We start from the raw sequence: 57,020 nt of genomic DNA, 5'->3' as shown, positions 1-57,020 counted from the left end.
CGATGCCGACCCAGAGTTGGGATTAAGACATGACAATTTGTCCAGAAACTGCTGCTCTAGCTGAGGACTCAAACTTGCACGATGCGGAATCAGCGTTCCAGGCGATTGTTCGAGTTCAAGGCAGTTAGAGTGTGCGGCGACCCAGGCTCTTACACGGTCTTTTCAACCTAGTCCATGTCGGTCTACCGCACTCTCTCAGCATACAAGTCCAACAATCAAGATACGCGACAACAGCGGATCGAAGTCAGCGATCGAAGGACGCGACATCACCGAAAGTGCATAGAGTCCAGTTATCGCGATACACGACAAAAGCCGAGTTAATTCTAAATTCAATATCTACATCAAACTATTACATTGAATCAGCATAAATACGGTTAATCAATCTTTTTTTAAGTATTATTTTTTACTCATAACGAAGAACGAGTATGGTTACGCCACTTTGAAGGAGGCTTAGCCTTTATCTCGTTCAATTTTCCAAGCTTACGGATATTTCCTATAGAACCAGGAATAAATCAAATTAGTTTCTGATTGGCAAGGTTCTAGTCATTAGCACTCTCTACTCAAGCATTCCCACTAAAAAGTTTTACGTGGGGACAGTTCGCCTGCACCTTTCTCAGTATTCATTCTTCCTGGGGTTAGCTATGAAATCTCTTCAAATCAATGCAACGAATGCTGGCGATTCACTGAACTCTCCTAAGTATTCTAATCAAACGCTTGTTGTGATTGACGAGAGAGTACACAATTATCAGGAGCTTCAAGCAGGAATTATCCCAGGATTTCAAAGCGTTATTCTAGACTCAAGCAAAGATGGGATCGAACAGATTACACAAGTACTATCTAGGCATCCCGCTTTTACTAACATTCATATTATTTCTCATGGATCTCCAGGATGCCTGTATTTAGGAAATGGACAGGTTGACTTTACTACATTAAAACACTATCAAAAAGCCATTCAGGCTTGGTTTACTTCTTCTACAAATTCAACCCTTTTTATCTATGGATGCAATGTTGCTGCGGGTGATGCCGGAGAAGAATTTATTAACATTTTACATCAGATTACAGGTGTTAAAATTATTGCTTCCAATTCCCCTACTGGATGCGCGTCACTTGGCGGAAATTGGAATTTTGAAGTTTGTGTAGGGGCAAATGAGCATGACATCCAACTGGCTTTTCAGCCAGCAACTCTTCAGAATTATGAAGCAACCTTAGAAGTCAATGACGCTTTTGCCAATGCGATCGCGCTCACTGGTGTATCTGGTACTGCGCTAGGCAGTAACTTTACAGCAACCGGAGAAAACGGAGAGCCAATACAAAGTGGCAGAATTAACTCGGTCTGGTGGGCTTGGACAGCTCCTAGTGATGGGTTGCTAAAGATTGACACGAGCGATAGTAACTTCTACACCTGCCTCTCACTCTTTACGGGAAGTAGCCTTAATGATTTGACTGTCCTCATTCAGGACGATTACTACGACAGCATTGAGTATCAGGTTCAATCTGGAACCACCTATTACATTGCGGTCGATGGATATGGTAGTCAGCGAGGCAACATTAAGCTGGATTATCGGCTCTATACACCCTCCAGCAATGACAACTGGGTCAATGCGGCTGAAATAACGGGGACATCCGGGACAGTTACTGGTAGCAATGTTGCAGCAACCGGAGAAACGGGGGAGCCTGGACAAAGCGGAGAAATCAACTCGGTTTGGTGGAGTTGGACCGCGCCCAGCAATGGATTGTTGGTAATGGATGCGAACGATAGTAATTTCGACGCTTTTCTTTCGCTATTTACTGGGAGTAGCGTTGATGACCTGGTACTGGAACAGTATGGCACCAACGGCTTCATTAAATATCAGGTGCAAGCTGGAACCACCTATCACATTGCAGTTGACGGCGACGACTATGGCTATAACAACAAACAAGGCGATATTACGCTGAAATACCAGTTGTACACCCCGCCCAGCAATGATAACTGGAATAATGCAACGGCACTTACAGGAACATCGGGAACAGTCATAGGCAACAATTTTGCGGCAACCGGAGAAGCGGGGGAGCCTGGACAAAGTGGTCTGACCAATTCAGTTTGGTGGGCTTGGACTGCCTCTAGTGATGGAACTTTGAGCATCGATACGAGTGGCAGCGATTTTGACACGTTCCTCTCGCTGTTCACGGGCAGTAGCATTAATAACCTGTCTGTACTCACTCAGGATTATTCCCTTCGTGGACAAATCAATTACCAAGTACAAGCAGGGACAACTTACTATATTGCCGTCGATGGTTATCGCAGTTGGTATGGATATGGCAATGACCTCGGTAATATTACGCTGAATTACCAGCTCTACACGCCACCGAGCAATGACAACTGGAGCAATGCGATCGTGCTGGATGGCACTTCTGGCACAGCCACTGGAAGCAATTTAGGGGCAACCGGAGAAGCGGGGGAGCCGTGGCAAAGCGGGGAGACGAACTCGGTTTGGTGGACTTGGACAGCACCGAGTAATGGGTTACTGGAACTTGACACTGATGGCAGTGACTTCTATACATCCCTTTCACTGTTCACTGGAAATAGCGTTGATGACTTGACGATGATTGAACAAGACATCAACAGCGGATATAGCTCTCAGGGACGCATTAAGCATCAGGTACAAGCCGGAACGACCTATTACATTTCCGTTGATGGTTACGGCAATGATATGGGGAGCCTCACATTGAGCTATCAGTTTGGCGTTTCGCCCAGCAATGACAACTGGAGCAACGCGATCGCACTGACCGGCACATCGGGCACAGGCACGGGAACCAACTTTGCAGCCACCGGGGAAACTGAAGAACCTTGGCAAAGCGGGGAGACGAACTCGGTTTGGTGGGCTTGGACAGCACCGAGTGATGGGTTACTAGAACTTGACACTGATGGCAGTGACTTTAACACCTTTCTTTCACTGTTCACCGGTGAACGCCTCAGTGATCTGATCACGCTAAAGCAAAGCGATGATAGTGGGGAAACCGTACAAAGTTCTCTTCAGTACCGGGTTCAAGCGGGAAACACCTACTACATTGCAGTGGATAGCTCTGGCTATGACGATGATACGGGCAACATCACACTGAATTATCAGTTCACTCAGTTGAATACGCCGCCCAATGATAACTGGAGTAATGCGACGACACTGACTGGACCGTTTGGCACGGTTTCAGGCAATAACATTAATGCGTCTGAGGAGATTGGAGAGCCTTGGCTCTGGCGCAATGGGGAAACGAACTCTGTTTGGTGGGCTTGGACAGCGCCTACTGATGCAACGTTGATTCTCGACACGAACGGCAGTGACTTTAGCACATTCCTTTCACTGTTCACAGGTAATCACCTGAATGAGTTGACAGTGCTTGCCCAGGACGATTACGACGGAGGAACCATCGAGTATCAGGTGCAAGCAGGAACAACTTACTATATTGCTGTTGATGGCTATGGGGATTGGACAGGAAATATCCAACTGAATTACCAATTAGACATTCCACCTAGCAATGACAATTGGAGTAACGCGATCGCACTGACTGGTACATCAGGTACGGTCATAGGCAGCAATTTTTCAGCCACCGGAGAAGCTGGAGAACCTGAGCAAAGCGGAGTAACAAACTCGACTTGGTGGACGTGGACTGCTCTAAGTAGTGGAATATTGAGCCTTGACGCTAACGATAGAAATTTTAACCCTTTTCTTTCAGTTTTTACCGGAACGAGCTTGAGTGACTTGATGGTGCTTCCTCAAGATAGTGTTTTCCAGGAAGGGATTACGTACCAAGTGCAAGCGGGAACAACCTACTTCATTGCCATTGATGGATATGAAGATACAAAGGGTATCACAACGTTAGATTATCAGTTTTACACAGCACCTAGCAATGATAGTTGGAGCAATGCAACGGTGCTGACAGCTACAACAGGCACAGTTTTCAGCACTAACATCTATGCAACTGGAGAAGTCGGAGAACCTGAGCAAAGCGGTAAACCTAACTCGCTCTGGTGGGCTTGGACGGCTCCGAGTGATGGAACACTGAGTCTCGACACAGGCGGCAGTAACTTTAATACCTTTCTCTCGCTTTTTACAGGTAGTAACCTTACAAATTTAACCCTGATTCGGCAGGATAATGGCAGCCTTGAGTGGTCACAGAGTTATCTTCAGTACCAGGTGAGGGCTGGACAAACTTACTATATTGCAGTTGACGGCAATAGTAGCGATAAAGGAGATGTTCAATTAAACTACATCTTCACATCAAAAAACACGGCTCAAACTAAAGGGGATTTTACAGGTGACGGGAAGGCAGACATTCTCTGGCAAGACGTAAAGAACGGGCAACTTTATCTATTTGAGATGAACGGGACTTCTGTTGCCCAAAATATAGCAATTCCCAAAAGCTCTAATTTTAGGGCGATTAGTGCGAGTGATTTTACGGGAGACGGAAAAAACGATATCTTGATGCGTAATCAAGCTACGAATGCACTCCATTTACTTCAGATAAATGAGGCATTTGTTTCCAGAAGTATTTCAGTCAACATCGATCCTAATCTCAAGTTCATTTTAAGTGCTGATTTTTCCGGAGATAACGTTTCGGATATTCTCCAATACAACCCAGAAACAGGGGACTATCAAGTCTTTGAGATGAATGGCAACATCGTTGCTAATAATGTCATCCTATCAAAGCTTGAAGCAAACTGGGAGGTTATCGGGGCAACCGATTTTGATGGTGATGGAAAAGCAGATTTGCTATGGGAAGATTCAGCAACAGGTAATGTTCGGTTGACTGAGTTTACTGGTAACACGCTTGTCAGAGATACAATCTTTGCCAAACCCGGCTCTAACTGGAGAGTTGTCGCAGCAACTGATTTTACTGGTGATGGCAAGGCAGATCTGCTATGGCGCAACTTTGTTACGGGCGATAACCATCTAGCGGACGTAAGCGATGCCAATGATATCAAAACGATAACACTACCAAATGTAGGTAAAAATTGGGAACTTGCATTGGCGGCTGATTTTACAGGCGACAAGAAAGCAGACATTTTATGGCGTGACCCAATTAAGGGCAGTAATCGATTATTTGATATCGGCGACATCAATGCAATTAAGGATGTTACCTTAGCTGATACTACAACGTCTTCTAGTATTGTTCATATAGAAACAGGACTTACTCAATATTCTCCACAGCAAGGAGAAGGAATTGAGAGAATCTTCACGGTTATGGGAGGCGACACAAACGTTCTGCCGTCAGGAATTTCTCCAGGAACGGGAGACGACCGTCGTCAGATTCAGTTTAAGTTGATTGGAGACGGTGGTATAAACAAAACTTCGCTGCTTTACAATTGGCAGCAAAGGCAAACTTGGATTGTTCTTCACGGCTGGAATGGAAATGTTGAAAACACTATCAAAACAGCAGAATTAATTGCAGCTTCTAATCCCAAAGATATTGTTTTAGTTCTAGATTGGACACAAGCTTCAGGTGGAGTAGCGGGTATTAGCAGAGGAAAAGTAGATGATTACAATCCTTCTTCACCCTATGCTGGAGCTGCAAATTTTATCGCTGCCAGTTGGATTAGTGCAGTAGCACGTGGAGCCGCAGGAATGCTTAGGCAATGGGGGATCGAAGATGCAGAAGCTAGTGCAAGCCTAAACATTGTTGGACATAGTCTTGGTGTTTTCCTTGGAGCTGAGATTGCTTCTAATTTTGAATATGGTGCAAACACCATGTTCGCTACTGATTCTGCATCTTCAATAAGTGGACGCGGAGCTTATAGTGATGGGTATGATGTTGATTTTTCAACGCCTGGTCAAAATAGCCCTAAAGCTCCTGACTCCTTGTTCAATCTTGCCAGATTTTTTGCTGGAAGCACTAGTATTGCTGGAGATCAAGAAGCTGCAAACGTGATGGACGAATCATATTTACTTGTTTTTCAAGATTTAGTCAACGTTCAAGCTCCCTTTGATGAACATGCAAACACTCGTCTTTTCCTTGAAAACTTTCTTGATCCCAACGGACCTCGTCTAGCTCGAAACCCAAAACTGTTTACGCTTCAAGATCAGAACACTCACCCTGGATTTCGTCCTGATGCTTTTAGAGGTAAATTTGAGGGAATTTTTGCAGTCAATCGCTCATTAATTAATCTTCCTCAGCAGAGATTATCTCCTGATTTTTTTGTTGCCAAATTACCGCTATCTGGTGCTGGAGAGGATGACAATATTATCTATGGCACAAATAGGGATAACCTCATCCAAGATGGAATTCTTAATGGATACATACTCGACGGAGATTACCTCTATTCGAGTGGAGGCAATGACACCTTTTATGGCGGAGAAGGAAACGATCAAATTTTTGGAGGGGTTAATAGTAAGAATGTGATTTACGGGGATGAGGGCAATGACGTTCTGATAGGTCAAAATAGAGAGGATTTATTAATTGGAGTTAATCCGAACAATGGGCGAGCAGGAAGTAAGGAAATTGATTCTCTGCTTGGTGGACTGGGACATGACACTTTTGTTCTTGGCGACAAGGATAAACCCTATTACATTGGGTTAGAGGATGGAGATTTAGACTATGCAGTAATCAACGATTTCGATCCGGCACTAGGAGATGTTATTCAACTTCATGGAATGGAGGGAGATTACGAACTAGATGACGTGCCTTCGGACATTTTAGACCGAGATGGCTCTCCTCTGAATATTTCAGGAAAAGCTATTTACCGAATCAATCAGTCCGTTGATGTCTATTTCTTGTTCGACACATCAGGCTCTTTTCAGGAAGATGACTTGCCAACTATTCGCTCATCCCAGGCTATGACCGAGGCATTCAATTCGCTAAGGAATACTTACCCTGGCATCCGGTTCGGTCTTGGACGATTTGGAGGGGCAGCGGATACTCCTTATTCGGGCATTCTACCTTTTAGTCAAGATACCGAAGCAATTGAGAACGCATTAACCTACTTGCCCGATGCCGATGATAAGTCACAACTTCAGAGCCTTCAACACATTGCCAAAAATGCAGCAACTATCGGATTTAGAGGCAATTCTCAACGTATTGCAGTTGTATTGACAGATGAAGATTTTGGAATACCTGGTCACGGGATGGGATTGCAGAGAAATAATGGCGATGCTCTAATTGACCCAGGAGAAGATTACCCGACGATTGAACAAACTAGAACTGCTTTGCTTGAAGGGGGTATTATTCCAATCTTTGCAGTAACGGGTGGAGTTCAATTTCTTTATCAAACTGTTGTAGATCAGCTTGGATTTGGCTCAGTTGTACAATTGACCAGTAACAGCTCTAATTTAGCTGATGCAATTCAAACGGAAATCAGTCGTCTAGTAACAACCCGTGATCTTATTGGCATTATTAATCAACCAATAGTTACACCAGTTGATTTCTCTACAGGATTTACCTTTGTCTAAGGATGATCGTGAAAAATAATAAAGGAAGGAACATTAGGAAAAACGAAGGCTTCTGATAGTTGTGAGCAGAACTGGAATTCAGATAACAGTCTGAAGCATCACCCCTTCCTGGTTCATTGAGTAAGGAAGGGATGATGCTTATCGTGCTTATTATCTAGGTATAGCAGATTGTTTTTGATTACTATGTTAGAACTGCATATGCTGTGGAGTTATCTACACTGTTCCTGCTTCTACTTACGGATCGATGTGTATAGAGCTAACCCTTCTACACCTCCCCAAATTGCACCGATAATTGGACCTACAAAAAAAGCGACTAACGCTATAGCGGCGTTCAAGCCTGGTCCTTCTTCTGCTAAGAAGAATAACGGAAAAGTTGTTCTTATTATCATGACTACGGCTCCTGCAATCGCAAACGAGACAATGTAACCAATGTATGAGCCGAAGAATACGCCTAAAAGAACAAGACTGCTCGCCTTAAACGACCGCTTAATAATTCCTGCAACAATTCCTGCAATTAAGCTACTCACAATAACAGGTTTGCTATAAGTATTTATGAAGTTTTGTATGGAGATTGCGAAAGAAGTTGAAAAGCCTTTTGGCGGATTAGAGGGATTAGTTAAAATCAGAAAAATGAGACTAACTGCAAAAAGCCCTACAGCCAATCTAAATCTCCATGATCCAAAGTATCTAGACATTGCTTTTTACGTATTACAAATAGGTTTCTCAGAGCTACAGATGGGGTTTCAACACTAATTTAGCTCAGGTGCTTAGTTTAGAAGGCTTTTCACATATTACCCGCATTTCAACCGTCAACTCCCATCCTTCAACCGTTATTTATTTGGTCTGATTCAATCGCATTAGCATCAAGGTTACTGATTTCCCTACCTTGCCGCTCTCCGCTAAAGCTAATCACTTGAACAAAGCTATTAGTATTGCCGCCATTACCTTCGGCAGATCATCACTGTCCAAGACAAGGAACACTCGCGCTCTGTTAGAGAAACACCCGTTCATTCCGTCACTCCCCTGGAAGTTGCAAGAACTCGTTCCCTGGCAACAGTGAGGCAAGCAACTAGGGTCACAGATGCACTAAAGAGAAACACAGAGAAACACCAAGTAAGGTTCATCCGTGGCACAATGACTTATGAAAATGTGGATTCTCACAAGTTAGGTCTGACTGGATTGAACGAGGCAATCGTGCCCCTTTAAAGTCCTGACCTATCGAGGTTTAGAACACTTTTTGTACTGCAGCTGACGGTTACGACGCCGCTGCCCCAGCATCCGGCAGCAATGTATTTAGAGCAGCTTAATTTGGGGTCGAGGCGGACGATGCGGCAGTTTTTAGGTGCAATCGCACGTCTCCTGACACAGAATCAGTGCGATGCCTTGACGCTGGATTGGGCAGACCTGCGTTCCCTCCACACCGTAGCAGTGCGCTCCGTACTGGCGGAAATCTACGCACCGGCGACTGCCAGTAGGATGCTCTGTGCGCTGCGACGCATACTGAAGGAAGCACAACGGCTGGGACTGATGAGCGCGGAAGACTATGCCCGGACAACCAATATCAAATTGATTTCTGGCAACTGGCTGCTGCGGGACGGGCTCTAACGGAGAGAGGGGTGAGGGCACTCTGGCAGATTTGTGCGGACGATGCAACTTCAGGGGAAAACGGGATAGTCTTGCGGGTAGGCTTGCGGCGTAGTGAAGTGGTGGGGCTGGACTTGGGGAATGTGAACTTGGCAACGGGAGGCATTCAAGTACGCTCCGGCAAGGGCAGTAAAGATTGCCTCACTTACTTATCCCCCAGCGTGATCCAGCGGGTTAGGGATTGGGTGGAGCTGCACGGGCATTCAACGGGACCGTTGCTTTGCCCCGTGCATCAGGTGAGACACATTTTGCACTGCTGCATGAGTGCTCAGGCGGTGCTGGGCATCTTGCAAAAACGGGCAACGCAGGCAGGCATTGTCGCATTGTCGCCGCATGATTTGCGTTGAACGTTTATCACCGAGTTGCTGGATGCTGGGGTGGATTTGTTTACTGTCCAGCAGCTTGTGGGTCATGCCAGTTCCATGACCACGGCGTGGTACGATCGGCGCGGGGGAGCCGCAAAACAGCGAGCCGTTGCATTGCTCGACAGGCGGTAGAGACGATCGCTGAGTCTGTCCTTGCCCCCCGCAGCTTCTCGCCCTCATGACGCATTGCCAGGAGGTGTTTTGCTACACTTTCCTGACGGTTCCGCCTAGAGACGCGATGTGAGTGGCGGTCGTATGAATGATCCAATCGTTTTTTAGTTTAGCCACTGGTCAGCCCCTTCCCGGCAAGGAAAATTAGCCGCACTGCTTACAGGGGCGATCTGAGTCTCCGACAGGACTGACTAAGCGAAGCAGGCAAATACTCAGTTAAGCATAGCCCTGCTCGCGCAGCCACTTCTGCACATTGACAACCGTTGGACCAACCGCATTGACTGCACGTTGAAGGACAGCTTCTGAAACACCCAACCGCGCTGTCCAATATCCAACTTCATAGCTTTGATGGATGTTGATCTTGGTCGGGTCTTCAGGTCGGCGACGGGTTAAATCGTCAGGCATAGTCTTAAGAACTAATGAACTATAGCAGTATTATCACGAGACTAGAAATGGCCGCCCTCCGTGATTTCCACAGATCTTACTGAAACTACCCGCCATAACAAATAGTCAAATCGCTCGATAGATCGACGCGGAGAAGCGGTAGAACAGCGAGCCGTCGCGTTGCTGGACACGCTGTAGCTTCCATTGCTAGCCTGGCGGAATTTCCGATTTGGAGACATTACACTTGATACGGGAAAAAGGCAATTTTCTATGACGAGGGATCAAATCATTAGCCGCTACCGGCAGCGGATTAACGAGAACAAACTGACAAAATTGAGTGCAGAAGAACAAGCAATTCTCATTCGGGAATTTATCAGCAGTCTGCTTTCTCTGACTTGCCAAGAGGACATCCAGGCTCGATGTCAGGAAGAAATTGCCCTCTTAGAAGAGGGATATGGCAAAGAAACAGTTGCTAAAACGCGGCTCAATCAATATCGTGCTGCAATCGCTAAAGCCGTAGCAGAAAAACGAATACGGCTCACAGAGTCAAATAGTAAGAAGTACACCTACGAGAAGAAAAAGGGTGCGGAAAAAACAGGCGAAATTGGACAAGCACATCACCACTACGCATGGTTCTACATGAGGTATGACAACGAGACCTATCTCAGTTTCAACCAGTAATTTGGGGTAGGATACCCTACCCCAAATTACGATATTCCTATTGAGACTTTTCAACCTCGGTCTGAATCTCGATCAAATCTGTCAGCTTGAGAGAGAAGACAAAGCGCATCCGCCCAGTTCCAGCATTTGCTACAACACCCCACGCAATCCACAGGCTGAGCAGGGTGGGAACTAAGAACAAGCCCCCCGGTAATCTTGAGAAGAGCTTCATGAGGTACGGTTTCTGCATTATAGCAGTGGTGCGATCGCCTTCAGAACCTGAGCGGCGGTGTAGGTAACTCGAATTGTTCATCGATCTTGCCCCGATTGAAATGGACAAGACCTCGCCGCCCAAGAGCGGTTGTCCGTGTCAAGCGATCGGCACAGCGATCTCCGGCAGGGACAATGCACTCCACCTTCGATCGAAAAATGGTATTTTGATATAGGGACCCTTCAAGATATTTGTACTTTTTGGAGTTGACGCAGAGATAAGCGACAGCCTCATTTTTAGTTGCTTTATTTTCGTTCGGTTAATCGGTGTAGGGATGATAATTATCATCCCTACACCGGTCGAAAAAGAGCTTCATGAGGTACGGTTTCTGCATTATAGCAGTGGTGCGATCGCCTTCAGAACCTGAGCGGCGGTGTGGGTAACTCGAATTGTTCATCGATCTTGCCCCGATTGAAATGGGCAAGACCACTGTGCCCAAGAGGGATTGTCCGTGTCAAGTGACCGGCACAGTAATTCCATGCGGAACAATCGCCCCCTAGCGATTAGAGATTGATACAACACTCTGCTTAACAACGCAGTTTTTAGAAGTTGGATAAACAGGACGATCGCCCCACTCAAGTGACTAAATTTAGCCGTTTGAAAATCGCGATCGGCACAGTGTCCAGAGCAAATGTCCTGGTTTCCACCTCAGCCCACCAATTGAGAATTTCCTGCACCGATTCCGGCTCCAGCCAAGCCTCTAGATTTTCCTGATTTACAAAGGGTTCAGCTGTAGGCATCCCCGCTCCTAAGTTTTCCAAACTGTTTTTAAGGGAGGGGGTGACTACCGATTTTGAACCGTAGATTGCATCGAGCCGTGCTGCATAGTCTGCCCTTAACTCCCGCTCCTCCTGCCGCCGCTGCTCTCGCTCCTGGCGTTGTTGAGCGCGATGTTCCAGGACTGCTACCGCAAACTGGAACAATTCAGTATCGAGTTGATAGATCCGAACCTGCTCACCCCGGCTGCCCTCTTTGCGAACTGCCTTGATCTTCAGCCCCACCTGCTCCAGAAGCTGACCGATACACCAGATGGGATCAGCCGTCGGGGGAACCGTCAGCCCCAAGATTGCCTTAACATGCTCAGTGCAGGCAATCTCCGTTTTGCACAAAGCGATCGCATCCTTTGACTAGGCGAGGGATACTCTTCCACAATTAGCCGCTACACAATTACCTGCAAAATTGAAAGAGCCAGAGATACTCTTCCTGGCCCTCTAACTAAGTGGAGCAGAACCATCTGCTACCGCTTAAGGGATTTACAGCAGATTGGTATTACCAGCAAGATGACAAAACCCTGTGCGATCGCCTGCCAGCATCTACAGGTGTCTATTGCCAGTCATCAACCGACATATCATTACTTTCTTGAGTAATCTTATGCCTGATTCAATAGTACATGTGTCTTCAGGTTTTTTCAATTGATTTCTGCACATTTTTCTGAAATTTCTAATTTGCAGAAGCTTTAGTAAAGACTATTTTTGTACATTTTTTAAATGTGTATTTGATAGAAATTCGTTTGATTATTGTGCGCTTTTCAAACACAAGTTTGCCGCTGAATAAGAGCTTTAAACTTGATTTTCAATAGGTTTGTTTGTACTATTATCGTGAGTAGTATATAGATACTATTTTGAGGAACTTTACCTCTGATTATGTGCGATCGCCTGCCAGCCAAGCACATCTCAATCATCGACCGAAGACTATTACTTTACGAGGAAGTAACCTTATGAAATTGTCGTTCCTAATCTCCGAAAAAGCTCTCATCGCTATCGTCTCCGCTATCTTGTCATTCAGTTCGGGTTACGCTCTCGGACAAAATGGGACCAATCAGATTACTCCCAATCTGGTACCTCAAACTAGCGGCACTACTCAGCCAAAGGGGTATCAGTCACCTAATATTCCACGCTAGTTCTAGCTAATGGGAGGGAGGCTAACTTGGCTCAGCTATTTACTTGAAGCAGACTGAGATCTGTAGTGAAAATCAGCCTCTCCTCCTAATTGAAGCTACATTTGATTAATGTACAAAAATCACAGATAGAGTTGTGATGGGAACAGAAAAGAAACGTGGAGGTATTCGGAAAGGAGCAGGTCGCCCACCTAATAGTGGCAAGTATGGCGAACCTACCGACCCAGTTCGACTACCAGCTCGAAGCACGAAATATGTTGAAGAACTGGTGGATGCCATATGGGAGTTTCTGCGGCAGCAGTCAACTCAGGAAGACTTGCTGCCCTTAATCTTTCGTGAATTGAATGACACATTTTCCAAGTTCCTTAATTCGGGGTTTCACTTGGAGGAGGTAACTAAGAACGTTGTTGAGGACAAACCTTCAGAGGAAAGCCCTAACTCCAGGGTTGTTCTTTTTCCTCTCATACAACCAGTGGAACGCGAACCTCTCAGTCCCACTCAGACAACTAAGCGATACTCTAGTGTAATAGCCGCGAGCTTTGGAACAACATCTGCATCTGATGCGGATCAAGTTGAGCAGGTCGATCTGCATCAAATGCTTGTCAGTGATCCAAAGACAACATTCATTCTCACAGTTACGGGAGACTCGATGAATAAGGCTGGCATTTTTGACGGGGACTTGCTAGTTGTTCAAAAGCTCATCGATTCATGGGCACAACTCCACAATCAGGACATTATTACCGCTTTTGTCGATGGGTCTGCAACTGTAAAACGGTATGAGAAAGTCCAAGGCAGAACATTTTTGGTGCCTGACTCTGACAACCCGGAACATCAAGCCCTTGAAATTAAAGAAGAAATGGACGTTGAGATTTTTGGAATCGTAATGTATTGCATTCATCCCACACATAAGAAAAACACTTACAGGCGTTACTCAAATCGACAAAAGTAGAAGTACGGGGAGCAAAACTACAAAAGCCCCTGAATTGAGATCAGCTGGCAACAGGTGCCAGCCCAAATCGCGATAATAGGGTCACTACTGCTCATGCATAGATCGAATGTGTGATGCAAAACGCCGTAAACTTCTCGGCATCGAATCTGAAACCGAACTCCTGCTCAAGCAGATCGAGCATATCCCACAAGCCTGGTCGATTACCTGCACAATTGGGATTGACAAACAGTTGACCCTCACCCTTTGCCAGGACGAGGCAGAAATTCTGCAAGCACAATTCCTTTAAGCCACAGGGCAACCTGCAACCATCCTCAAGCGCATTGAGAAGCAAGGCTTACTCGTCACTGCCCACCCAATTCGACTAGAGCAGTTGGCACTTCTACGTCCTGATAGGGTTCATACCTACCTGAAGGACACGATGCGAGCGGGTGCATTACGTCGATTCCAGCGCATTTTGGCGATCGCTCCGTATGGTGACGCGACTGCGTTAGAGAACTTATTAGAGCTGTGGCGTGAAGCCCAGGCAAGCTGATAGTGCGAGGGGCGACATCCCTTAGCAGCCCAGCAGGGCGATCGCCTCAAGCTGAAACGCTAGAGGAACAAGTAGCCATCCGGTGAGTGCCACAACATCGTAGACAGACGGTGGTAAAGGTCTGGAATTTGCCTTTGAATCGCATTCAGTACAACTCTCTTAAGACCCTCGCCCCAGTCCTGCCAAAGGCTCTGTACTGCTTGAACTCCCAACACTGCCTCGCCTTCGATCGTCACCGCAAACTCAGCCAGTTCCTGCTCGGATAACTCTTCAGCAACAGGTAGAACGACCTCCACAGGAATCTTTGCCATGTCATCCCGTAATCCTGGGGCTGGCACTTCAGGTAGGAGAGGTGGGGCAGCAGCAGGCTGAACTAACGTTGTATCTTGATCACCTTCCTGGATATTTATAGAAAAAATAGCAGAAGGTGATCGCTCCTCTAGTTCGCCTACAGTAAGTGTTTCAGGCTCCGAAACTGACTCTAAAATGGACTGCCAATCGAGCATCCCAATCTCAGCCAATCGTGCCTCAAATCGACGCTCAACAGCGGCAACAATTGCCTGACGAACCGGACAAGCGAGGCGTTCTGGGTTAAGACGGTAGTAGCGAACCTTCGCTTTGTGGTCGTATCGATCGATCGTCGATAATCCGAGTGCCTGCAAGACCCGCCCTAAAAACTCACAAGGGGTCGATTTGCCCACTTTAAGCTTCATGTCCCGTTGAACTTTGCGCTGCCTGCAGAACGCAAAAAACTTCAATAATTCCGCGTCCTGGTTACACCACTCCCGCTCCAGCCGCAGGAAGGAAAGCAGCCCTGATTCTCTCAGGGTCGAGATTTGCAGCCACCGACTCCGATAGCGAGAGAGATTCATGCGCTTATTATTGTCAGGCGTTTCCGGGTCTGTAAATAATCGCAGTGACTTAAACCAACGCTGCTGCTGCAAGAGCTTCGCCGCTTCCGGGTGAAGCAGGAGCCAGAGCGTTTCTGCCTCACTGATAGCGGCTGGATTCTTAAACTTGAGGCGATGCACCAGCTCGGCATCAAAAATCGGAGCGGTCGGTGCAGGAAGGGAAACGGGATTGGTTGCCTCACTGGGTGCAGGAGCAGCAGTTTCTGTCCTCGTCTGCCCTTCCTCTGTCAGTTGTGGAACAAGTTCGGGTAGCGGTACACCAGGCGGTTCCGATCGGATAGGTAATAGTACCGCAGGGAGCGGTCGGTTAGGATAGGTTGCTTGTTCGATTCCCGGCAGGCGATCGAGCAAGCGTCGCCGCTGGACAGCCGCTTTGTCCTCCAGCGTTGCTGCAAACTGTCGCGCTTTTTGGTTGGCTTCCTCAGTTGTTAGATCGGGGGCGGCAAAAATTTGGTCGGACTTTTGCCGCTTGATCTCCTCCCCCTTGGTTTGATGCCGCGTTTTATCCGCCGCGATCGTGACGACTCCCTCCATTTGATAGCCCGACTCTAGCAAAGCTTCTCTGAGGCAATCACGCAGGTTTGCCCGTTCGTGGTTGTTCAAGGCTGCCAAATACATCTCCTGTGTCAGATGCCCACTCGACGACAGTGCAATGAGCTGCTGTGCGAACTGCTGAATTCGGGCTGCTGAGTCGAGTTCATGCAGCGAGGCATGAGCGCAGTCCTGCACATACTCCAGCACCTCCTGCAACAGATCTTCAGGGACGGTGGCTTTAGACACGGAATCACTGCCCAGTCCCCGCAGCGCACAATAAAGATGAATGGTTGCCTCCGGGTCACGCACCCGCGCCAACATCTGAAGCTGGGCATTGGTGCTGACCACACCCAGGAAGAGCGCATAGATGTCGCTAAACCAGCCTTGAATATCAATGTTGAGTCCAGCTTCTGCGGAGGGGCTATAAATCAGCGCATCGATCTTCTCCTGCACTAAAAATCGGGCGGGATTGGCAAGAAACCGCTGCACGGCTGGCAATCGAACAGTGGTAGAGTCCACGCGCAGCACATTCAGTCCTTGCTCGACGAGTTGCTGAGCGATCGTTTCACACTGCTGCTGCGAATCGCTTACAACTGTAAACTGTCCGCTGTGGTTATAGATTGCTTCCAGAATGGGAGAGTGGTCGGCAACCAGCAGCTTGTCTGCTTTCTGAGTGCCCTCCAGGAATTCGATGCGTCCCCGATTGCCCTGATACTGGTTGAGCCAGCGGGTCACGATTTTGTCTGGGGCAGCCCGGTGCAGGTAGTTGACGGTGATATCGGACAGCAGCCCATCGAGGCAGACCACGACCGCCGCACGGCGCAGCATCTCAAAAAACAGATCCTTGATGCGCTCGCGCTGAAAGGAAACGGCAGTGTCCGCCTGTAAGAGCTGACGCACCACGCTCTCGACTTCATCGAGGATCACAATCCGCCCATCGAAGTCCTCTGGCGCGAAATAGAGGAGGCTATCAATGCAGCAGGCGATTTTCGAGTGGGGGTCGCGCAAAATTAGTTTGCCATTGGGATCGTCTTTGAGGTCGGATTGCAAGTGATACCAATTGATGCCCCGTTCTTTCAGGCGATCGTCTTCGCAGAACTGTAATAAGAGCGAGTTGCGGTAGCCGATCGAAAGAAAGCCGCAATCCGCATACCCGGCAATCAGGGTTTCGATCAGCCAGTGCGTTTTGCCAGTCCCCAGACCCGATCGCACAAACATCATTTCTCTCAACTGGGGCAGGGGAGCGGCAAAATATCGTTGGTTGAGAGTACAGTCAGCGGTAAAGAAACGGCACTGCCGCCAGCTTTGCCAGCCTTTGCTGTTCTGCTGTGCCTCAATCTGCCAGAACTCCTGGGGGGTTAACCAGCGAATTAAACGGTGTTCGCCCGGAAGCAGTTCATCGATATCGGTGTGCTGCTTGCTGGTCTGTCGCCACCAGCCAAACTGGACACGATAGCCCCACTCTTCTAGCAGGTTGACCACCTGTCGCCAGCGGTGCATCACAGCCCGGTTGAGAATATCTCCGGCATCCGGAAATAAATGAATCGGCTGATGGGGATCAGCGGATTGAGCGAGAATCTCGCGCAGCGTTTCGGGGCTAGAAGTCCATTGTCCCCCGGCTGCTCCAATCGTCAGGAAGCCCAATCGCAGTGCGACCCAGTTAGGCTTTGCGCCTGTGCCCTCCGCCAGGGCAATTCCGACCGGTTCGCCAGGGGGACGACAGACCGCCAGGGGTAATTCACCCAGCTTCACTTGTAGCACTTGTCCCCGATCGTCTGAGGAGAGCCAGCGATAGCGGTTTTTGTCGTCTACCCCCAACTGGCGCAATCGCACTTGGAGCGCGACAATCAAGCCATTATGGTTGCGGATTGGGCAAACATAACCTGCACCGCCCATCAGAATGCTGCGTCCGTCCCTGCCAATCCCTGGCAGTAGGGTTGGATACTGCTGTTGTAGACGCTGGTAGCGATCAATAGACTTGAAGCCGCAAAGGTCAATTTCAGTCTGAGTAAAGCCCCGCCGAACGAGATCCGCGCGATCCTCCGGGTGCAGGGTCAGTTCTGTCAGCAGTTGCCGATACAGTCGATCCCGTTCGACGGCAGCGATCGATCGGGCAGCTCTGGCTTGAGCTTCTAATGCGGCTACCTGTCTGCGGGCTTCGGCTCTGGCTTTCCATTCTCGGCGTTGCTCCTCGGTCCATTCCTGGGTATCGTCGAGCTTGAAGGTTGCCCAGCCTTTGCCTCGGTTGTCGCGCTTGATGCACTTGTAGCCGTTCTCAATCTGACCCTTCCGGGCATCGGCAAAGGTCATGCACAGATGGATATTACCTTCTCTCGGACGGCGACACTTGCCCGACTCGTCGCCGCAGACCTCACACGCGCCTTTTTTACGGGTGGTGGGGATAAATTTACTCATGGATCACCCCCTGCCGATTCGAGCGGGTGATCCAGTTCAGGTTTGTCACCCAGCCGGATGAGCCACAGGTTCGCGCTGGGTTGGAGCAGAGCGAGGCATCGTTGCCGGGAATTGAAATCGCCCAGCCACAGATTCGACACCGCTCCCACGGAGCACTCTGATTGGGGGATAGGGTGGTTGGTGTTGGTCCTAAGTAGGGTTTCCCTTCTGACTCAACTCTGATGATAAGCTGGGATGATGCAATCCGCTTCTGTACAAGCTTTGATTGCCTCTTGGGATTAGATACAGATATAGATGGAAGATCTGCGAATATAGACGCAGAATCCCCAAAAAAAGACATTTGGGACACTTCGATTCCTCTTGTGGTGAGTAGAGGAAATCGGATTGCCAACCGCTGGAAACCTTAACCAGCACTGTGTACACAGTGAACTGCCAAAGTTCTAATCCACTTGCCCGGAGAAGGATAAGCCTATATCAGGCTACCCATACCGATCAGATTGAGTTAGGATGGCAGTAATAGTATGTTGCTGGTATAGGCGGTGTGGTTGGCACGCCTATTCCTCGGTAAATAATAGCCAAAGCCTCAGTTGTCTTGATTCCCGGACATTGAGGTTTTCGGCGTTTTAGGCTTGTTACTCTGGGTCAACCAGCCCTGGATAAATCCTTCTAGTTGATGCTCCTCCAATACAAAAATGCTTGACTTCCGCTCAATCAGCAGCACTCGCTGATCACCGACTTGAGTGTAGAGATGATCACCGTGCGTACCGATTTTCGTATCTCCTGTGAGGCACAGCACCTTAACGAGCGGACGATTGCGGTCGTTTCGGGACGTGCCAAACAGCTCTGATTGATTCATCCTGAGCCAGTAGCCCTGGATGCTCAATCGCTCAATGTGGTCTGGTGTCCAGGTTTTCATTCCAGTTCCGCGCCGAAACTGAAAGCATTCCTTTCCCTCGTTGTAAAAAATAGTTGCCTTCCCCTGGCTACGCAGGGCGATCGCAAAAACTGCTTTTTTGGGGGGATTTGGAAACTTGACCAACATATCCAAACTGCCATGATCCGGCACTGGCAATTCTGTAAAAATCTCAACTCCCTGCTCTGCGAATGCCTTATCCAAGGCTTTTGTGTGTTTCAGGACGCTGATGACTTTTTGCGCTCGCTTCAAGACAAATCGAGTGCCAATTGTCCCTGCTGCATAAGCGGCAAATTTCGTGAATAGCTCAGGCACAAACAAGCTTGCGCCCAGTGCTCCAGTCGTAACCGTGTATGCAGTCACCAGGAAACGATTTTCCTCCTCAAGTCGCTCAATTTCGTCTCGGTTACTATGCTTTTTGCTCTCCCCTGTCTTATCTAAAGTGGCAGGAGAGGCAGTCTGCTCTGGCAGTGCCTCAGCTACAGCTTCAGGAGTGTGTGGGAATGCAGAATTCACAGTAAACGCTAGAACAGTTTAGTGGTGTACGTTTCAGGCTTGAAGCGATCGTAGCGTCTTTTTTCCTAAATCTGGCAAATGATCACCAAATTTAGCGGTGGATAGAGTTATCCCTTTTGTAGATCGTCCCGGAGATCCAAAGCTTGCAGTGCCGCCATTGTGGTCATGCGATCGCTCCCTAACTGAACAACTGCCGCACTGAAACTGACACATCCTGGAAAGACAGAGGATTGATACTGCCCGATGTGATGGTCTGTTCAGATTGGTAGCCCGTCTCTGAAGGCGATCGAAATACAATTAGCTCTTTCGACTTCAAATTAATGACCCAGTATTCCCGGATGCCTGCTACTGCATAAGTTTGGGTCTTGACCTCCAAATCTTTTCTCAAGCTCGAATCGGAATATTCAATCAGCCAGAAGATATCTTCTGGATACGGATGATGCGCGTGATAAATGCTGTTGGGCAGTCTCACAATTGCGATATCCGGTTCCGGTTCCGAATCGGTTGGCGGTAGGGTAATGGGTTTCGCCTCTCGAATTTTTGCCCTGTTTGAGAGCAGCGATCGCAAGTAGTCAGCCGCATCGCTGCTGAAGCTGGCATGAGGAATGCCTTCTGGGGACATTTCGACAATTTCTCCGTTCAATAGCTCGACGTGGCGATCGTCAAGGATACCCGCGTCAATCATGCGGTGGTAGTCCTCAATCGTCCATTTCGCTGTCGAGACCGATGCTTGTGTCATGGCGATCGCCCTCCTATACCCCCACGGGTTTGGCTATGTCTTGCCTTCCTATCTCCATTGCCTGAGTGATGCGACGATCATCAGTGGCACGCATGGCTTTACCTCCACCTGTAATTTAACTGAGATCGACTAGATAGGGGCATAAAGCCCCTTTTCTATGAATTAGCCGCTATCTATGCGTTTCCAAGTTCAGTTCCCAGTGTGGTGAGAACGACATCGCGCACATGGTCGGCCGCGGCTCGGCAAGATTCCGCCAGGATTGTGTCTGTTTGAGGAGTCAGCTTCGGGGCACTGACTAAATAGCCCAGGCACTTAATGTAGTTGTCTTGCAGATTCAACACTGACAACCGTTTGATTGTGCCTGAATCACCTTCATGAAATGCCTTGAGAGCTTCTTTTTGGGGCTCAGTCTGCGGTTCGCCTAAAGCCTTAAGGACGGCACTGACCGCATTTTTAACGTAAGCGGCTGTAATTTCGTATTTCGTAGGGGTTGCAACCATCGGTTTATCTCCTAAAGGAATCTACAGTTTTGGTCACGCTCTATTTGCGGTCTATAGCTGGTTTCCCATGAATCTTGTAGATGCTTTACTAGCATCCGACTAACGATCTGCACAAAGCTCGAATCATGGACAATCTGAGCTACGCGCAGCAGCACGTAATTATAGGCAGACAGCCCGATCGTGTTGTATTTCCGCCGCAGATCCTCATCAGTAGGTAGCGGAGGAATTGTGTCAATCGGCGATTGTCCAAAGACTGGGCGACCACTGACATAAGGCAGAAGCTGGGGTTCCTTATCGTCTCGTAGCGTCCTGAAATATTCGGCTTCAGTCATTCCCCTTGCTTCGGCATCAGCTATTCCGGCTTTGGCATAAAACTGTGACTCCTTTAAGTCGCGGGCAAAAAAGCCGTGCAACATCTGTTTCACAATCTCGCTCTTGTTCCAGCCTAGTTCCGTACAGGCAAGCTCAATCTTGTCCCAGGTGTCCTGAGTGCAAAGCAAATAATTTACCCGTACCTGCCGAATCATAAAGGGTTGAACTATGTAGACCAGTTTCATAGTCGCATAACACCGCATCCTGAGAGCTATTGTTAGTCAATCTTCAACTTGACTAAGAATCATTTTGACATACATTAGAATTTTTATGCTACATTAAGGTGGACAAGCAGAAAAATTGCGGAACCGCTGGGAAACAAGTCTGGTACGTTGCGAGGCTTCGGTGAAACGTCCCGCGAAACGTCCTATGTCTGTTCCACACCGTTCTATTTGAGTTTTTACAACGTTTATAGGAGTCCTCATGAGCGAGCAATCCCCCTCGTCCACTTCTTTGCATGGCTTTTGCAAGACCTACAACCTCTCGAAAACCACGGTGCATCGCTATTGCAGGGATAATGGCATCCCTACGTCTAGCGGTCTTTCGGTTGAAGCTGTCGAGCGGTTAAAAGTTGCTTTCAACATCATGGAACCACTGCAGAACAAGGCTCCTAGCAGTTCTACGAATTCCAAAATCGTTTACGTTCCTTCCTCTCATATCGAGGTCTTACCGCAAGAGACAGCATCGGCTCTTGGACTGCTGCATTCACAAGTGGTGAAACCGAAAACCTTTCGATCGATCGAGATGAATGGAACTGCTCAAACTCTTGTGGGACAGGTTATACAGCTTCACGGGCAGGTGCAAACTATGAAAGCTACCAACGATCAGACCGAAGCTAGTCTCGACGAACGTGAGCAGACGATCGAGCAAGCGTATGAGGTCGCGCTGCAACTGGGTAAAGACGCAAAGGCTGAAGTAGAGCGGAATCAGCAGCTTGGAGAGCGATCTGAGGAAGTCGGTGCAAAGGAAGAAGACCTAAAAAAGCTCCTGCAAAAGCTGTTTTTGTGATTGGCCTGGTGGTCGTGGCGATCGCATCCGCTGTCATCCTTGCAAGCCTGGCGGTTTGGGCTTCGCCCAAGAGCGGAGCTAATGCCCAGCTCAACCTGTCCCGTCAAACTCAATTTTTCAATCCACTCCACACCCCTCATCATCATGAATTTTGATCCTGGCAGCCTTTCGCTTACCGAGATTCGAGGACTTCTGAACACTTACGAACAGCAGTCCCATCAGCTTGAATGTGATGCCGATGCTGTTCTGCACCAGATCCAAACCAGCACCTACCAACTTTTGATTCAGCTTCAGCAGCAAAAGTTGGAGCTTTACGCCCAGTCGCCCGTAGACATTCAGCGGTTGCAGCAGTTCGACTCTCTGACAATTGCAGTGCTGGAATTCCTCAAGGCTCAACAATCCCAGTCTTTCTCACACCTGCGTCAGGCGCAGCACAATCTCCGTTTCCAGCTCAAGGTCAATGCTGGCTTATCCCTTTACTTTCAACCGCTCACTGAACCCGAGCCGCTCTCGCAAATCGATGTTGATGATCTGTTTAGTTAGCACTGCTCCCTCTGTTGTTCAGCCTTGGAGTGTTCGGGGTTTTGCCTGAAAGCGAAGCGACTGCCTCTTTCCCCCAGACCACCGCTGCACCCGCCTGTTTCCTAGCCCTTCAGCCCAATGAAAACCCCCTGCGATGGACACCAAGCCCTTACTTGCAGGAGACTACAAAAAATCATCTCTATCATGCCTGCACAACCGCACTGCTACGCCTATTTAATCAAGCTCTCTAAGCCGTTAGGAAGCGAACGCCATCAAGCCATGTTCTATCTCGGAATCTCACGTGACTGGATCGATCGGTTCCGTCAGCACTGCATAGGTCGGGGAGCCAGGATGCTTGCCTATACCGGTCGCCACCGGATCGGCTTGCAGGTGGTGTGAGTTTGGCGGTTCCCCAGCTTCGATGACGTTTACCAGTTTGAGCGGTGGGCAAAGCGGTCAGTGAAAAGCCACCGCAAGCTGCTTACCCTACCTTGCTGGATTAAGTTTGCTGCCTGGCGGTGTAAGGGGAAAGGATATTAACCCAATCCTTTCCCCTTGCGGCAGGGGCGGTAGAAGCTCTTTCCACCTCCCCATCGCATTAGGCAGGAACAGAAGGTCTTTCTCCCCCCGCCAGTTCCGAACGTGATCAGGGCTAGGAACTTAGTCAAGTATGGCTAACTTCCCTGATTCTCGTCCCCTTTTCACCTGTCAACTCATCAACCCTTCATCAATGCAATCTGGATGTTTCACCATGATTAACTTCGCCAATTACACCGACCCCGACTATGGCGTATTGCTGCCGACTGCCCTGACCCTGCCTGCATTGGGACTGAGCGAACACGGTTTGCGGAAATTCCGCCCCCTTCTGGTGGAAGGTGTGGATTTTCTGAAGCAGCCGGGCAACGGTTCGATCGAGCGCATCTTTTACAGTGCCGCAGGCTTGCTCAAGCTTGCCAACGCCGCTGCCACACCGCAGGCACAGCAGCTCGTCACCGCTCTCCAGCCCTATCTGCCGCAAACTCCAACACCATCGCTGTCGCCTGACCCTGCCGCAATCATCCCCACTGGCTGTCACGCCGTCCAGCCCTACACGGTTTCGCCCAGCGACCTCGACCCTTATGCGCCGATGCAGCGTAGTGTCAAACCGTCCCCGGCTAACTCCTACACGGCGCGACCCACTGCCCTCGTCCATCACAGCGTTACACCTTCCTCTGTCACGCCGCCGTACCGTGCCACGGAAAACCACAGCGACCCCGCCGCCCACATCGCCAGCCAACTTGTCCCCCACTTGGCTCCAGCGATCGCTGCACAGGTTGGTTCTCAGGTCAGTGCCGCTCTGGCACGGCTGGAGAACCGTCCGAAAGAGTTGACCGAAGCTGAACTGCTTCTAGAGCAACAGCGCATCTCGATCGAGCAGTTCAAGGCAGTGCAAGAGATGGTCGTCGCCGCCCAGCAATCCAGCACCGACCAGACGAAAACCCTGCTTGAGGCGATGCCGAAGCCCAACGTCTTCGTTGAGAGTCAAGGCTTTGGCGATTTGATTGCCCTGATGAAGTCAGAAGGAATGCAACTGCTGGTTGGATCGGTCAGTTTTCTTTTTGCCCTAGTGTTTATGGCAAGCCTGCTGCTTGGCTCACGCGATTCGACTCCTGCCCCGGCTCCCATGCCCTACCGAGTTCCCCCGTCCACCGCCCCGGTTCCCCTGGCTCCCACCCCGTACCCCCCGACCAGTCCATAGGGTTGTGGGAGATGTTCGCCTCACCTGTTCAAGTTCATTTAACTCAAGGAGAAACCAATGCCTACAGGCATTTCTGAGTCCGAGTACAAACAGCAGTCTGAAACTATCTTGCGGGATATCCGCGCCATCAAAATCGAAGGTCTGAAAGCCGACCGTGACAAAGAACGCTGGACCACGAAGCGCAAACAAAAAGCGGTCGAGGTTGCCCAGGAGCAATACCGCCAGGAGGAAATCCGCCTCTCCATCGAGCAAACGCGCACGGACATCTTGCGAAACAACCTCAAGAAAACCGAAGTGGAGCGATCGATCTCCGAGATCGAGGTCACAGGCGCACAGGATCGCCTCAGCTTTGAGCGGCAAGCCGTTGATGTGAACCGCGATATCTTCCGGCGACGGCTAGAGTCACTGGATTTGACGCTGGGTGAATCGACGTTCAACAACGACGATCGCCGCGCCGAGTTCAAGGCGAAGGAGATTCGCGTGGGACTGCCCCGCTCGTTTAGCTTTTCAGGTGCAGACCTGAACTAGCCCTCTATCGTTGATGCCGCTCCGCTTGGGGCGGTCAGGAGGAATCCCTGCAATGGAACAACGCATTGCCGTAGGCTTAACCGCCCTCTTGGTCGCTGGAGCCGTCGCCCAATTGCTCAAAGCCCTCTGGCTCATCCCCCAGATTCCACAGGGGGTGACAACGATCGCTGCCCTGATTGCCCTGGTGTTTGGGCTGTCCGCCTGGATCAAGTGGCTGAAACGGCTCCGCCGCCGTCAGATCAAAGCGGCAAAAAGCCTCCAGAAGGACGCTGAAAGCTTCTCCTATCTGGTTCAAACCGAGCTTGTGGAGCATGAGCTTGATTTGTCCCCCAACGACCGACACGACCTGCAAACCACCCTGCTGCGAGTCGATCAAACCCTGCCCCTCATCATGGGTGCGATCGGTATCCTCTTAGGTCTGTTCTAACCCCTTTTCCCGTCCCTCACTCCTGCCCCTCCGCTTCACAGGCGCAGCCCATGACTTCCTATTCCCGCATTATCCCCACCGATAACCCCTTTCGCCCCCTTGCCGCCCGTCCAACGCACCAAGTGAAGCCGCGCTTGTGGCTCCTTGTCTTGGCGACCTGTAGCACCCTCACCTTTGGCTATCGACCGCCTCAGCCGCTTCTGGCTACGCTGTTTTGGGCAATCCGTGTTGGTGGAGCCGCTTGCGCGATCGTCGCCCTTTACCGTGACCCGGAGGTCGAGATTTACGACCCGATCGCAGAAGCTACCGCTTTACACCAGTTCCAAATGAGCCGATTACAGGAATCTCACCAGCTCGCCCTTCAGCAGAAGCAATGGGAGATCCAGCAGTTCTATGATGCCCACACCCAACAGCAGGTGCAGGCAACGATCGACCATTACGCGGCTCTGTTTCAGCGAAGAGAACTTGAACTGCTTAACCTTCGGCAGGCACTTGCTGACGCTCAAATCCAAGCCGAAACTGAAAAGCAGTACCTCACCCAGTCCTGGCAGCGGCAATGGGACAACCTCGAAATTCAAGTGGCTGAACTCGAAGCCTCAAAAAATCAATTGAGGGCAGAGCGCGACCTGATTCACGAATGGGCAGAACAGCAGTCGCTTGAACTGGAAGCGGATCGCCAGGAACAGCAGGAGCAAATCAATCTCCGTGCCGCGAAACTGGAAGCCAGTTTGGAGGAGCAACGGCAGGCGATGATCGCTGAGTTTGAGCGACAGTTTGACGCAATGGCTGCCTTGAATCAGAAGCGCATCGACGACTACAGGAAGCTGATTGCAGACCTGGAAGACACGATCGAATCGCAACGGCTCTACATCTACGAGCTGCACCAGCCCGAATACTGCAAAGGGGCATCGCCGGAGGAACTGCTTGCCGATTGTGTCATCACCTACCTGTTTGAACATGGCATCATCGTCAAATCACCCCAGGTTGTTCCTTACAACAAACACAAATTCCGCCTCACCTTTGCCGTGTTGCCGATCGCCCCTGGCAGGAACAAGGACAACAAGTATGCCGAAAGCCTGATTGATGCCTACAAGCGGCTAGAGCGAGTCAAGGAAGGCATTAAGGGGGTGGTGCGGGGTTGCAAGTCAATGCCGGAACTGGAGATCAAGCACCGTCAGCTTCAGTTGACGATCGATACCTCTGGGGTTGATTGGGAAGCCGAAACCCGCCGCCAAAAGGATGTGATTGCAGAGCCGCCAGTTGAACACTTCGAGCAGTTCATCGAAAGCTGCTACCACATTGGGCTGTTTGGACCCACACGGATGGGTAAAACGGTCACGATCAACAACATTCTGGGAGTGATGCAGGATCGGATGAGCGGCAATGCTCAACTGATTGTCGGAGATGCCAAACTTTCAACGGCTCTGAAAGTACTGAAGCCGCGTTACCTGGGAGCGAAAGAGTGTCTGAAGGGGCTGAGGGATGCCGCGAACGAAGTCCAGCGTCGGATTGATTTGCGCGATTCAGACTACCGCACCGATCGCCCCCTGCGAGACTTCAGCCACGATCAGCGCATCTACTTCTTCGATGAGATCAACGAAGTTATCAGCCTGTTTAATCAGCCGATCGACCCGGACTTGATTGAGTGGCTGAAGGATAACGATTTTCCGTCTCGGTTTGCTGTTTCTACCTATTTATCCCGCCTATGGCGGATGGGTGCAGAGCTGGGAGTGCTGACGCTGATTGCCGGACAGAACTTGATGGCAAACCAGCTCAAAATCAACGTGGTTGACTTGGAAAACCTGGGATTGATCTTCATGGGCGGTGCAATTTCAGTCGGGATTAACTATCGCTGTAAAGGCACAGAAAAAACAGAGATGGAAGGCGAATACCGCCTGAGAAGAGAGCGGTACTTCAGAACAAAGAACAAGCAATACAAATACTATGGTTTGTTTGCTTTGCCCAATGAACAACCTTATTTTGCTCAAATGCCTGCTCCGGATTCTTATATTTCCAGCTACACAATTCCGCTTTTAGATGCTACGGATTTAGACAATGAAGATGACAGTGACTATCTGGAAAATGAAGCATCAGGATTCAATTTTGATGAAGGTGCAGAATCAGTGCAAAATACAGAAACTTTGGGTGCGGATTTAGGCGCGGGTGGTGCGGAATCCGGTGCATTACCCGATCGCACTTCTCCTGCACCTGATAAGGTGCGGCGATTAGAAGAGATGCTGCACCTGGACTTCACAGGATCGCACCCTACGGAGCCGGGTGCGGGTGCAGCACCTGAAAACCCCCTCGCACCCGGCATTTCTGAAAATCTGGTGCGGCAGGTGCTAGAGGAATACGACCGGCTTCAAAGTCAAAGCAAAGTGATTAGCAAAGTTTGGGGAGTGCCGAAGTCAGGAACCAGCACTCGATACATTGTTGCTAAATGGAAATTCCGCAAGATTTTGTATGAGAACGGTCGCAAACTTCCGGGTAGATCTTGGGGTGATGATGTGAATGATTTGAAGACTTTTGATGAGTTAATTGGAGGAGAATAATCATGAAATTGAGCAAAATTGTTTTCCTAAGTGGGCTATCAAGCTTGGCATTAAGCAATATCGCTTTCTGGCAACGATCAAATGCAGTTCCGGTTCGCCAAACTTATCAGGTAGCCACGATCGCTCAACTCACTACGATGGCTCCTAGCCCAACTGCCCCTACTCCGGCAGCACCTGTTCAACCTGCCACATCAGTACCGCTTACTCCGGCAGCACCAACTTCCCCAGTTGCTCCGGCTGTCCCCACTGCTTCGTCCTCTTCCATTGCTCAAGCCAACTTGAAAACGATCGCCACCTGCAACGGACAACCCGAAAATGCCAACTTTCGATCGATTCCCAGTCTTGCTCCTGGTGCGGTGTTAGGTGTGGTCGCGCAGGGTGAGGTGGTCGCGCTAACTGGCAGAACTGCAATTGGAGATGGGGAATTTTGGTATGAGGCGATCGCCCCCAAACCCCTTTTCCCCAGCGCCAACCCCGCCGCCCTAAATCGAACTCAAGCAGGGCAGACAGGCTGGATTTCAGCTTGCTTTATCGGTCGCTAAGTTTGCTTATCCAGAACCACGTAGTTCTGTTATCGCGTAATTATGAGTTCAGCTTAAGCCGATACATTGATGAAAAATTTTAGCTAAGAGCTATGACGACTCCAAGCAATTTACCCCTACAACCCCGCCACAGCGAGTGCCCCCACTGTAGCGGCAACTACCTTAAATTCGATGAAGCCTTTCGCTATTACTCCTGTGGCGAATGCGGTCACATCTGGGCACATGACCCAAATGCCCCGGCATGGGAGGACTACGTGGATGATGAGGAGCTACTGAAGCAGGTTTATGACTCCGACCCCGAATACTGGGCAAAGCTGATTGAGCGACGACTGGATTGACAGCTATCGTTTTCCCAAGGTGTCCCCCGTGTTTACCAAGTGCCGGGACTGCAAATACTACTCAAAGCATCAGTGTGCTGTTTTACGCTAATTCCGGGTGAAGGAAAACGTTTCCCTTCACCTGAATTGGCATAAACTTATTCCTGTTGTTCTACATTCCTTCATGCCTACGATCGCTGTTGTCAATCAGAAAGGGGGAGCGGGGAAGTCTACTATTGCTGTCCATCTAGCCCGTTGGCTGCATCGGCAGAAGAAGCCAATTTTAGTTGTAGATGCAGACGGACAGAAAACTTCCTCTATTTGGCTAGAGTCCCTAGAATACGAAATTCCTTTCCGGGTCTTACAAGATCCTGATGAGCTTTTAGACCAGTTGCCCCAACTTGCAGAAGAGTATGAATGGTTATTGGTTGATGGACCCGCTACTCTCAGCGAGACAACCAGGGCACTTCTACTCTGGGCTGACTTAGCATTAATTCCTTGTCAACCGGCTGGCGTGGATTTAGCTAGTGCCTCGGATACTGTCCGTTTGGTGCGGCAGGCGAAAGCCATTCGAGGTGGATTGCCTAAAACCGCTTTGTTTCTCAATAAGGCAATCAAGGGAACCAAGCTGAAAGATGAGGCGTTCGCTGTTTTGCAGCAGGTTGAAGACGTAGATTTCCTGACGACAATCATTCATCAGCGTCAAGTCATTACTGATTCGTTTGGGCAAGGGGCGACCGTCTTTGATATGACCGGCACACCAGCAGGAACAGCAAGACGTGAGTTAGAGGGTTTGTTTAAGCAGGCGATGGAGGTGCTCAATGGCTAAGGAGCGTAAGAGCCTGAGTGATGCCGTTATAAAGCGTTTTATGGCTGATCCAGGTAGTGTTCAAGCAGAGCAGCCTTCTACGACTGTTGCTCTAACGGCTATTGAGCTACCTGCCAAACGACAGCCACGACGTTATTTCGACCCCGAAAAAATGGCACAGCTTGTAGCCTCAGTCAGAACGCATGGAATTCTAGAGCCAGTTTTAGTTCGTCCCTTGCAGGACGGCAGTTATGAGCTTATTGCTGGGGAGCGTCGGTTTCGAGCAGCCCAGGAAGTCGGACTAACTGAAATTCCGATCGTCTCACGGAAGTTTTCTGACCAGGAGGCTCTTCAGATTGCCTTAATGGAGAACCTTCAGCGGGATGATCTAAACCCGATCGAGGAAACTGAGGCAGTTTTGGAGTTATTAGCAATTGCCCTCGATACCAGTACAGAAGAAGTGAAGTCTGTCATTTACCAGGCAGCAAATGCAAAGAGCCGAGGTCAGGAGTTGAAGGAAAACGTTTCCCTTCAGCTAGAAAAGGTGGAATCTTATCTAGCTGAACTAGGGCGATTTAACCTTGAATCTTTTCGTAGCAGCCGCTTACCCCTTCTCAATTTACCTCCTAATGTCTTAGATGCCCTACGCGAAGGAAAGCTGGAATATACCAAAGCGCGTGCTATTGCTCGCGTGAAGGATGAACAGTATCGAGATGAGTTGCTGGAGCAGGCGATTGCTCAAGGTCTTTCTCTAAACGAAATTAAGGCAAGGATTAAGGAATCGAAAGTAGATTCTGAGCCAGCAGCACCAGAAAAGGCTTTGGCTAGCCGTATGGATGAGATTACTAAACGACTGAAAAAGAATAAAATTTGGAACGATCGTAAGAAGTGCGATCGGATTACAAAGTTGCTAGATGAGTTAGATAGGTTAACTGCAAGCAGTGATTAACAGGGAAAACGAATGTGTTGACGACCGCCCTATCCCACTCTTGGTAGGTCTGGCTAGTCGCTGCTTTCCTTCCTCTATTTGTCTCTTTCTTCCCCACTCTTTTTGTCTGCCTGTGCTTGTTGCTCTGCCCGGATGCGATCGAGTAACACGGAAGCGGGTTCTTCATCTTCGGTGATCACTTGAAATTGTCGAGCAAGCTAAAAACTGCCTGAAAGTCCGAATTACCCTTGCCACGAACTGTCGTACGCTGCAATTAGCGTTCCGAATAGTGCCATGACAGTTCTTCCTAAGCCTGATCACAAATGCCCCAATTGTGGCAGCAATGGCATTAAGCACGGCGATTGCTACCGCACTCAGATCTTCTGCGACTATACTCTGGCTTGGCAATATGGGAGTCTTAGTCCAGATTGGGATGATGTAATCGGTGATGACTTATTGATGGAGCAAATATATAAGGATGATCCAGCATACTAGGCAGAACTGATTAAGGTCCGCTAATTTCCGTCAATGAAATTTACTGAGGTCACCCGGCACTTTGGGAAAGTAGCGCTAGGTGCATTGATGAAGTTTAAGCCGACCCGTCGCCTCATTATCATGCTCGTTATTGGGCAATTCGTGATCGATGTTTTCCTGGTCATCGGGCTGTGGCTCACGACGCGCCTTACCAGTCAGATGGCAGATGCTCTGAAATTCTTGATGGATGGGTGGAGTGCTATGAAACTGAATGCTCGTTGCTATACCCAACAAATTGACGACTTGTTTTGAACAGGCAGGCTTCAGAGCAACGACCTTTTGGTGATGCACCAGCAACTCCAAGCTTTTATAAGTGGAAGACTGAAGGAAGAGACGTTACAGGCAATTAAGCAGTATGATTGCGGCTGGATGCCGTAAGCTCCTATGACTAATCGCCTCATCCGACGCTTACCCCAGTGCGAACTGTGCCGAAATAATGCGCAAAGCTCCTACCTGCTTTGTGCCATTCATCCTTATGAAGTGGCTGAGGGATTAGAGCAGTGCCCGGATCATGACCCCGATCCGAACTGCTTGGAGGATGACTGGTGGGAGCCGCAAGAATTTGGCACGTACAACGGTGAAATGATTGCTTCCCCGGTTGAGCGATTGACTAAAGTCCAGCAGCTTGAACTGTTACTCTGGCATCCCCTGTTTATGGGGATGTGTTCCCAGTGCCAACATCTATTTGCCATTAACTACGATCGCGTTCACTAGGACTGCCCGGATTGCGGGTGGATGGACGATACCGTTTGAGCTGCATCTGCTCAAAATCTGATGCAATTACAAAGGCACACAGCTAGAGCTTCATGCCACAATACGCTTCCCGTTACCCTGCTGTCTTGCCGGGGCACTCTATAAAAGTGCTTGTCCCAGAAGCAATTTATGCGAATTTCAATTCTTTCGATCGTTGCCACTCTTGCCACTGCTCCTTTACTGAGGACAATGCCTGCTCAGGCTCAATCTGTTCCAAATCTGCATCAAGGGATGTCTTATGCTCAGGCAAGACAGCTAATTTTGGATGCAGGATGGAGTCCAAGCTACAACGTGCAAGCGTTAAATACTTTTGGACTGTCATCTAGAGTCACTTATTTCCAAAGACTGGGTTATACGGAGATTGTGGATTGTGCCGGGACAGGTATGGGCTTGTGTCGGTTTGAGTTTTATGGAGATCAGGGGCAAACCCTGGCAGTCAGTGTAGGGCAGGGAACTCAGACGAATGTGGTGTACCAATGGTGGGTGGAAGAGTAGCTGCGATTGCTTGTCCTGATGTTTTGTTGCAAATGGTTTCATCATGACTCCACCCCTACAACCTCAACTTGAATGGCAGCAGTGGTCAAAAGTTTCGCTCTCTGGCAGGAGCAACCTGCCTGATTTACCTGGAATCTATGCCGTGATCGATGCTGCTGGAGAAGTCTGGTATGTCGGCAAAGCAAGTAACCTCAGAACGCGATGGGGTGGACGATCCCATCACCGCTATAGTCAACTGAGCCGCCAAAACAAAAAGCGGAACTATCAAATCTATTACCGCCCCTGCTCATTGGGGGAATTAGATTCTCAGGAAAAGCAGTATATCGACCAGTTCAAGCCTTTGCTGAACTATAGCCGGGTGAGAACCTATGCTAGAAAGCCACCACAGCCTCACCAGGAGCTTGGACGGATTTTGAGGGTCATCAACAAGTCCAGTTTTCTGTTTGAGGGTCATGCCCGATCGACTTGTCGCTGCGCGACGCGCCGTAGCGCGGTGCGATCGCTGATGGTGGGCTACTACCAGGAGCTTGATGAGGACGAGAACGAGGAACTGAAAGAATTCACCTGTATTGTCACTGCGACCAGTACTAATGACTACGACAAGGTGCTTTACAAGTCAGCGATGAAGTCTAGGACGAACAAAGGGAAGTATCTAGCAGATTGCTGGGGTGTTTATGAAACAACGCTTGGACTGAATGAGCCTGAGATTGACCCAGAGACACGCCCCTTGCAGTTTTTGATTTTCCAGCAGAATGACTGGGCTTATGAGTTTGTGCCAATGGATTATCCAGTCTTGGAGCAGTTCGATCGCCAGAACCAGGAACTTTATACCGAAACCATACTGCTCAACGGGCAATCGGTTTTGGCATTGAAAGACCCGGCTTGCCTGCAAACTTTTCTTTCTCCACCAGAGTCAGTGCGCTCTGGATACTTGAACAAAGCATGGCTGCGTCCCATGCATTACTATCACTACCGCCTCCCTCACCTAAAACCCATCTCGGAATTGGTTCAGGAGCAAGACACGATGCCGCGAGCATAAGTCTTAGGAGCCGTCATGTTGCTCTGCGTAAGTGGACTTTGGGAACTCTGGGCACAATCGCAATAGTTTTCTTCGGCTTCATGAAATTCAACCTTTGCTATCACATCAGACGAATCGACGACTCGCTCTGGACAGGCAATCTTCAGGGCACTGATTTTTTGGAACTGCTCTAGCAGCTCCAATCTTAACGAAGCAGGCAGGATTATCTTTGCCATTTTTATCAATAGCCAAAACTGATAACTTACATCCATCAAAAGACTGATTAAATCTAAAGAAAACCTTAAGAAGGCTGATCCCAAGGAATCTTCGAGGTAGATTTTTTGGTAGAGATGTAAAAAATCTCACATTTTTAAAACAGAGTCAGCTTCTATAAAGACTCTGCCTATAAAAACGGGTAAGTATTTTACAGAGTGCCAGCCTTCCGAGCGAGGGTTGGCACTCTGTAATGAGAAGATTACTTTAATGCTGTCCTTATCCCGTCCCCAACCTGGATTTGAACCACTGTTCCGACTCCCCTTAGCCTTGTCATAATGAGCTGCAACAGACTCATTGCATCTGAAGCGATCGCTCATACAAAACTCACCGATTTTAGATCGCAGTTCTTTGCCCTGTTGTCAATGCGATCGTTCAGTTCATAGGGCAACGGTCAGTTTGGCATGAGTTCTCGTGCAAAACAGGCTGCCGGACTCCTAGCTTCTACCGCCCATTGGGAAAGTGTGTCTCTTTACCTAGCTTCCTGTTCTATGAACAATACTGGTTGCCCTGTTATTGCTTTTCGGCATTCGATCGAAACTCGGTTTGTGCGATTAGACATGAGATCGCTCTAATTAACACCTGAGGTTCTACAGGCTTAGTCAGGTGTGCCTGGAACCCTGCCTGGAGTGCTTTTTGCTGGTCCGCGTCTCTAGCATAAGCTGTGATCGCAATCGCTGGAATTGCCCCGCCTTGATCGCTGGGGCGCGATCGAATCTGCTGCATCAGCGTGTAACCATCCATCTCCGCCATGCCGATATCGCTTACGAGTACATCTGGGATGAACTGATTCAACACCTGCAACGCCTCGAACCCAGAAGCAACGGCGGTCACCGTTGCGCCGCTTTGAGTGAGCACAAATGCCTCAAACTCGCGCGTATCATTGTCATCATCGACCAGGAGAATTCTGAGATTGCTTAATGCGTTTTCAGGGTCTGGCTGGCTTTGCCCCCGTTTAGACGTGATTGAGATGATTTTCTGAGACAGGGGGAATTGCACGGTGAAGGTTGCCCCTTGATCTTCTCCTGCGCTCTCTGCCCAAGCTGTCCCTCCGTGCATTTCCACAATTTGCCGCACGATCGCTAATCCCAACCCTAACCCGCCAAACTTACGAGTAGTTGTGGTGTCCGCCTGCCGGAAATACTCAAAGACATGAGGGAGAAAGTCAGGCGAGATCCCTTTTCCAGTGTCGATGACTCGAATTTGTGCGAGCTGATCGAGTTGCCGCAGTTCAACCGTCACTTGCCCCCCGTTTGATGTGAATTTAACGGCATTGTTGAGCAAATTCCACACGACCTGCTGGAGGCGAGCGGCATCACCAGATACAGGTGCCATCACCGTTGCAAGGTCCAGCAGGATTTCAATGTTCTTCGCTTCTGCTGCCAGTCGCACGGTTTCGACGGCTGCCGTAATCACAGACGGCAAACTAACCGGAGCTACGGTCAAACTCAACTTGCCCTGCATGATGCGAGAGATGTCGAGCAAATCTTCAATCAGCTGCGTTTGGAGTTTGGCATTGCGTTCGATGGTTGCCAGGGCTTGGCGTTGACGAACTTTATCGAGCTTGCCGTTTTGCAAGAGGCGCGTCCAGCCCAGAATTGGATTGAGCGGCGATCGCAATTCATGGGAGAGGACTGCTAGAAATTCATCTTTTACTCGGTTTGCCGCTTGCGCTTCTTCCCGTGCAGCCTGCGCGCGGGTCAAGAGTTGTTCCCGTTCGGCGGCAGTCTGTCGCTGCTCAAGCAAATCAGCGGCTTGGCGAGCCAGTAAATCGAGAAACCGTAACTCACGATCGCTCGGTCGGTAATGTTTGCGCCAATGCGTCGAAACCATCCCAATCCGTCTACCTGAGCGGCTGATCAGCGGAGTTGATTGGGCAGAGAGCAACCCCGCGTTTAGATGTAGACGCAGAGAACCGTCCGGGTCTTCGCTTTCTGGGACATCAAAATCCACAAAGGCGCGCTTTCCTGTTGCTAGAACCACCCCGCAGGACGTGATTGAACGAGCAGTCACGCGCTGGAAATGATCGGTAACGGTTCGATCGATCCCCCGAGTGGCAAGCAGCACTAGCTCTTGAGTTGATTCATCCAGCACTTGAATTGAACCCGCATCTGCCTGTGTCAGAGTCATTGCCGCAGAGACAATTTCGTCATAAAGCACCTGAATGTTGTCTTCAGCAACCAGTCGTGCGCTTAAGTCACGCAACAGCCGGGTATTTTCAAGGTCAGTGGTGATGATGGCTTCAGCTTGTTTGCGATCGGTAATGTCAGCATTCACGCCAACGAATCGCAGCGGTGAACCATCGGCAGCAAATTCAAACTGTCCGTTGACCTCGATCCAGCGCGTTGCCCCGTCCTGACGACAAATTCGGTAACTTGCTTGCAATAAAATGCCCGTTTGCATTGCCTCCGTCATTTTGGCTTTGAGGGTTTCGGCATCGTCTGGATGCAGGTAGTTCTCGAAAAATTCTTGAGCAGAAACTGAACCATCGGCGGGTGTGAGTCCAAACAGTTCGTACTGTCGATCGTTCTCCCAGATCGTGACATCTTCTGGCACTTTCCACTCGAATATTCCTAATTGTGCGGCTTCAGTGGCGATAGACAGTCGTTGTTCACGCTCGCGCAACACTTCCTCTGCCTGCTTGCGATCGCTCAAATCGATCGAGACTGCGAGGACCGCTTGTGGACGGCCCTGCTCATCGTCGAGGCGGGTAAGGTTACTGCTTGCCCAAACAATTGTGCCATCGGGACGCAGGTATCGCTTGTCGAGTGAAACTGGCTCTCCCGTTTCAATGAGGGTTTCAAACGCTGCTAAGCTCTTCGCGACATCTTCTAGATAGGTAGCCTCCGCGACACTACTCGTCAACAATTCCTCCCGTGATCGTCCCAACATGCGGCACAGCTCGTCATTGACCCGTTGAAACTGTCCCGTGAGCGAGACTTCGGAAAGCCCGGCAGCGGCTCGGTAGAAGATGGCAGATAGCCGCTCCTCAGCCCGTTTGCGTTCATTTTCAGTCTGTTGCTGCTCAGTAATATCGCGCGAAATGGCAACAAGTTGTATGACTTGTCCTTGTGCATCTCGAACAGGGGTAATCACGCTATCCCACCATTTAGGGATACCGTTACGAGTGAAACAAATGCCCTTGAATTGGCTCATCCTGCCGGCTTGAGCAGCAGCGATCGCAGCTTTTGCCTGTTCCTGGTGTTTGCCCTGCCAGAACTCAATCCAATCCGTATTAAGCACAAGCGTTGGATCGTCAATTTCTAAACAACGTAGCCCCCTAGTATTGATGTAGACAATTTCACCCCCGAAATTGAGAACCTTAATGCAGTCATCACTGCTTTCGAGAATTCGCTGCTTCAATTCCTCGCTTTCCCGTAGTGCCGCATTGACTTGGACAATTTCCTGAGCGGATAGCCTTAGTTCCAGTTCATCGACGACCATTGCTGCCAAATCAATCAGTGTGGCTTGCTGCTCTGGGGTTAATGGGTCACGAGGCTGACTGTCGAGCAGGCACAGCGTTCCTAAATTGAAGCCGTTTTGAGTCAGCAGGGGCGCACCTGCATAGAACCGTACCCCTGGTTCAGCCTGGACAAACGGATTACAAGAAAAGCGATCATCAAGCCGCGTATCTGGAACGATTAGCGGCTCATCGGTCAATACTGCAAAACTGCAAAGCGTTGCATCGCGGGGCACTTCGCTCGCGCTAAACCCGATGCAAGACTTAAACCAGGCTCTTGATTCATCAACCAGTGAAATAAGGGCGATCGGCACGTTAAACAGCCGGGCTGCTAACTTAGTGATGCGATCGAACGCTGCTTCAGGCGGGGTGTCCAGAATTTTATAGCGATACAACGCTGCCAGCCGCTCAGTCTCATTTGCAGGAACAGGAGGAGTGAGTAACTGGGGTGGCAGTGTGTCAGACATAGGTTAATTGAAACGTCAATCAGGACAGGCTCTAGAAACAAAAACACTGGTATGTTAAGACTCCTTACCATGTTTCTACGATCTGTAAAAGCCTCTTGAGACGGGACTTAGCGAGCCTGCTCTTTCCTTGCTGTACCTCAACAAATAGCGAAGTGGGGCTGATTCTCAAGCTTAAACAAGCTAACCCCAGAGACAGAAATGTTGACTGTAATGCTAATTCACTCTGACCTTATCGTAAACTTCTTCCCCCAGTCATACGATCCCTGCCTCAATCTGACACTCCTGGTAGAGCGTGAATTTTATTGAGTCTTTGTAGGATAAACGGCACACCACTCAAAGAATTCGCAGCAGGATGATTATGTCGGCAACGATCGCGATGGTGCCTCGCTTCCGCAAAGGGCAAACGGTTAGCTTCATCGGCGGCAGTGGAACCATTAAAAGCTATTATCTCGAAGCAGGAAACTGGTTCTACCTGGTTGAGATGGAAATGGGACCAGAACCAGCAATGGGCAGAATCGGGGCTGAAACGACAGTCTTATTAAGTCAATCCGACCTGATTGTGCAGGAAGAGCATCGCGCTCTGAAGCTGCCAATCAGTGCATAGGAGCAAGGTCAAAGAACTACCTAAGGAAGTAGGTAATTTGGACTGCTTGCAGTACAGTAATGCACAAGTCCCGAAGGCGATCGCGTTTTTGTGCCGCTGTTCGTGTCATGGGTAGCTTTGATAGGAGCTGCCTCCACTAATTCCGATTTCCTCCCACATTGCAGTGAGTGCGACTACACAGGTCTTGAATTCTCAAAGACCTCTGTTCTTAAGCAAGAAATTAGATTTGCGGCTGACCCTATCGTTGTTTTGCTGATAAATGTATTGAATATTACTGTTTGATTGCCCTAAATATTCTTTAACAATGAGGGAGAACGTCAGCAGTCGCTCTACTTTCAAGGAGGTACAAGTTCTTGTCGTCGATGATGATGAGGACTCTTGTGAATTTCTCACGGTCGCGTTGAAAGCTTACGGCATTAAAGCTCATGCTGTATCGTCTGCTCGTCAAGCTCTCAAAGCTTTTGTCAAGCTACAGCCCGATGTGCTGATTAGTGATCTTGCCATGCCCAACGAGGATGGCTACTGGCTAATTCAGCAAGTGCGGCAACTTAAAGCCCATCAGCGCGGCCCTACGCCTGCGATCGCAGTTACAGCTCTGAGCGAGAAGCCGCATGAGGTTTTATCCCGTGGCTTTCACTGTTTCCTACAAAAGCCTGTCGATGTAGACGCACTCGTAGACGAGATTCTGAATTTGGTCGAGCAGGGCAAACTTGCTGGATAGAATCATTCGTATGTTTGCTTTTTTACACTTTTCCTTCCTCGGTGAGACGCAATTCCCTGACTGAGTTGCTGAAGTAAGGGAAAAAAGGGGGACGGAGCCATGAAGCATCATTCAAACCGAGCGAACCCTCCTCAGGAGATGCAGGCTCCTCCGGCACAACCTTTAAGAGGCATTCGGGGCTTGCTGGTAGAAGATGAATTTGACGTGGCAAACCTACTGCTGTTTATCCTCAGTGATGCTGGAGCAGAGATCATATGGGTGACGCAATCAGCAGATGCGATCGCTTGCCTTCGCCAGTTTCATCCTGATGTTCTTTTATGTAATGTCAGGCTACCGGATCGGGATGGGAACTGGCTAATTAGAGAAATTCGTCGAGCAGAGTCAGGCACAACGCAACATCTTCCAGCCATTGCGATTACCTCCTACACCAGAGAAGTTGCCGCAGACCGGATGCTGCAAGCTGGATTTGAGCGATTTCTGACTAAAGATTTTGATGCAGCCCAACTAATTTCGACCATCCTCGAACTGGTTTGACGGCTTCCAGTTCCTACCCTAACTGTATCTTTTGCTACTAAAGATGCAGGCAACTGATGAACCAGTAGCATAAGGCTATGTTACTCTCCTCTCCCCAAATTCAATTTCGCCGCCTAACCCGTGCGATTGCTCTGCCGATTGTGCTGCTGCTACTATTATCTGGCGTATCCATCTGGCAAATCACCCGGCTCCTTTGTTTTTCGATGTAGGTAGACCATACCAACGAGGTGATCTCGCAAGCCAACCTGAGTCAAAAGCTGCTGCTGGATAGGGAGACTGGGCTGCGTAGGTACTTGCTCATCGGGCAGCAAAATTTTCTAGAGCCTTACAATCAGGCAAACCGTCAAATTGATTCTAGTTCGGAGCAGTTGAAAAGCCTGGTGTTGGACAATCTGCCTTAGGTGCAACGGGTTATCCAACTCGATTATTAGATTCAATAATGAGAGCAACAGGTGTTTCGTTAATCCAGATGACTTGATTGTTGTCTTTGCTAATCTTCCTAGATTGGCGCAGTAGTTGAATGAAAGTTGTTCCCTTTCTCTATCTGAAGGATGAGGTTGTTAAGCTCTTCTATCGGGAAGGATCAGTGGGAACGATGTGCTTCGACTCCTCACCTGACCTACCTGTGTCTGCTTGTGGCTAACCCCAACTACCGAATTCTCGTTGTGGATGATTTGATGGACAACTTGTTCCTATTGCAAACTGTATTAGAAGCAGAAGGGTACGAAGTTGAACTTGCTGATAATGGACAGTTAGCAATAGAAAAAACAGAATCAACTCCTCCCGACCTGATCCTGCTGGATGTCATGATGCCAGGCATGAACGGCTACGAAGTGACGAAGCGAATCCGTCAAAATTACAATATTCCCTACGTTCCAATTCTTTTGGTTACAGCTCATGACCAGCCGAAAGCAACAGAAGGATTAAGTTCAGGTGCAAATGACTTTATTCGGAAGCCAATTGATTTTGATGAGCTTTTAGCGCGAATTAGAGCCTTTTTGCAATTTAGGGACCGAATGCAATCTGCTTAGTTAGCTTTCACAGAACCTATTGTTTTTCGTTGTGTTTCCTCCATAAAGTTTGAGGACAGTGCGGAGCGGTGGCTACAGTACCAATAGTTCTGTCTTGGACCTAACTACCTTTATTCGTCAGTCCATTTCAAATCCTCCACGCTCCTGCGATCGGCTTTGGTCGATCGTTTTTTGTGGCTTTGCCTGCTTCAGCCGTTCTTGTTCCTGCTGGCGGGATAGCTCCGCCGCTTGCTGGACCATCAAACAATCCTGCTCACTCAATCCATAGCTTTTTGGCATCTCCGCTGCATATCCCAGCACCAGACGATCGCGGCAATAGAGTTCGGGCCTTTGGTGATGGTTGAGCCGGATTTGATAATCCTCAAAGCTTACAGCTTGTATCTCTGGCTGTTGCGCTGCCTCACGATTCCATATCTCCTGAAGTTGAGGTGCAATCTGCCCAACATATCCAGTCTGTATTTCAGCGCGATCGGGTTCAAAGCTAAAAATCTGCCGCAGCTTGTCCCAGCCCTTCCGTTCCTCTAGTCGTGGTGACTCTGCTGGGGCGATCGGCTGCTGTGCAATTTGCTGTGGCTGCTGTTCTTGCTCCTGTTGGTAAATGCCCCGCCGCTTCAATCCTGGCAAACTGTAGTTGCTGCCCAAGTCAGCGCCACGCATCCATACTCCGTCTGCCTCATATTTCACGCCTACCGGTTTGTTCTGGCGATAGACCAGCTCGCAGGTTACGCCCCGTTGCGCCAGTTCTGTTTGAAATTGAGCAAAAGAAATATCGGGTTGCCCTACCTCATCCACAGCGTTCTGAGCGATTACCCGTGCTGGAGGCTTGCCCGTCTGATCCCAAGTTTCTTGCTGTCTCCTGGTAATTGCCTTTCTGCCCACTTCCCAACTGCACAGTACCTGCTCCAGCCCTTCCTCCTTTTCAATTTCTCTCAGGATGCGCTGGCTTCTGATGCGGTCTTGCCAGGAGCCAACAGCGTTGCCCGTTTCCTGGTCGATACGCGACCAAACAATATGAATATGCCGCTCTTTCTGGTGATAATGCTCAGCCGTGAACCATTGATAGCGGTTAAGCTCTCCATCTTCGAGGAACTGATCGACCGCCTGTTTATAGGGAGCTTTATCTTCTTGCTTCAGCAATTCCGGGTTGCGATCGCTCACCACCATACCCGCAATATATCGCTCTGATATCCGCTCAATTTGCTCATGACTCAGGTTCTCATCTCTGGGAGAAATGCTGATTGGACAGTGGTAGCAGGGGTGCTGTAAGTCTGGATTTATCCCACGGGATATCCCAAATTCTCTGACCAGTTCTCCAATTGTTTGCCCGGTCATATTGCCTGCGATAATTTCTGATTGCTCTTGCCGCAGTACATAATCAGTCGTGCTGTAGAAAGAATTTGTGACAATGACCTTGCCAATCACCACTAAATATCCTCCTGCCCTTCGCTCGCAAGCTGAGTTAGGCTCCGTTGAATCTCAATTAATCGCACCTCAAGCTGCCGCAACTGTTCCAGGGTTGTTCCATCGACCGGCAGCGATTGCCCCTGCTTTTGTGCAGCGTTCATCGCTCTAGCAATCTGATTGATACCGCTACGGCAATGCACGATCTGGAGATAGGCTTGCCGATTCACTGAGGGAATTTTGCCTCGCGTTCGGGGTAATGGTATTCCTAGCAGCCGTTCTCGTTGCCAGCGTCCCCGATCTCTCACGCCCTCGGTCAGCTTTTGCAGGTATTCATTTTCAAGGGGATTCACATAGCAACGCCAGGATATTGTGCGTTTCTCGTGCGATCGAGGATTTGCCAGTAGTGCTGCCAGTGCAGCGTCCAGTGTATCTAATGCGTCTTGCTCAGTATCAGCCATAAAAGCCGTCTAGCTCTCGCTTGCTAACCGTCGTGAGTTTAAGTGGTCGATTTCTTCAGCATGACTTCATCCTGGCAGCTTTGCCCAGCTTGAAGGAATCAAGATTCGTAACAAACGCCCCCGGCTGCAATATCAGTGCGTTAGGTACAAGAAGATGAGCAGTGCAAGTTTTTATGCTTCAACGCTTGAGTCATTGGAGGAGGCACATTATGGGAAGCAAGACAATTGAGGGCTACACCGAAGAAACGAAGCAAGCTTTGGATGCGGATTTAAAGGCATTAGCCGCAAAGCCAAAAAGGATTCCCCTCCGCGATTTGGTGCGAGATTTGTCTCCTCAAATCGAGGCGGCAAGAAAGGCAGGCTATTCGCTCGCTGAGATTATCGAGATTTTCAAGAAACGGGAGGTGGATATCGCAGAGAATACACTCAAGATTTATATGCGTGACCCCAAACCCCGTACAGCCAAGCCGCAAGGTGCAGAAACGACGCATACGAAAAGCCGCAAGAAAGGGCAAGGGCAGGGAGAAGCCGCTTCCGTGTCGGAGCCGGAGACAAAGCAATCTTCAACAGAGCCAGTAAATGGTTCGAGCAAGGAAAATAAACAATCATTACAAAGTACATCTGATCCTATGTCCCAGCCCCCAATCGCTATGCCGCTCGCTACAACTGAATCAGAGGCACAGTTTGAGTTCCGTGTAACAGGAACTGACGAAAAAGGCATTGTTAAAGAGATTGACGATAAACGCCTCTGACCCTTGCTGTTAATCAAAGGAATTGCCTATGTCCCCGAAGCTCCAGCCCGATCCGATCGACCTTGAGGTGAATGTGTCCTCAGCAGGAGTGGTGCTGTTAGGAAAAGTTTTGATATTCATTACAGGAGATAAAGGGGGCACGGGAAAAAGCACCTGTGCGCGTGCCCTTGCCGCTTTGTTGATTCGCAAGGGGATTGCTACACGAGCGTTCGATGCTGACAACCGCAACTCGCAGCTATATCGGTATTGCAACAAAGCATTTTCAGAGGGCGTTCAACAAATCAACCTGGCTCAACCGACTGGGGGTGATAACCTTATCAATGCCTTTCAGTCTAGTGCAAGCGTGCTGTTGGTCGATCTTCCGGCGGGTGCGGGGGATTCGTTCGAGGTGTTTGCTAAGAAAATGAAGTTGTTTAAGTTGGCGAAGCGGGAAGGGTACACAATCACCCTTGTCTCGGTACTTAGCCGGGTAAAAGAGTCGGTGCAGTCGTTATCCTACTTACTGGATTTCTGCGGCACGGAGGCACAGCATATCGCCTGCAAAAATTTGTTTAATGGAGAGCCGGAAAAGTTCAAGCGGTTTGACAACTCCCTCACTCGTGACAAATTGCTGTCCTGTGGTGGTGCGGTGGTTCACCTACCTGACTTGCCTGATGACACGATCGATCTATTGGAGGAAGAAAGCCTATCATTCACTGCAGCACTGGAATCACCCAAGTTTGATTTTGCTGACCGGATGAGGATCGAAGGCTTCCTTGATGATTTTGAGGAATCGATCGAGCAGGCAGGGATGGCTCAATATCTGGGGTTAAGGTAATAACATGACACTCTCACACCAGGGCAAGGGGGGCGGTGATAGCTCGCTCGATCGCCTGCTCAGACTGTTAACTCCAGAGCAGCGGGAGCAGGTTCAACGACTTTCGCTGGAACTGGGAATTCGCCCCGACGATCGGCTGTTTTTGTTGCTGATCGTTTTGCAATACTACCTGCTGCTATTGCAGGACATTCCAAACAAAATGGATGATGCCTCCCAGCAATCGTTAGATCAAATCACCACACACTCTAATTCGATCGAGACTCAAATCAAAACTTTGGTCGCTAAGCTGCAATCTGAAAAGACTGCAATCACAGACGCGATTAAGGAATCGTATAGCCAGATTAAGACTACCTCAGAGGCGCAGTCTCGTGCTACTGCCTCAAAGGTCAACGAAGAACTCCATAAGCAACAGGTTGACGCATGGCAAACGGCTCGCAAAACCTATATCGATGACCTCGATCGCCAAACCTTCTGGAAGTCTCTAGCTTATGGATTGGCAGGAATAATGGTTTGTGTTGCCCTGGCTGGTGGTTTAGGCTACAAGCTTGGCTGGGAAGGCAACCAGCAGCAGTGGGATCAGAGTTTTGGCGGTGCCGCTACTTTTGATTGGTTTACGGGGCTATGGTTTACAAAAGACAACCAGAAGCGGCTTCGGCAGTGCCACAAAACCGAGGAGCAGCGAATCGGCGAAGACAAAAATAAATGCACGATTTGGTATCAGTAATGGCTTGCTCCGGTTGACGCTCTCCTTCAATCGCACTTTGCCCCGGTGCTTGTAGTTGTGTTTGTCCGGGTCAATCTGGTGTTTGCGGTGGTGAGCGTCAATTTCAGCCTGTCTTGTCCCGACCACTTCCTCCTGTTTGCGATTCCGAACCGCTTGTGGAGCCAGTTCCGCTCTGTGTTATACGGAATCCGGTTATAGAGTAACGCTATAGAATGGGAGAATGGGACGCACAATTACACTCGAAAATCACCTCAGTAGCGAGGAACTGAAAGCTCGCTACCAAAGTAGCACCGACCCAGTTGAGTCAAGACGCTGGCACTTGCTATGGCTGGTCTCACAGCAGTGGTATCTCCTTGATGCTGCTGCAAGTGTAGGCGTGAGCTATTCCTACGCTCGTAAAGTTGTTTACGCTTACAACCAAGACGGTGTTGGAACGATCATGAACCAACGGCGAGGACGGCAGATGAGCAGTCGAGCGCTATTGAGTGCAGATCAACAAGCAGAACTCGATCAAGCGTTACAAGCTCCTCCTGCCGATGGTGGGCTATGGAGTGGACCGAAAGTGGCGCAATGGATTGCCAGGAAAACAGGACGAGCGCAAGTTCACTCACAACGAGGCTGGGATTACTTGCAACGGCTCAACTACAGCGGGCAACGCCCTCGTCCTCGTCATGCAAACGCTAATGAGGAGGCGCAAACTGCCTTTAAAAAAACTTACCCCAACGAGTCGAGCAACTGAGACAAGCCTATCCGACTGCTCAAGTAGAAGTGTGGGCATTTGATGAACATCGTCTGGGACTCAAACCGATTATTCGCAAAATCTGGTCGAAGCGAGGACAACGCCCAATTGCCAGTGTGCATCATCGCTATCAATGGCTTTACCTGTATGCGTTTGTTTGTCCGCACACGGGATTGACCCAGTGGTTCATCCTACCCAGAGTAAGTGTGGACTGGTTTAATCGAGCCTTGCAGGAGTTTGCCGAAGCGGTGGGAGCAGGAACCAGCAAACAAGTCTTACTGGTGATTGACGGAGCGGGATGGCATCGAGCCAAGAAAGTGGTTGTGCCACCAGGGATTCACCTGGAATTCCTGCCTCCCTATTCTCCCGAGTTACAGCCGGCTGAACATTTATGGCAATTGAGTGACGAACCCTTAGTCAACCGCAAGTTTGAGGACTTAGATGCACTCGAAGAAACTTTAGCATCTCGTTGTAACATCCTTTCAGCAATGCCGGAGGTCACTCGTCAGCACACACTGTTTCACTGGTGGAAGGAGGCATAAAATAGTGTCACTTTACGATCCGGATTCCGTATTAAAAGTTTGTCTGGGTAGGAGTTAGCTAAATTTGTCGTGACGATCAAGAGTGAAACAGTAGAAGGCTTCCAGTCAAGATGACCCTTTATCGTCAGAATCGTTGCCTTACCCCCGATCGGTGACCGCGATCCGTCGCTACATTACCTCTGCTAATGGAGTTTGAACGCGACAGCAGATTTGAGTGATGTTAATCCTCGATCGGTGACGCTAGCTAAGCTGGACAGACATGAGGCTGAGGATAGAACTGCGATAATCACAGTATGGAGGTGAGAAACCAATACGATCGCGATTATTGAGGAGGACTGTCCTAACATGAGCTGTGAATAACCTCGGTACTGCACTAGCAGGTTGCAGTTCGATACAAAGAGCTTGTTGGGATGTAGCAACGGTGATTGTCTTCTGCTATAACTATCTACTTCTGGGGCAATCCCTTTGACACACTCTGGGTCCGTGGAAATCTACACCTCGATTTGGAAACATATCTCTGAAGGCTTGCGCTGAGAGTTCAGTACGATTCCTTGTATTGAGTGCTGTAAACCATTCAGGACGGTCAACATAGTGTCTATAATACTGACCATTCCTGTGCAAAATAGCTACAGCACCGGGCTCACCTGCTGGTGCGTATCGTTGAATGCTACCGTCACATGGAAGATCAGCAACAACTGGGTATCGTTCCAGTTCTTGAGAAAAGGTACTTGCAGAAACATTTCTTACACCACGTCCCAGGTACACTCCATCAGAGGTATAAACATAAGATGCCCATAGGTTTGCCAGCTCAGGGCAGCCTAGAGCAAATGATTGTCTACCGCCATATTCATTGTCGTTTATGAGAACAACCGTAGGCTGTCCTCGAGTTTGAATTACGTTTACTGAATAATAAACAGCTTTAGCAGGTTGTACCAAAGCAACAAGAATCAAGCTTAGTAAGCTAGATAAAAAACAGCAGAAGAATTTTGATTTCATTCTGAACATTTCAACATTACACTTACCGTTGAGGTGTGAAGCAATTAACAAGAAAATCTCAGATAAATTCCTGATTACCTATAACCCTCAGTGTGCTTCTTACTCCGGACATCTTATCTAATTTGTAACAGTAAACTCCTCAATCCGATTGCAACTGCCTACTCTTCATTCAGCTGATTCTGCAATTTTTGTCAGATAGTTTTGGCGGTTGAGACGCGCAGATAGGGATTCGAGATAGGTGACCGGCTTGTCGGCACACGCTGCCGCAACAGCAAGCCGATCGCCCTGATGCGTTTCCCAGTGCAAGCTTGCATGGTGGAGTAGGCAGAAGTAGCAGTAGGGCGACCTGGTTTTGGGCAAAGATAATAAACCTCTTGACCAGAGGTGCTCGCGCTGCGTTGCGTAGTGGCAAGCTGATCGAAGGGCCTACTTTGTGTAGAATCTGTTTTCAGTGTTGAGAATTGATGCAGTCCTGAGATCGGTGTGGCAGTTTGTTTGCCAATGGTAATCACTCAAGCTTCAGTCAGAGCCGAAAGCGAAAACCGCATCCGCCTTTAAACGCCCCTACGTCCCCGTCGCTGATCACTCTCTGGATATGTTCTGCTTCTGAGCTAGTGCCTGCTGTATCATTGTTGCTATTGGTTGAGCCGCGTTTTAGCAACCGTTTCTTTGGAATACCCTTCTTCTAGGAGGGCAATCTCTTCCTGACATCGAGCCTGGATTTCTTGCTGGGTGGTTAGAGAAAGCAGACAGTGCTGCAATCGCTTGATTTGTATGCCAGTATCATCGACCCTGATAACCAGGACGGAACAGTTTACCGTAGGCTATCGGGTGGCTGGCGCGAACTTTATCGCAATTTGAGTCTGGTATTTCCAATCCTTACTTCTACTCTGAACTCAATTCGCAACCTTCTTCCTTTTCCTGATAGTGGATCACTTGCCTACGTTTTTGCAGATGAGGCGGGAACGACTGGAATTCACCAGCTCTTCCCTGCTTTGGTCCGTGCTAAGAAAGCTCTAGTCGTGGGCGACCCTCTGCAATTGCAGCCGGTGATGAACCTGAGTAAGGAAATGGTAGAGAGGTACTATGAAACAGCCTTTGTAGCTCAGGGCTTAACCGATGAGAATTACGATCTTTACAGTCCCAGTGCCTATGAAGCGACGAGTGCTTACCAGCGAGCTGCCGGAGTTCAGGGAACTTGCTTTGGAAAGGGAAAAGGCATTGTTTTAATTGATCATTTTCGTTGCTCACCGCCGATCGCCGCCATTTCTAACGCTCTTGGTGAATATGGCTTAGTGATCAAAACACGTCCAATTACACCTGTTTTAGGGACTCACCTGATTGCAACGGATATTCGAGGCAGCCAAGAAAATATGGTTAATTTTGGCGAGATTGAGGCAGTAGTTGAATGGGTGAGGATTTTGTACTCACATGGCTACAGCTTCGGCTCGAAAAATGTTGAGAAATCAATTGGAGTTTTATCGCCCTATCGAAAACAAGCCAATGCCCTCAGGCGTGCATTGCAAGCGGAATATCCTGACTGCAACGAGGACAATACGAACACGATCCACACCTTTCAAGGTGGTGAAAAGGCAATTGTTCTGTTATCAACCCGTCAGAGCCAGCCTTCAGACACTTTAATGTTCCTGAACCGTGGACCCAACCTGTTGAATGTTGGTGTTAGCCGGGCGATCGAGAGCCTCATTCTGGTCGGGAATCTAGAGCGATTGCGGGGTGGGGTGTACAGCCGCATTGTCGTGGAGCATATTGAGCGACATGGACAGATTCGAGTACCAGGGAATTAACGCTCGCGTTCCTCCTCTTCCTCTTCCTCTTCCTCTTCCTCCGCCTCATTGGTCTCTACCTCGATCGCCTCATAAAGCTCAGCCAATCTTGTTGCCGCCTGACGATGGAAATCGAGATCTGCCTGGGTCAGGTCACTGGTCTGCTGGAATGTCCAGGAATCCTGGTCCGCTTCCCGCATTGCAGTAAACAAGTGTTGCCCATCGGCGCGTCGATAATAGTCGAGTTGCCTTGTTTCATGATTCCAGCGTGCCCAGTAAGCAGATCCAGAGATTTCAATCTGGGACTCGTTAATGCGGTGGACAAACTTCGGATTTCGTTTATTCCAGCGCACCGCTTCGATCGCCGTAGGGACAATCTCATCGATCCATTGATCCTGTTCTTGCTGAAATTTTGCCAACTGCTCGGCTTCCGCCTGTTGTTGTTGTTCCAATCGTTCCCGCTCCAGCCGTTCCTGCTCGTGCTGAGTTTGCTGCCGCCGGAGTTCTTCCAGTCGTTGCTGCTCTTGTTCCTGACGCTCCCGTTCGCGCTGCTCCTGTGCGATCGTCTGAAGCTGCTGCTGGCACTGCTGCTGGCTCATCTGCTCTAATTGCCGCAATAGGGAATCGTCCTTCTGAGGGTGATAGCTTACCCCGGCGTACTTCTGCAAGCCATTGAAGGAGTACCGATCGCCCAGCCTCCCTCCCCGAAAATATCGTTCCTCCGCTCCAAAACTAATCCCTTTTCCGCCATCTGCATGTTCGGCAAATCGAACTTCAAAGCCTGCTGCCTTAACTCGCATTAGAGCAACTGCCATCATAGGGTGGTCTGCTGTTGCCTGGTCGATCGCCTGCCACAGTTGTCGTTTAAGGCATGGCTGCCCGGTGCGTTCTTCCTGACGTGCTTCCCCGGTCGTCAGATTGCGTCGCTCACCCTTCTCGCGGGCAGGGCAATATTGTAACCCCAGCTCTAACTCGATCGATCGTTCAATTTTCTTCAGGCGTAGCTGCTCAAAGCTATCGCTGACTCGACTTCCATCAGGTCGAACCGTTGAAACGACGATGTGAAGATGGTGAACATCCTGCTTCTCAAGCTTGTCGAAGTGTTCCAGCGCGAAGAACATACAGTCGTTCTTGGTGTCGCGTCTCACGTTATTTGTCGTTGATCTCACGTTAGATGTCGGGTAGCAAGAGAGGTTAGAAGGCTTACCGTATAGGGGTTTGAGTGATGTAGTATGGTGTGTTGTATGTGTCTCACGTTAAATGTCGTCTTGTTTTAGGGATGATTATCTCACGCTTTTTGTCGTTTTTGGGTAATAGGGTGAGAGAGCAGAGCAAGGGAGTTCTGAGCGAGCGTGAGATTTATGATTAAATGGGGATAGTTAGCGTCTCACGATCGATGTCGCAGGTAAATTGAGGTCGGCATGGGAAAGACGGGAGAAGAAGGGAAGCCCGCCGGGAGAGAACCCGAAGCAAAGACAGCCCCAGAAGCTGTAGTGGAGACGGTGTTGCGGCAGGACGAGGAGAGCGGAGAATGGGAGATTGTGGCGGTGGCGTTGCCCGCTGAGGTGCAGCAGCGGATGGGCGTGATCCAACGGTTATTAGTGGCAGAAGGAACGAGCCGATACGGGCAGGTGCAGGCACAAGCCGCCGAGGAATTAGGCGTCACCGTGCGGAGTGTGCAGCGGCTGGTGAAACGGTGGCGGGAGGATGGAGTTGCAGGGTTGAGGACTCAGGCGCGATCGGATCAGGGGACGATCAGAATCAGCCCGGAGTGGCAGGAGTTTATTGTCAAAACGTATCGAGCGGGGAATCGGGGGAGCCGGTCGATGAGTCCGGCGCAGGTAGCCGTGCGGGTGCAAGTGCGAGCTGGGGAGCGAGAGGAAGCAGATTATCCGAGTCGGGCGACGGTGTACCGGGTATTAAAGCCGTATGTGGAGAAACAGCGGCGGTCGAAATCCTTGGGGTGGCGGGGTTCGCGGTTGGTGGTGAAGACGCGGGAGGGGCAAGATCTAGAGATTGATCGATCGAATCAAGTGTGGCAAGCGGACCATACGCAGGTGGATGTGCTGGTGGTGGATCAGTCTGGGGAAGTGCTGGGGCGACCGTGGCTGACGATTGTGGTGGATAGCTACTCGCGGTGCATGATGGGGCTGCACCTGGGGTTTGACGCGCCGAGTGCGTGGGTAGCATGTCTGGCGTTGCGTCACGCGATATTACCGAAGCAATACAGCAGTAGCTACGAATTGCAGGAGAGTTGGGAGACGTATGGGGTGCCGCAGTATCTTTATACGGATCAGGGGAAAGACTTCACCTCGCAGCATTTAGAGCAGGTCGCGACGGAATTAGGAATTGGATTGTGTTCGCGCCCGCAACCGAGTGAGGGCGGGATTGTGGAGCGACCGTTTGGGACATTCAACCGGGAGTTTTTCAGCAGCCTACCGGGGTACGTCGGCAGTAAAGCCTCAGAACGATCATCGGTGGCGGAACGGGAAGCTTGTCTAACGCTGATGCAACTGGATCGACTGTTGGTGCGCTACATCGTGGATCGGTACAACCAGGGGATCGATGGGCGGATGGGGGATCAGACGCGAATCGGACGGTGGGAAGCGGGAGCGACCATGCCATTGCCATTGTTAAGTGACCGCGAACTCGACATCTGCTTGATGCGGCGAGAGCGACGGCAGGTGTATCGAGGAGGCTACCTGCAATTTGCGAACTTGAGCTATCGGGGTGAACACCTGGCGGGCTATAGCGGGGAAGAAGTGATCATCCGGTATGACCCGTGGGACATCACAACAGTGTGGGTGTACCAGCAAACCCGACAAGGCGAACAATTTGTAGCGCGTGCCCACGCGACAGGACTGGAAACGGAAACGCTATCGTATCGGGAAGCGCAGGCGATTTCACGGCGATTGCGACGGCTTGGGAAAGCGATCACGAACGAATCGGTGTTGCTAGAGGTGCGGGACCGCGATGCCGTAGTGGAGCAGTTGCGGCGAGAGAAACGGCGCAAACAAACAACTGGCAAAGCGAAAAAACAAACGTTCATGAAGAATAAGCATCAGCCTGAGGAGACTGTCCCCGCCAATGGGGTTGCAGATGCAGTGACCGAAGAGGTAGATGAAGCCGTAATCGAGTCTGAGGAAGAGTTGGTCGTGGTTGAGGATGTAGTAGTGCGAGATTACGAGGAGTGGAAACGAGATCGTGGTTGGTGGTGAACTTGATGCAGTGGCGCGGCAGGCAATGATTGGGCGGCTGCAAAAGCGAAGTATTGTCGAGTTAGAGCAAGTGCGACAGTTTCATGCGTGGCTAGACGAAAAACGGATTGCGCGGCAATCGTGTCAGGTCATCGGAGAGTCACGTACGGGCAAGACGATTTCCTGCGAAGCGTATCAGCTCAAGCACTTGCCCCAAAAGAATGGGGTCAGTGGAATGCCTATGCCAATCGTGTACTGGCAATCGGTACCCGAGAGCGGCAGTCGCGATTTATTTAACGGGATTTTCGATAGCTTGCAATACCAGATTAATCGGGGGACATTGAGCGAAGTGCGAGCGCGAGTCCACCACTTACTGCGGGTGTGCAAAGTAGAAATGCTGATCGTGGATGAAGCGCATCGGCTGCGACCGAAAGCATTGGAAGACATAGCCGACATCTTAGACAAACTGCAAATTGCAGTGGTGCTGGTGGGGACAGATCGGCTGAATGCGGTGATGAGGCGGAATGAACAAGTGCAGTATCGCTGCATTGCCAAACATCAATATTCGCGCATGACCCCGGCACAAATTGCGAAGACGAGCGCGATCTGGGAAACCCATGTGCTGCGGTTGCCGCAACCGTCACGGCTGAGCAGTGCCAAACTGCAGAAGTTGCTTGCTCCTGCCACTGGAGGCTATATCGGGCTGCTAGATCGAATGCTGCGTGAAGCAGCGGTGCGATCGTTGCGAGCCGGGAAGTCATGCGTTGAATACAACATATTGGCTGAAGTGGTGGCAGAATGCCAGTGAGTGAGAGCAAGCGGCAGGGCTGGGTGATTCAGGTTGAGCCTGGAGCGGGGGAGAGCCTTGGGCACTTCTTGAGCCGTTTCCGTCGAGAGAACTGCCTGAGCCACAAGACGCTGGGTGAAGTATTAGGCGTGCCTACAAAGGTCGTGAGCGACTGGGAAGTGCCATCGCGTCGCCGGATTCCGGACACAGCAGAATTGGAACGACTGTCGCAACTGGTGGGCATCCCCTTGTCACGATTGCGCGAGATGATGCCAAGGGAACCCCTGCACCTGCAAACGCGACTGTGCCCTGCCTGTTACGCAGAAAATCCAGTGCATCAGGCAGGATGGCAACAGCAGGGGGTGGAGGAGTGCGATCGTCACCAGATCCGGTTACTTTCTGCCTGTCCGAATTGTGGAACAGGCTTTCGGACTCCTTCTTTGTGGTGGAATGAACAGTGTGAGAAATGCCAGACTGCCTTGAACGAGATGACCTTGAATCCGCCTGTTCACCTTGGTCAGCCAGGAAGCGATGCGGGGTGCCACTAGGCTTTGGTTGAGAGCATGAGGAGTTTGACCAGCCAATAGACCTCCCGACCTTTAATGGGTTCGTGGGCTTGTTTAAACTGGGATTTGAGGTGTTTGAGCCAGTCCTCCTGCTCCACAATCTCTGACGAGTAAGCCCACTGCCCTGGTGTCAGTCTGCGAGAAATAATGGCACGCTCAGTCGAGATTTTCTCTTGGTTGAGTGCAGCACAGGCAGCATAGAAGGCAGGTTGGAGCGATTGGACTTGCTGTTCGAGTTCTGCCAGTTGAGCGCGGAGGTCAATCATGGCATTAATGATGTCCAATGGATCGAGGAGGTCAAAGGAAGAAGAGTTGATTGCAGTAGGGGGAGGAAGAGAATCTAGCTTCATCATTTGTTCGAGCAAAATGTCAGGGGTTCTTTGAAGGAACCTCTTGTGGTTGTCGGTCAAGTCAAGAAACAGAAACGACAAATTTCTGTCACCAGCTAATCTAGCGACATCTAACGTGAGACGATATAGAATTGTACACCACAGGGTTCCAATTATTATCCCGATTGATTTTAGGCTTTATTGATTGGCACTTAGCGCGAAGCAAACGACGAAAAGCGCGAGACGCGACGTTCAGCGACGAGATAGATAGGGGAGTTGAGGTCGCGGGCGTAACAGAAGTAGTCCGTTGCTTTTGGGAAGCAGGATGAACAAATTCAGTGCGTAGCAGGAGTCTCAACGTTAGTAAGGTTGTCAGTCTAACCTTACAAAATTCGTCTGCGTGAATTGCTCAAAGCAGTTGGGTGTTTTGGAACGCTTCGTAGATCTCCCTCAGTTCTTCCTTCTCTTTGCCGCGATTGTGGTGTGGATTGGTGGTCCCCATGTCTTGATTATGTTGGTGTCGCGTCTCTCAATCAATGACGTTGATCTTGCGCTAGCTGTCGTTTAGGGGCTAAAACGCCGATTATACCTAGCTTCTGGGTGAAGAACATTTTTGCAGGTGGTCTCACGATCAGTGTCGTTTAGAGACCCGTTTAGGGGTCAATTATGGAACATTCTGCTGCTGAAATGCTTGAGTAGCAGGAGTTACGGGGTTAGACGACAAATAGCGTGAGACGGACTAAGATCTTGCAAAACATTGTTCTAATCCTTATCCCGCTTGGCTTCCAGGCACTAAAATTACCCGACACTCAGCGTGAGACGAGCGACGAAAAGCGAAAGACGCGACACCTGACTTCCTAATCACCAAAATCAGGAAAGAGCCGCAGATTTGGGGGGGGTAAATTTCACGCTAATTGACTGTGCTTTTGGGATACCGCCTCTTGTTCTACAGAGACGATCGCCCTTGGGCTGCGGGCAGTTGCGTAGCAACAAGCGATCGGGATGACGACTGAGGTTGAACCTCTAAACTGAATTGAAACGTTCCTCGCTAATTGAGCGCTTCGGGTTGCGACTGGAACTGGTTGACAATCTGCTGTAACTCTTCGATCGCCTTACCCTCAACGAACTTTTGGTAAATCGATTTCAACTGGTTGCGATCCTTCTCTTTACCATTGCTTCTTTGATTTAGCCCGATCGATGTATTGTGCTGGTCAATTTGACTCACCGCAGCGGGATGGCTTTGCAGCCAGGGAGTGACGACTAAGGCGGGATTTGCGCCAGCAGCGGTAGCGATGATATTACCCGATAAATACCAGCGATCGTTGGGGTGGGTGTTGAGGTTGTGGTGGATGAGAGCAGCGATCGCAATCGGGACCCGGTCGGATGGCGATAGCTTCCCTGCCGGTGGTCTACCCGGAGCCGGGCGTTGAGTCGGTGCGGGCGGTTGTGCGGGCGGTTGTGCGGGTGGCTGGCTCACAGATTGTTGCTGCTGAGTCGGTGCTGCTTGGGGGGCAGGCGTGGGAGTAGACTGGATGCCTGCCCATTCTTGAGCCGTCGCAGCAATGGTCTGGAGCCTATCGTTCGCCTGCTTCAGTTCAGCTTGGAGGCGATCGATCTCCAGTTGTTGCTGTTCAGTCTGCTGGCGTAATTGCTCAACCTCCGCTCCCGCTTGTCCAGCATTCATTTGCTGTTTGATCGCCGCCAGTTCTTCCAGCAGCGGAGCAAGCAGTTCACTCGGGTTCGGTGCAGCCGGAGCGGGTGTAGGCTGAGCGGCAGCTTGCAGCACTTGTTCGAGTAGAGATTGATAGCCCGCTCGGACCGGTGCATCGATCCCCAGGCGATCAGCAGCAGCCGTCAAATCGACCACATTCACGCGCAAGTCGCGATAGCGGGGTCGGTTGCGCTTAGGCTTGCTCGGCTGCTCAGTCGCCGCCGGTGCGAATTCGGGCAGCGGTGCTGTCGTCGATGGCTGCTCCGGTTCTTTGTCAATCAAAGCTTGCAAGTCGGTCGCGATCGTCTCAACCTCGTGCTGAGTTGGGGACATTGCTTCTTCCTCATCGGGAGTGGAGTCAAGTTCTGGGGTGCTAGAATCCAGGCGATCCGCCTCTGGCGACAGCGCGAAGCGGTCGTTCGCTTGCTGCTGAGTGTCGAGCTGTTGTGGGGTCGGACTGGGTAAAGGGTTCGCCATCAACTTGATCCCCGTCACCGTGATGGGCTTGTCCTGGTCATCCACCAAGCGATAGCCGAAATAGTGAGCAGTTGAACTACTGTTCGCAGCATCGCGCATATCGGCAGCAGCGACATGCCCTAAGTAGAACTGCAACCATCGCTGTTCATTCACCCCCTGACCTGGAAGCCAATAGTGGATCGCCACCCTGGCATAAGCCGCCCGGAGTCGGTGGATCGATACGCTTTGAAATCCCGGCAGCAGCGGCAGAATTTGAGTGTCCTGGAAGGAGCGACGCACCCGCGTGTTCACCCTCGCTCTGAAGGCAGCCACCTCGTGATCCTCGCTCTTGAGTCCTGCCAGGGCTTCAACTGGAAGCATTGCCCGAAAGCGGTCGATCGCCTCCTTCACCTGAGCAGCCGGAAGCAGAGTCAAAATGGCATACTCTACCGGGTCAGCCTTCTTGAGTTGCCCGTCAAACATCAAAACGTAGGAGTGCTTGGTCGTGCTGAACTTGCCCGACACCACAACCTCTGTATGCCTGCGTCCCGTCACCGCAGCGATGCCCACTGCCAGCGTTTCAGGTTCTTCTGATTGCAGCAGTTCAGCCGCCTTCTCCAAATATCGATCGGGGTTAAACGGCTGGGGGGTGTCCTGTCTCTGGTTGTTGCCAACGTGGGTCTGTTTGCGATTCGCCATATAGATCGCGTTATCGTAGCGCATCAAACCATAGGCAAGATGATTGAGCGACTGAATTGGCTCACCCGTCCGTTGTTTGTGCCCATTGAACCGGTAAGCAGTCTCGTCCGTCAGCGGCAATTTGCCCTGCTCAGCGGCCTGGGCAATCGCCTTGCGATAGGCAGAAAGATAGTTCGTCGTGCTGTTCGTGCCAGCCCCATACCCCGCTTCCAGCAATTCGATTTCATCGCGGCACAATTTTTCGATCGCCTTTGCCGATCGGAGAGTTTGCAGTTGATCGATGAAGTCTTGCACCAGCACAGCGCGCTCCTCAGTGCTAAGCTTTCTCTTATCCCCTCGCTCAACCCGATCGCGATACTCGCTAATAATTTCTGCTCTATTCATATTTGTGCTTTCTTATACACATACATATTATATACGCTATTTAATTTATATGCAACAGTTCAAGCAAGATACGCAACTCAAGACAATAGCTTTTCACTGGGATTTACGCCCTCATTTCACTGATACAAATTGCTTATACCCTCTTATTCTTACACATAACTTGATTAAATATTTGTATACGCATAGGCACAACAAGCGGTATTTCTTATATGCATAACCACAAA

General features: G+C 49.9%; 60 protein-coding genes (1 of these 60 running past the window's edge). 40 read left to right on the top strand and 20 right to left on the bottom strand.

What is annotated here, in order from left to right; genetic code table 11:
- Positions 1-4 carry the 5' end (the start) of an IS110 family transposase gene (locus NDI45_RS20735; RefSeq protein ID WP_348248551.1) on the bottom strand. The gene continues 782 nt to the left of window position 1, outside the view, so 4 of the gene's 786 nt are visible here — the first part of the coding sequence; the start codon lies at positions 2-4; its stop codon lies beyond the left edge, outside the window.
- A 637-nt stretch (positions 5-641) separates the two neighbouring features.
- Between NDI45_RS20735 and NDI45_RS20730 the strand changes: the two genes are divergently transcribed.
- On the top strand, positions 642-7,418 hold the full coding sequence (locus NDI45_RS20730) for a DUF4347 domain-containing protein (RefSeq protein ID WP_348248548.1): 6,777 nt from the start codon (positions 642-644) through the stop codon (positions 7,416-7,418).
- 230 nt (positions 7,419-7,648) lie between these two features.
- Here the strand turns inward: NDI45_RS20730 and NDI45_RS20725 are convergent, their stop codons facing one another.
- On the bottom strand, positions 7,649-8,113 hold the full coding sequence (locus NDI45_RS20725; protein WP_348248547.1) for a hypothetical protein: 465 nt from the start codon (positions 8,111-8,113) through the stop codon (positions 7,649-7,651).
- Positions 8,114-8,744: 631 nt separating this feature from the next.
- On the opposite strand from NDI45_RS20725, the gene NDI45_RS20720 reads away from it, so the two are divergent.
- Together NDI45_RS20720 and NDI45_RS20715 are read left to right on the top strand one after the other, a co-directional pair.
- Positions 8,745-9,023, top strand: coding sequence for a hypothetical protein (locus NDI45_RS20720; protein WP_348248546.1), 279 nt, complete (start codon positions 8,745-8,747; stop codon positions 9,021-9,023).
- A gap of 11 nt (positions 9,024-9,034) precedes the next feature.
- On the top strand, positions 9,035-9,409 hold the full coding sequence (locus NDI45_RS20715; RefSeq protein WP_348248545.1) for a tyrosine-type recombinase/integrase: 375 nt from the start codon (positions 9,035-9,037) through the stop codon (positions 9,407-9,409).
- 40 nt (positions 9,410-9,449) lie between these two features.
- On the opposite strand, the gene NDI45_RS20710 is transcribed toward NDI45_RS20715, so the two are convergent.
- Together NDI45_RS20710 and NDI45_RS20705 are read right to left on the bottom strand one after the other, a co-directional pair.
- Complete coding sequence (locus NDI45_RS20710; RefSeq protein ID WP_348248544.1) at positions 9,450-9,695, bottom strand: hypothetical protein; 246 nt, start codon at positions 9,693-9,695, stop codon at positions 9,450-9,452.
- Between the two features lie 119 nt (positions 9,696-9,814).
- Positions 9,815-10,003 (bottom strand): DUF3606 domain-containing protein, encoded by a 189-nt coding sequence (locus NDI45_RS20705; RefSeq protein ID WP_348248543.1) that lies wholly within the window; start codon positions 10,001-10,003, stop codon positions 9,815-9,817.
- A gap of 249 nt (positions 10,004-10,252) precedes the next feature.
- Here NDI45_RS20705 and NDI45_RS20700 point away from each other — a divergent pair, with 249 nt between their 5' ends.
- Positions 10,253-10,663 (top strand): protelomerase family protein, encoded by a 411-nt coding sequence (locus NDI45_RS20700; RefSeq protein ID WP_348248542.1) that lies wholly within the window; start codon positions 10,253-10,255, stop codon positions 10,661-10,663.
- A 37-nt stretch (positions 10,664-10,700) separates the two neighbouring features.
- Here the strand turns inward: NDI45_RS20700 and NDI45_RS20695 are convergent, their stop codons facing one another.
- Both NDI45_RS20695 and NDI45_RS20690 read right to left on the bottom strand, forming a co-directional pair.
- Positions 10,701-10,955 carry a hypothetical protein gene (locus NDI45_RS20695; RefSeq protein ID WP_348248541.1) on the bottom strand — a complete coding sequence of 85 codons (255 nt, stop codon included), beginning with the start codon at positions 10,953-10,955 and terminating at the stop codon, positions 10,701-10,703.
- A gap of 533 nt (positions 10,956-11,488) precedes the next feature.
- Complete coding sequence (locus NDI45_RS20690) at positions 11,489-12,022, bottom strand: hypothetical protein (RefSeq protein WP_348248540.1); 534 nt, start codon at positions 12,020-12,022, stop codon at positions 11,489-11,491.
- Between the two features lie 927 nt (positions 12,023-12,949).
- Here NDI45_RS20690 and NDI45_RS20685 point away from each other — a divergent pair.
- The 3 genes from NDI45_RS20685 to NDI45_RS20675 all read left to right on the top strand — a co-directional run bounded on the left by NDI45_RS20685 (position 12,950) and on the right by NDI45_RS20675 (position 14,291).
- Positions 12,950-13,759: a S24 family peptidase gene (locus tag NDI45_RS20685; protein WP_348248539.1), complete on the top strand. Its 810-nt coding sequence runs from the start codon at positions 12,950-12,952 to the stop codon at positions 13,757-13,759.
- 106 nt (positions 13,760-13,865) lie between these two features.
- A complete protein-coding gene (locus NDI45_RS20680; protein ID WP_348248538.1) occupies positions 13,866-14,045 on the top strand; it encodes a hypothetical protein in 180 nt (59 codons plus the stop codon).
- A gap of 84 nt (positions 14,046-14,129) precedes the next feature.
- Complete coding sequence (locus tag NDI45_RS20675) at positions 14,130-14,291, top strand: hypothetical protein (RefSeq protein WP_348248537.1); 162 nt, start codon at positions 14,130-14,132, stop codon at positions 14,289-14,291.
- A gap of 59 nt (positions 14,292-14,350) precedes the next feature.
- Here the strand turns inward: NDI45_RS20675 and NDI45_RS20670 are convergent, their stop codons facing one another.
- From NDI45_RS20670 to NDI45_RS20655, 4 genes are all read right to left on the bottom strand, one after another.
- Entirely contained in the window at positions 14,351-18,151 is a 3,801-nt protein-coding gene (locus NDI45_RS20670; protein WP_348248536.1) for a plasmid replication protein, CyRepA1 family, read from the bottom strand.
- Positions 18,148-18,300: a hypothetical protein gene (locus NDI45_RS20665; RefSeq protein WP_348248535.1), complete on the bottom strand. Its 153-nt coding sequence runs from the start codon at positions 18,298-18,300 to the stop codon at positions 18,148-18,150. The genes NDI45_RS20670 and NDI45_RS20665 overlap by 4 nt, the downstream gene beginning before the upstream one ends.
- Positions 18,301-18,734: 434 nt before the next feature.
- Positions 18,735-19,580 carry a hypothetical protein gene (locus NDI45_RS20660; RefSeq protein WP_348248534.1) on the bottom strand — a complete coding sequence of 282 codons (846 nt, stop codon included), beginning with the start codon at positions 19,578-19,580 and terminating at the stop codon, positions 18,735-18,737.
- A gap of 178 nt (positions 19,581-19,758) precedes the next feature.
- Complete coding sequence (locus tag NDI45_RS20655; protein WP_348248533.1) at positions 19,759-20,319, bottom strand: Uma2 family endonuclease; 561 nt, start codon at positions 20,317-20,319, stop codon at positions 19,759-19,761.
- Between NDI45_RS20655 and NDI45_RS20650 the strand changes: the two genes are divergently transcribed.
- A complete protein-coding gene (locus NDI45_RS20650; protein WP_348248532.1) occupies positions 20,318-20,452 on the top strand; it encodes a hypothetical protein in 135 nt (44 codons plus the stop codon). The genes NDI45_RS20655 and NDI45_RS20650 overlap by 2 nt on opposite strands.
- Before the next feature lie 40 nt (positions 20,453-20,492).
- Here the strand turns inward: NDI45_RS20650 and NDI45_RS20645 are convergent, their stop codons facing one another.
- Complete coding sequence (locus tag NDI45_RS20645; RefSeq protein ID WP_348248531.1) at positions 20,493-20,819, bottom strand: hypothetical protein; 327 nt, start codon at positions 20,817-20,819, stop codon at positions 20,493-20,495.
- Between the two features lie 11 nt (positions 20,820-20,830).
- Positions 20,831-21,376 (bottom strand): hypothetical protein, encoded by a 546-nt coding sequence (locus NDI45_RS20640; protein WP_348248530.1) that lies wholly within the window; start codon positions 21,374-21,376, stop codon positions 20,831-20,833.
- 238 nt (positions 21,377-21,614) lie between these two features.
- Here NDI45_RS20640 and NDI45_RS20635 point away from each other — a divergent pair, with 238 nt between their 5' ends.
- From NDI45_RS20635 to NDI45_RS20555, 17 genes are all read left to right on the top strand, one after another.
- Positions 21,615-22,199, top strand: a complete 585-nt coding sequence (locus NDI45_RS20635) for a hypothetical protein (RefSeq protein WP_348248529.1) — start codon at positions 21,615-21,617, stop codon at positions 22,197-22,199.
- Positions 22,196-22,354, top strand: coding sequence for a hypothetical protein (locus NDI45_RS20630; RefSeq protein ID WP_348248528.1), 159 nt, complete (start codon positions 22,196-22,198; stop codon positions 22,352-22,354). Before NDI45_RS20635 ends, NDI45_RS20630 begins: the two co-directional genes overlap by 4 nt.
- The gene (locus tag NDI45_RS20625) at positions 22,344-22,742 is read left to right on the top strand and encodes a hypothetical protein (protein ID WP_348248527.1); all 399 of its coding nucleotides are present in this window, start codon (positions 22,344-22,346) and stop codon (positions 22,740-22,742) included. The genes NDI45_RS20630 and NDI45_RS20625 overlap by 11 nt, the downstream gene beginning before the upstream one ends.
- Positions 22,743-22,925: 183 nt before the next feature.
- Entirely contained in the window at positions 22,926-23,120 is a 195-nt protein-coding gene (locus tag NDI45_RS20620; protein ID WP_348248526.1) for a hypothetical protein, read from the top strand.
- Positions 23,121-23,472: 352 nt separating this feature from the next.
- Entirely contained in the window at positions 23,473-24,459 is a 987-nt protein-coding gene (locus NDI45_RS20615) for a hypothetical protein (protein WP_348248525.1), read from the top strand.
- Positions 24,460-24,516: 57 nt separating this feature from the next.
- On the top strand, positions 24,517-24,987 hold the full coding sequence (locus NDI45_RS20610) for a hypothetical protein (RefSeq protein WP_348248524.1): 471 nt from the start codon (positions 24,517-24,519) through the stop codon (positions 24,985-24,987).
- 52 nt (positions 24,988-25,039) lie between these two features.
- Complete coding sequence (locus NDI45_RS20605; protein ID WP_348248523.1) at positions 25,040-25,414, top strand: hypothetical protein; 375 nt, start codon at positions 25,040-25,042, stop codon at positions 25,412-25,414.
- Positions 25,415-25,464: 50 nt separating this feature from the next.
- Positions 25,465-27,966, top strand: a complete 2,502-nt coding sequence (locus NDI45_RS20600; RefSeq protein WP_348248521.1) for a hypothetical protein — start codon at positions 25,465-25,467, stop codon at positions 27,964-27,966.
- A 2-nt stretch (positions 27,967-27,968) separates the two neighbouring features.
- A complete protein-coding gene (locus NDI45_RS20595; protein WP_348248520.1) occupies positions 27,969-28,508 on the top strand; it encodes a hypothetical protein in 540 nt (179 codons plus the stop codon).
- Positions 28,509-28,600: 92 nt separating this feature from the next.
- Positions 28,601-28,846, top strand: coding sequence for a hypothetical protein (locus NDI45_RS20590; protein WP_348248519.1), 246 nt, complete (start codon positions 28,601-28,603; stop codon positions 28,844-28,846).
- A 163-nt stretch (positions 28,847-29,009) separates the two neighbouring features.
- Complete coding sequence (locus NDI45_RS20585; protein WP_348248518.1) at positions 29,010-29,654, top strand: AAA family ATPase; 645 nt, start codon at positions 29,010-29,012, stop codon at positions 29,652-29,654.
- Complete coding sequence (locus NDI45_RS20580) at positions 29,647-30,582, top strand: ParB/RepB/Spo0J family partition protein (RefSeq protein ID WP_348248517.1); 936 nt, start codon at positions 29,647-29,649, stop codon at positions 30,580-30,582. Before NDI45_RS20585 ends, NDI45_RS20580 begins: the two co-directional genes overlap by 8 nt.
- 273 nt (positions 30,583-30,855) lie before the next feature.
- A complete protein-coding gene (locus tag NDI45_RS20575; RefSeq protein ID WP_348248516.1) occupies positions 30,856-31,056 on the top strand; it encodes a hypothetical protein in 201 nt (66 codons plus the stop codon).
- 33 nt (positions 31,057-31,089) lie between these two features.
- On the top strand, positions 31,090-31,347 hold the full coding sequence (locus NDI45_RS20570; RefSeq protein ID WP_348248515.1) for a hypothetical protein: 258 nt from the start codon (positions 31,090-31,092) through the stop codon (positions 31,345-31,347).
- Between the two features lie 132 nt (positions 31,348-31,479).
- The gene (locus NDI45_RS20565) at positions 31,480-31,809 is read left to right on the top strand and encodes a hypothetical protein (RefSeq protein ID WP_348248514.1); all 330 of its coding nucleotides are present in this window, start codon (positions 31,480-31,482) and stop codon (positions 31,807-31,809) included.
- A 168-nt stretch (positions 31,810-31,977) separates the two neighbouring features.
- The gene (locus NDI45_RS20560; RefSeq protein WP_348248513.1) at positions 31,978-32,343 is read left to right on the top strand and encodes a hypothetical protein; all 366 of its coding nucleotides are present in this window, start codon (positions 31,978-31,980) and stop codon (positions 32,341-32,343) included.
- Positions 32,344-32,386: 43 nt separating this feature from the next.
- Entirely contained in the window at positions 32,387-33,382 is a 996-nt protein-coding gene (locus tag NDI45_RS20555) for a GIY-YIG nuclease family protein (protein ID WP_348248512.1), read from the top strand.
- Here the strand turns inward: NDI45_RS20555 and NDI45_RS20550 are convergent.
- Together NDI45_RS20550 and NDI45_RS20545 are read right to left on the bottom strand one after the other, a co-directional pair.
- Positions 33,352-33,597 carry a hypothetical protein gene (locus tag NDI45_RS20550; protein ID WP_348248511.1) on the bottom strand — a complete coding sequence of 82 codons (246 nt, stop codon included), beginning with the start codon at positions 33,595-33,597 and terminating at the stop codon, positions 33,352-33,354. The genes NDI45_RS20555 and NDI45_RS20550 overlap by 31 nt on opposite strands.
- Positions 33,598-34,147: 550 nt before the next feature.
- Entirely contained in the window at positions 34,148-37,561 is a 3,414-nt protein-coding gene (locus tag NDI45_RS20545) for a PAS domain S-box protein (protein ID WP_348248510.1), read from the bottom strand.
- Between the two features lie 358 nt (positions 37,562-37,919).
- Between NDI45_RS20545 and NDI45_RS20540 the strand changes: the two genes are divergently transcribed.
- The 5 genes from NDI45_RS20540 to NDI45_RS20520 all read left to right on the top strand — a co-directional run bounded on the left by NDI45_RS20540 (position 37,920) and on the right by NDI45_RS20520 (position 40,451).
- Complete coding sequence (locus NDI45_RS20540) at positions 37,920-38,165, top strand: hypothetical protein (RefSeq protein ID WP_348248509.1); 246 nt, start codon at positions 37,920-37,922, stop codon at positions 38,163-38,165.
- A gap of 304 nt (positions 38,166-38,469) precedes the next feature.
- Entirely contained in the window at positions 38,470-38,886 is a 417-nt protein-coding gene (locus NDI45_RS20535) for a response regulator (RefSeq protein ID WP_348248508.1), read from the top strand.
- Positions 38,887-38,985: 99 nt separating this feature from the next.
- Positions 38,986-39,420 (top strand): response regulator, encoded by a 435-nt coding sequence (locus NDI45_RS20530; protein WP_348248507.1) that lies wholly within the window; start codon positions 38,986-38,988, stop codon positions 39,418-39,420.
- Positions 39,421-39,497: 77 nt separating this feature from the next.
- Positions 39,498-39,629 carry a hypothetical protein gene (locus tag NDI45_RS20525; RefSeq protein ID WP_348248506.1) on the top strand — a complete coding sequence of 44 codons (132 nt, stop codon included), beginning with the start codon at positions 39,498-39,500 and terminating at the stop codon, positions 39,627-39,629.
- A 426-nt stretch (positions 39,630-40,055) separates the two neighbouring features.
- A complete protein-coding gene (locus NDI45_RS20520; protein ID WP_348248505.1) occupies positions 40,056-40,451 on the top strand; it encodes a response regulator in 396 nt (131 codons plus the stop codon).
- Positions 40,452-40,568: 117 nt separating this feature from the next.
- On the opposite strand, the gene NDI45_RS20515 is transcribed toward NDI45_RS20520, so the two are convergent.
- Positions 40,569-41,876, bottom strand: coding sequence for a relaxase/mobilization nuclease domain-containing protein (locus NDI45_RS20515; protein WP_348248504.1), 1,308 nt, complete (start codon positions 41,874-41,876; stop codon positions 40,569-40,571).
- Positions 41,876-42,313 carry a hypothetical protein gene (locus NDI45_RS20510; protein WP_348248503.1) on the bottom strand — a complete coding sequence of 146 codons (438 nt, stop codon included), beginning with the start codon at positions 42,311-42,313 and terminating at the stop codon, positions 41,876-41,878. Before NDI45_RS20510 ends, NDI45_RS20515 begins: the two co-directional genes overlap by 1 nt.
- 173 nt (positions 42,314-42,486) lie before the next feature.
- On the opposite strand from NDI45_RS20510, the gene NDI45_RS20505 reads away from it, so the two are divergent.
- From NDI45_RS20505 to NDI45_RS20480, 6 genes are read left to right on the top strand one after another with little or no spacing between them, the layout of a single operon-like run.
- The gene (locus NDI45_RS20505) at positions 42,487-43,065 is read left to right on the top strand and encodes a hypothetical protein (protein ID WP_348248502.1); all 579 of its coding nucleotides are present in this window, start codon (positions 42,487-42,489) and stop codon (positions 43,063-43,065) included.
- 28 nt (positions 43,066-43,093) lie between these two features.
- Positions 43,094-43,882 carry a division plane positioning ATPase MipZ gene (locus tag NDI45_RS20500; protein WP_348248501.1) on the top strand — a complete coding sequence of 263 codons (789 nt, stop codon included), beginning with the start codon at positions 43,094-43,096 and terminating at the stop codon, positions 43,880-43,882.
- Between the two features lie 4 nt (positions 43,883-43,886).
- Positions 43,887-44,606, top strand: a complete 720-nt coding sequence (locus tag NDI45_RS20495; RefSeq protein ID WP_348248500.1) for a hypothetical protein — start codon at positions 43,887-43,889, stop codon at positions 44,604-44,606.
- A gap of 45 nt (positions 44,607-44,651) precedes the next feature.
- Positions 44,652-44,804, top strand: a complete 153-nt coding sequence (locus NDI45_RS20490; RefSeq protein ID WP_348248499.1) for a hypothetical protein — start codon at positions 44,652-44,654, stop codon at positions 44,802-44,804.
- Between the two features lie 22 nt (positions 44,805-44,826).
- Complete coding sequence (locus NDI45_RS20485; RefSeq protein ID WP_348248498.1) at positions 44,827-45,345, top strand: winged helix-turn-helix domain-containing protein; 519 nt, start codon at positions 44,827-44,829, stop codon at positions 45,343-45,345.
- Between the two features lie 29 nt (positions 45,346-45,374).
- Complete coding sequence (locus tag NDI45_RS20480) at positions 45,375-45,887, top strand: IS630 family transposase (RefSeq protein ID WP_348248497.1); 513 nt, start codon at positions 45,375-45,377, stop codon at positions 45,885-45,887.
- A 1,187-nt stretch (positions 45,888-47,074) separates the two neighbouring features.
- On the opposite strand, the gene NDI45_RS20475 is transcribed toward NDI45_RS20480, so the two are convergent.
- Positions 47,075-47,197 carry a hypothetical protein gene (locus NDI45_RS20475; RefSeq protein WP_348248496.1) on the bottom strand — a complete coding sequence of 41 codons (123 nt, stop codon included), beginning with the start codon at positions 47,195-47,197 and terminating at the stop codon, positions 47,075-47,077.
- A 438-nt stretch (positions 47,198-47,635) separates the two neighbouring features.
- On the opposite strand from NDI45_RS20475, the gene NDI45_RS20470 reads away from it, so the two are divergent.
- Entirely contained in the window at positions 47,636-48,688 is a 1,053-nt protein-coding gene (locus NDI45_RS20470; RefSeq protein WP_348248495.1) for an AAA domain-containing protein, read from the top strand.
- Here NDI45_RS20470 and NDI45_RS20465 read toward each other — a convergent pair.
- Positions 48,685-49,836: a hypothetical protein gene (locus NDI45_RS20465; RefSeq protein WP_348248494.1), complete on the bottom strand. Its 1,152-nt coding sequence runs from the start codon at positions 49,834-49,836 to the stop codon at positions 48,685-48,687. The genes NDI45_RS20470 and NDI45_RS20465 overlap by 4 nt on opposite strands.
- Positions 49,837-50,088: 252 nt before the next feature.
- Here NDI45_RS20465 and NDI45_RS20460 point away from each other — a divergent pair, with 252 nt between their 5' ends.
- From NDI45_RS20460 to NDI45_RS20450, 3 genes are read left to right on the top strand one after another with little or no spacing between them, the layout of a single operon-like run.
- The gene (locus NDI45_RS20460) at positions 50,089-51,885 is read left to right on the top strand and encodes a Mu transposase C-terminal domain-containing protein (protein ID WP_348248493.1); all 1,797 of its coding nucleotides are present in this window, start codon (positions 50,089-50,091) and stop codon (positions 51,883-51,885) included.
- Complete coding sequence (locus NDI45_RS20455; protein WP_348248492.1) at positions 51,872-52,672, top strand: TniB family NTP-binding protein; 801 nt, start codon at positions 51,872-51,874, stop codon at positions 52,670-52,672. Before NDI45_RS20460 ends, NDI45_RS20455 begins: the two co-directional genes overlap by 14 nt.
- Positions 52,669-53,199 (top strand): TniQ family protein, encoded by a 531-nt coding sequence (locus NDI45_RS20450; protein ID WP_348248491.1) that lies wholly within the window; start codon positions 52,669-52,671, stop codon positions 53,197-53,199. The genes NDI45_RS20455 and NDI45_RS20450 overlap by 4 nt, the downstream gene beginning before the upstream one ends.
- On the opposite strand, the gene NDI45_RS20445 is transcribed toward NDI45_RS20450, so the two are convergent.
- Both NDI45_RS20445 and NDI45_RS20440 read right to left on the bottom strand, forming a co-directional pair.
- Positions 53,196-53,567: a hypothetical protein gene (locus NDI45_RS20445; protein WP_348248490.1), complete on the bottom strand. Its 372-nt coding sequence runs from the start codon at positions 53,565-53,567 to the stop codon at positions 53,196-53,198. The genes NDI45_RS20450 and NDI45_RS20445 overlap by 4 nt on opposite strands.
- A 1,027-nt stretch (positions 53,568-54,594) precedes the next feature.
- On the bottom strand, positions 54,595-56,796 hold the full coding sequence (locus NDI45_RS20440; protein ID WP_348248489.1) for a protelomerase family protein: 2,202 nt from the start codon (positions 56,794-56,796) through the stop codon (positions 54,595-54,597).
- Between the last annotated feature and the right edge of the window lie 224 nt (positions 56,797-57,020).

This window comes from Leptolyngbya sp. GB1-A1, from assembly GCF_039962475.1.
GTDB lineage: Bacteria > Cyanobacteriota > Cyanobacteriia > Elainellales > Elainellaceae > Leptolyngbya_A.
This window is presented reverse-complemented; position numbering and strand designations above follow the sequence as displayed.

What these genes read in the sequence shown, in the direction of transcription:
- NDI45_RS20730 (WP_348248548.1), top strand. Translation starts at nt 642, where the DNA reads ATGAAATCTCTTCAAATCAATGCAACGAATGCTGGCGATTCACTGAAC.
- NDI45_RS20725 (WP_348248547.1), bottom strand. Translation starts at nt 8,113, where the DNA reads ATGTCTAGATACTTTGGATCATGGAGATTTAGATTGGCTGTAGGGCTT.
- NDI45_RS20720 (WP_348248546.1), top strand. Translation starts at nt 8,745, where the DNA reads ATGCGGCAGTTTTTAGGTGCAATCGCACGTCTCCTGACACAGAATCAG.
- NDI45_RS20705 (WP_348248543.1), bottom strand. Translation starts at nt 10,003, where the DNA reads ATGCCTGACGATTTAACCCGTCGCCGACCTGAAGACCCGACCAAGATC.
- NDI45_RS20700 (WP_348248542.1), top strand. Translation starts at nt 10,253, where the DNA reads ATGACGAGGGATCAAATCATTAGCCGCTACCGGCAGCGGATTAACGAG.
- NDI45_RS20695 (WP_348248541.1), bottom strand. Translation starts at nt 10,955, where the DNA reads ATGAACAATTCGAGTTACCTACACCGCCGCTCAGGTTCTGAAGGCGAT.
- NDI45_RS20685 (WP_348248539.1), top strand. Translation starts at nt 12,950, where the DNA reads ATGGGAACAGAAAAGAAACGTGGAGGTATTCGGAAAGGAGCAGGTCGC.
- NDI45_RS20680 (WP_348248538.1), top strand. Translation starts at nt 13,866, where the DNA reads ATGTGTGATGCAAAACGCCGTAAACTTCTCGGCATCGAATCTGAAACC.
- NDI45_RS20670 (WP_348248536.1), bottom strand. Translation starts at nt 18,151, where the DNA reads ATGAGTAAATTTATCCCCACCACCCGTAAAAAAGGCGCGTGTGAGGTC.
- NDI45_RS20650 (WP_348248532.1), top strand. Translation starts at nt 20,318, where the DNA reads ATGGCGATCGCCCTCCTATACCCCCACGGGTTTGGCTATGTCTTGCCT.
- NDI45_RS20655 (WP_348248533.1), bottom strand. Translation starts at nt 20,319, where the DNA reads ATGACACAAGCATCGGTCTCGACAGCGAAATGGACGATTGAGGACTAC.
- NDI45_RS20645 (WP_348248531.1), bottom strand. Translation starts at nt 20,819, where the DNA reads ATGGTTGCAACCCCTACGAAATACGAAATTACAGCCGCTTACGTTAAA.
- NDI45_RS20640 (WP_348248530.1), bottom strand. Translation starts at nt 21,376, where the DNA reads ATGAAACTGGTCTACATAGTTCAACCCTTTATGATTCGGCAGGTACGG.
- NDI45_RS20635 (WP_348248529.1), top strand. Translation starts at nt 21,615, where the DNA reads ATGAGCGAGCAATCCCCCTCGTCCACTTCTTTGCATGGCTTTTGCAAG.
- NDI45_RS20625 (WP_348248527.1), top strand. Translation starts at nt 22,344, where the DNA reads ATGAATTTTGATCCTGGCAGCCTTTCGCTTACCGAGATTCGAGGACTT.
- NDI45_RS20620 (WP_348248526.1), top strand. Translation starts at nt 22,926, where the DNA reads ATGCCTGCACAACCGCACTGCTACGCCTATTTAATCAAGCTCTCTAAG.
- NDI45_RS20615 (WP_348248525.1), top strand. Translation starts at nt 23,473, where the DNA reads ATGATTAACTTCGCCAATTACACCGACCCCGACTATGGCGTATTGCTG.
- NDI45_RS20610 (WP_348248524.1), top strand. Translation starts at nt 24,517, where the DNA reads ATGCCTACAGGCATTTCTGAGTCCGAGTACAAACAGCAGTCTGAAACT.
- NDI45_RS20605 (WP_348248523.1), top strand. Translation starts at nt 25,040, where the DNA reads ATGGAACAACGCATTGCCGTAGGCTTAACCGCCCTCTTGGTCGCTGGA.
- NDI45_RS20600 (WP_348248521.1), top strand. Translation starts at nt 25,465, where the DNA reads ATGACTTCCTATTCCCGCATTATCCCCACCGATAACCCCTTTCGCCCC.
- NDI45_RS20595 (WP_348248520.1), top strand. Translation starts at nt 27,969, where the DNA reads ATGAAATTGAGCAAAATTGTTTTCCTAAGTGGGCTATCAAGCTTGGCA.
- NDI45_RS20590 (WP_348248519.1), top strand. Translation starts at nt 28,601, where the DNA reads ATGACGACTCCAAGCAATTTACCCCTACAACCCCGCCACAGCGAGTGC.
- NDI45_RS20585 (WP_348248518.1), top strand. Translation starts at nt 29,010, where the DNA reads ATGCCTACGATCGCTGTTGTCAATCAGAAAGGGGGAGCGGGGAAGTCT.
- NDI45_RS20580 (WP_348248517.1), top strand. Translation starts at nt 29,647, where the DNA reads ATGGCTAAGGAGCGTAAGAGCCTGAGTGATGCCGTTATAAAGCGTTTT.
- NDI45_RS20575 (WP_348248516.1), top strand. Translation starts at nt 30,856, where the DNA reads ATGACAGTTCTTCCTAAGCCTGATCACAAATGCCCCAATTGTGGCAGC.
- NDI45_RS20570 (WP_348248515.1), top strand. Translation starts at nt 31,090, where the DNA reads ATGAAATTTACTGAGGTCACCCGGCACTTTGGGAAAGTAGCGCTAGGT.
- NDI45_RS20565 (WP_348248514.1), top strand. Translation starts at nt 31,480, where the DNA reads ATGACTAATCGCCTCATCCGACGCTTACCCCAGTGCGAACTGTGCCGA.
- NDI45_RS20560 (WP_348248513.1), top strand. Translation starts at nt 31,978, where the DNA reads ATGCGAATTTCAATTCTTTCGATCGTTGCCACTCTTGCCACTGCTCCT.
- NDI45_RS20555 (WP_348248512.1), top strand. Translation starts at nt 32,387, where the DNA reads ATGACTCCACCCCTACAACCTCAACTTGAATGGCAGCAGTGGTCAAAA.
- NDI45_RS20550 (WP_348248511.1), bottom strand. Translation starts at nt 33,597, where the DNA reads ATGGCAAAGATAATCCTGCCTGCTTCGTTAAGATTGGAGCTGCTAGAG.
- NDI45_RS20545 (WP_348248510.1), bottom strand. Translation starts at nt 37,561, where the DNA reads ATGTCTGACACACTGCCACCCCAGTTACTCACTCCTCCTGTTCCTGCA.
- NDI45_RS20540 (WP_348248509.1), top strand. Translation starts at nt 37,920, where the DNA reads ATGTCGGCAACGATCGCGATGGTGCCTCGCTTCCGCAAAGGGCAAACG.
- NDI45_RS20535 (WP_348248508.1), top strand. Translation starts at nt 38,470, where the DNA reads ATGAGGGAGAACGTCAGCAGTCGCTCTACTTTCAAGGAGGTACAAGTT.
- NDI45_RS20530 (WP_348248507.1), top strand. Translation starts at nt 38,986, where the DNA reads ATGAAGCATCATTCAAACCGAGCGAACCCTCCTCAGGAGATGCAGGCT.
- NDI45_RS20525 (WP_348248506.1), top strand. Translation starts at nt 39,498, where the DNA reads ATGTTACTCTCCTCTCCCCAAATTCAATTTCGCCGCCTAACCCGTGCG.
- NDI45_RS20510 (WP_348248503.1), bottom strand. Translation starts at nt 42,313, where the DNA reads ATGGCTGATACTGAGCAAGACGCATTAGATACACTGGACGCTGCACTG.
- NDI45_RS20505 (WP_348248502.1), top strand. Translation starts at nt 42,487, where the DNA reads ATGCTTCAACGCTTGAGTCATTGGAGGAGGCACATTATGGGAAGCAAG.
- NDI45_RS20500 (WP_348248501.1), top strand. Translation starts at nt 43,094, where the DNA reads ATGTCCCCGAAGCTCCAGCCCGATCCGATCGACCTTGAGGTGAATGTG.
- NDI45_RS20495 (WP_348248500.1), top strand. Translation starts at nt 43,887, where the DNA reads ATGACACTCTCACACCAGGGCAAGGGGGGCGGTGATAGCTCGCTCGAT.
- NDI45_RS20485 (WP_348248498.1), top strand. Translation starts at nt 44,827, where the DNA reads ATGGGACGCACAATTACACTCGAAAATCACCTCAGTAGCGAGGAACTG.
- NDI45_RS20475 (WP_348248496.1), bottom strand. Translation starts at nt 47,197, where the DNA reads ATGCAAGCTTGCACTGGGAAACGCATCAGGGCGATCGGCTTGCTGTTG.
- NDI45_RS20460 (WP_348248493.1), top strand. Translation starts at nt 50,089, where the DNA reads ATGGGAAAGACGGGAGAAGAAGGGAAGCCCGCCGGGAGAGAACCCGAA.
- NDI45_RS20445 (WP_348248490.1), bottom strand. Translation starts at nt 53,567, where the DNA reads ATGAAGCTAGATTCTCTTCCTCCCCCTACTGCAATCAACTCTTCTTCC.
- NDI45_RS20440 (WP_348248489.1), bottom strand. Translation starts at nt 56,796, where the DNA reads ATGAATAGAGCAGAAATTATTAGCGAGTATCGCGATCGGGTTGAGCGA.